A 57,671-nucleotide genomic window follows, 5' to 3' on the forward strand; every position below is an offset into this window, starting at 1 on the left:
CAAAGTGCCTACCAGCTGGCGCTGGCCGAGGGCCGGCAGCGGCTCACCATCGTGCACAAGGCCAATATCCTGCCGCTTACCGACGGCTTGTTCCGCGACGTGGCGCGCCAGGTGGCGGCGGCATATCCGCAGCTGCAGGTGGACGAGCTGCTGGTGGATACCGCAGCGCTGAAGTTGGCGCAGGCACCGCAGGCTTTCGATGTGCTGCTGGCACCCAATCTTTATGGAGACATCCTGTCCGACCTGGCAGCGGCCTTCGGCGGCGGGCTGGGCGTGGCCGCCTCGCTGAACCTGGGCGAACACGCCGCCATTGCCGAGCCGGTGCACGGCTCGGCGCCGGACATCGCCGGGCAGGGCATTGCCAATCCGGTGGCCAGCCTGTTGTCGCTGGCGATGCTGCTGCGCCACTGGTGGCAGCAGCCAGCGTTGGCCGCACGGCTGGAGCAGGCGGTGCGCGCCACGCTGGCGGCCGGTACCCGCACGCCGGATCTGGGCGGCAGCGCCAGCACGGCTGCGTACTGTGATGCGGTGATCGGGCGCTTGTAGGGCGGAAGCCCGGTGATACCGGGCGTTCCGCCATTCACCCTCGCGGCACACATGGTTGGCCGCAAGCTTCGTAGCCTGGATAAGCCGCAGGCGCATCCGGGGTGATGCGGCCAACTTTGCGCAGCGCCCCCGGATGCGCTGCGCTTATCCGGGCTACTGGCTGTCTTCCAGTGTCTTGTCGCAAATGTTGACCGCACTGTGAGTTGTTCCTCGGGGGATGACCAGGCGTGGTGTCATCAGGGCGGGTTTGATTTTTCAATGTCATGGGAATAATTTGTTGCTGCCATTTTGGCGCGTACCAAGGAGAGACCATGACCGAATTTGAGCTGATTGATGCCATATGTCACGGGGTGAACCCTGTCACCGGCGAAGTTCTGGACACGCCGCGTGATCCGGCACTTGACCGTGCGCGCTTGCATTACCTGGATGAACTGATGCGAGTCCAGGGGCGGCGTATGTCGGGAGCCAGGCCGCCGATGCATGGCAAAGCCTGGGGGGCCGAGGATGACTCCCGCTTGCGGGCGCTGTGGGGAGAAGGGCGGGATGCCGACACAATCGCAGCAGAACTTGGTCGCGGTATGGGCGCCATTATTGCTCGCCTGGTGCACATCGGTGCATGTCAGGATCGTGACCTTGCCAGACAAGAACACGACCGACGCCTGGCCGCCAAGGCGTAGGGTGGGCAAAGCGCAGCGTGCCCACCACTGCAGTGCGACCAGCGGTCACGGTCTACGCCACTGCGACAACATGTCGCATTCCGCCTGCGGTCTTGCCCCGCTACAGTGGCGGCTGCGGGAAGGCGTTCCCGCGCTCCAAGCGAACTGTCTGCCGCCCGCCTGTCGGGCGGCTTGCTTTTGCCATGCGACAAGCTGCCGCAGCCGGCGCCAGTGGCGTGGTGTGGTGCTAAAGTGCCGCTCATGATGCCTTCCATGTTTCCGTTTCTATCCGCCCAGCGGCTGGATGCCGTGCTGCAGAGGCTGTGCCAGCTGCGCTGGGGCATGCTGGCCGGCGGGCTGTTGCTGCTGGCGCTATGCCATGCGCTGTCGCTGCAGCTGCCGTGGTGGCTGCTGTTGCAGGCGCTGGCTACGCTGGCGGTGCTCAATCTGGCCTTGCCCTGGCTGGCCGCGCGTAGCGTGGCGGTGCGGCGCCTGCTGGCGCTGGGGTTGGCGGGCGATGTGCTGGTGCTTACCGAGCTGCTGGCATTCAGCGGCGGTGCGGCCAACCCGCTGGCTTCGCTGTACCTGCCGCCGGTGCTGTTCGGCGCCTTGTTGCTGCCGCCTCGCCAGGCCTGGGCTCTGGCGCTGCTCAGCCTGGCCGCCTATGCCCTGCTGTTCGGCTGGCATCTGCCCTGGCCGCTGGCCGGCGACGATGCCGCCTATGCTTTCCGCCTGCATCTGGTGGGTATGTGGCTGACGTTTGCGGTGTCGGTGCTGCTGCTCACGCTGTTCGTGTCCTACCTGATGACCCAGTTGCTGCGGCGCGAGGCGGCGCTGGCGGCGGCGCGCGAGGCGCAGCTGCGCAACGAACAACTGGTGGGGCTGGGGGTGCAGGCTGCTGCTGCCGCGCATGCCTTATCCACGCCACTGGCTACGCTGACGCTGCTATGCGACGAGATGCTGCACGAGGCTGGCGGCCCCTTGCGCGACGATCTGCTGTTGATGCAGCGCCAGTTGCAACTGTGCCGCGAGGCGCTGGAGCAGTTGCGTGCCGGCAGCAGTGGCGAGGGCGAGGTGCAGCCGGTATGCCGGCAGCTGGCACAGCAGCTGCAGGGCTGGCACAGCACGCGGCCGCAGGTCACCCTGATCCGCCATGGCCTGCTGCAGGGCGGCCCGGCCATGCGGCTGGATGCACGCTTCTGGCCGGCATTTTTCAACCTGCTCAACAACGCCGCCGATGCCGCCGGCAGCGGTACGGGTGACAGCTGCGAAGTGGAGTTGACGGTAGCGGTGGAGGGCGGCTGGCTGCGGCTGGACATCCACAACCGCCAGGGCAGCCTCAGCGCGGCGCAGCTGCAGCAGGCGGGGCTGGCGCCGCTGGATTCGGACAAGCCGGCCGGGCTGGGCATTGGCGTGCTGCTGTCGCATGCCACGCTGTCGCAGCTGGGCGGCGAACTGCAACTCGACAACGACCCGGCCGGCGGCGTGCGCGCCTGCGTGCGCCTGCCGCTGCCCGGACAAAGCGGATAGCGCATGAACAGCATTCTGATCATCGACGACGACAGCGCCTTTGCCGCGGTGCTGGCGCGCAGCCTGGCCCGGCGCGGGCTGACGGTGGCGCAGGCCGCCAGCGCAACGGCGGCACTGCAGGCGCTGCAGAGCCCGCCGGACGGCATCATTCTCGACCTCAACCTGGCCGGCGACAGCGGCCTGTTGCTGCTGCCGCAGCTATTGGCCGCCGCCCCGGCGGCGCGGGTGCTGGTGCTAACCGGCTATGCCAGCATTGCCACCGCCGTGGAGGCGGTAAAGCTGGGGGCGGTGAACTACCTGGCCAAGCCGGCCACGGTGGACGACATCCTGGCGGCGCTGGGGCAGCTTGCGGCCAACCCGGCACTGCCGGTGGCCAGCCAGCCGATGTCGCTGAAGCGGATGAGCTGGGAGCACCTGCAGCGGGTATTGGCCGAGCACGACGGCAATGTGTCGGCCACCGCGCGAGCGCTGGGAATGCACCGGCGCAGCCTGCAGCGGATGCTGGCCAAGCGGCCGGTGCGAGAGTGAGGCTGCGCCTACCGCTACGACGTTGGCGTAGCTAAGTGGCTGATAAAGCAATGGACACCCTAGAGTAATTACGCTAAATTGTGCAGCGCACTCAAACCGAAAGGTTTTTGTGGTGTTAGCCCCTCGAAGCATCTGCCGGCCCCTCGCCGGTGTGATGTTTCTTCCTCGTGTTGGCCCCTGTGGAAACCCTCAGGGGATTTTTTTTGCCTGCTCGCCAGGCGCATCCCCGCCCTGATTCTGCTGCTGCCAGTTTGCCAGGTAGCCTGCCAGTGCCGCGGCATCCAGCGGCCGCGCAAACAAATAGCCCTGCGCAGTGTCGCAGCCGATCTTGGAAAGGAATGCAGACTGTTCTGCTGTCTCCACCCCCTCGGCGGTAATGCTCAGCATCAGGCTGTGCGCCAGGGTGACGATGGCGCGGCAGATGGCGCAATCGCGCACTGCTTCCGGGGTGTCCTTCACGAAGGAGCGGTCTATCTTCAGCCGGTCGATGGTCAGGTGCTTGAGCAGCGCCATCGATGAATAGCCGGTGCCGAAATCGTCGATGGCAATGCTCACCCCCAGTGCCTTCAGCTCGGCCAGGATGCGCTGGCTGTCCTCCATGATCTGCAGGGTGCTTTCGGTCACTTCCAGCTCCAGCAGGTGCGGGTACAGGCCGGTTTCCAGCAGGATCAGTCCCACCCGCCGCACGAAGTCCGGCGCCGCGAACTGCCGTGCCGATACATTCACCGCTACGCGCAGCGGCAGCTGGTAGCGGTCCTGCCATTCACGGGCGCTGATACAGGCGCTGCGCAGCACCCATTCGCCGATGTCGTGGATCAGCCCGCACTCCTCGGCCACCGGAATGAACCGATCCGGCATGATCAGCTGCTGGCCGTCGCGCCAGCGCACCAGCGCCTCGAAGCCCGTCAGCTCGCCGCTGCCCAGCGCAATCAGTGGCTGGTAGTGCAGCTCGAACGCCTGGCGGGTCATGGCCTGGCGCAGGTGCTGCTCGGTCTGCATGCGCAGCCGCACCTTGTCCGCCATGCCATCGTCGAACAGGCACCAGCGCCGCTTGCCCTGGATCTTGGCCTCGTACATGGCGCTGTCGGCGGCGCGCAGCAGCTTGTCGATTTCCATGCCGTGCAATGGAAACAGCGCAATGCCGATGCTGCAGCTCACCACCACCGGCTCGTCGGCCAGCAGGATAGGCTCCTCCAGCCGCGCGATCAGCCGGTTGGCCAGCTGGATGCACTCGTCCTCGCCGCTGCCGGGGCAGACGATGAAGAACTCGTCGCCACCGAAGCGAGTGGCAATGTCGGCTCGGCGCACGGTTTCCTTGATGCGGCCAGCCACGATCTGCAGCAGGCGGTCGCCGGCGGCGTGCCCCAGGCTGTCGTTCACCAGCTTGAAGCCGTCCAGGTCGATGAACACCAGGCCCAGCGACTGCTGGTGGCAAAGCGCGCGGTCCAGCTCCACTTCCAGCTGGTCCTGCAGCAGGTGGCGGTTGCCCAGGCCAGTGAGCGCATCGTGGAACGCCATGTGGTTCAGCTCGCGCTGTGCGTTGTGGATGCCGGAGATATCCGAGCAGGCGACGATGAAGTGCGACAGCTGGCCGGTTTCATCGTGTACCGCACAGATATGCTCCCACACCGGGAACAGCTCGCCGTTGCTGCGCCGGCACAGTATCTCGCCGTTCCACAGCCCGTTCACCTGCTGGCCCAGCTGCTCGTAGAAGCCGGTGCTGTGGTGGCGCTCGTGCAGCAGCGCATCGATATCCTGGCCCAGCAGCTCGCTGAAGCCATAGCCGCTCATGCGCAGGAAGGCCGGGTTGGCGATCTGGATCTCGCGCTGCGGCGACACGATGGCGATACCTTCGGCGGTGGTGTGGAATACCGCGCTGGCCTGGCGCAGTTTTTCTTCCATCTGCACCCGTTCGGTCACGTCGCGCAGCACCCCCACCAGCTTGGTCTGCCCCTGGTTCTGCCCCTGGAACTGCTTGGCGTTCAGTTCCACCCACGCCGCCTCGCCATCCGGGCGCTGCATGGTGGCCACCATCTCGGCCTGACCGCGTTGCTGCAGCATGGTCAGCAGCTTGTCGCGGTCGGTCTTGGCCAGCAGCCGCATGAACGATGGCGCGCTGTCGCGCAGCGTGCCGGGGTGGATGCCGGTGAGCTGCTGGATATGGCCCTGGCTGAAGAAGGTGGATTGCTGATCGTCCCATTCCCAGATACCCAGCTTGGCGGTGTCGATGGCCATCTGCAGCCGGCGATGCTGGTCACGGGTTTCCGCCTCGGCGGCGCGGCAGGAAAACGCCATGCGCAGCGTGGCGTTCAGCTCGCGCAATTCGAAGGGCTTGAGCAGGTAGCCGTAGGGCGCGCTCTCTTCCGCCGCCTTCAGGGTGTTTTCCTCGGCATAGGCGGTAAGGAACACCACCGGGATGTCCAGCTCGCTGCGCAGGATGGCGGCGGCCTCGGTGCCGGTCATCTGGCCTTCCAGGTGGATGTCCATCAGCGTCAGGTCGGGGCGCAGCTCGCGCGCACGGGCGATGGCGCGCTCGCCGGAGGCGCTGATGTCCACCACCTCGAAGCCCAGGCTGCGGATGCACTCCTTCAGGTCCAGCGCCACGATGCGCTCGTCTTCCACGATCTGTATGCGATGGCTCATGCCGATTCTCCCGTAGCCAGGGCGGGGAAGTGCACCACGAAGCGGGTGCCCTGCTGCGGCTGGCTTTCCAGCTCCAGCCGGCCCTGCAGCTGTTCGGCCAGCATCGGCAGCAGCTGGAAGCCCAGCGTCTGGCTTTCGCCCAGTACCACATCCGGCGGCAGGCCCACGCCGTCGTCCGTGATGCACAGCAGGTTGTCCTCATCCCCCGGCTGCAACTGCAGCCGCAGCGTGCCGTGCCCGCGGCCAGCAAAGGCGTGCTTGAACACATTGGTGACGATCTCGTTCACCAGCAGTCCCAGCGGAATGCTCTGCTGCAGCTCCAGGAACACCTCCTGCGGCGGCGGGGTGAAATGCACGCTTATCTTCTGGCGGCTGTCGGCCAGAGAGTGCTGCAGCAGCATCAGCAGCCGTTCCAGGTAGGTGGTGAGCGGCACGCGCGAGAAGTCGCTGCGCTCGTACAGCAGCTGGTGGATCAGCGCCATGGATTTGACGTGGTTCTGGCTTTCCACCAGTGCCACCCGTACCGGCTCGGCGGCGCTGCGCGCCTGCAGGTTGAGCAGGCTGGAAATCACCTGCAGATTGTTCTTTACCCGGTGGTGCACCTCGCCCAGCAGTACAGTTTTTTCCTCCAGCGCCTTTTCCATGGCCTGCTGCGCCTGGTAGCGCGCGGTGACATTGGTGATGGAAGCCAGCGTCAGCAGCTGGCCGTCGATCTCCAGCGGGTTGAGGCCGATTTCGCAGGGAAAGCTGGAGCCGTCGCGGCGCATGGCGAACAGCGGCTTGCGGTTGGCCATGTCGCGGGTGGAAGGGGTGGCAAAGAAGTGTCGCACCAGCGCCTGGTGCTGGCTGCGCATGGTGGGCGGCAGCAGGTGGTCGAAACCGTGGCCGATCAGCTCGTCGCGGCTGTAGCCGAACAGCTCTTCCATGCGGCTGTTCACCAGCCGGATCACCCCGTGGTCGTCCACCATCATCAGCGCATCCGGCGTGGCTTCCACCACCTGGCGGAAGTGCGTCTCGCTCTGGCGCAGTGCCTGTTCGCTGCGGGTGCGGTCGCTGACATCGTTGGCCGAACCCACCAGGTGGGTGACGGTGCCGGTATCGTCGCGCAGCGGCGCCAGCATGAAATCCAGCGTCATGCGGCTGTCGTTCTGCATGCGCACGGTGATATCGCGGCGCACGGTATCGCCGCTGGCGGCCTGGGCCACCACCTCGTGCGCCAGCTGGCGCATCTCCGGGCTGTAGCCCCACCAGAAGGTGTCCCACAGCTTCTGGCCGCGCACGCTGTCCAGGGCGATACCGGCGGCCTCCAGCGGCGCGCGGTTCACCTCCAGCAGCGTGCCGTCCGGCGCGATGACGCCAACGAAGGTGAACAGGCTGTCCAGTACGCGGCGGATGTGCTGCTCGCTGTCGCGCAGCCGGCGCGCAGTGTCGCGGGCATGGGTGACATCCTCCACCATGGCGATGATGCCCACCACCGCGCCATCCTGGCGATAGGGGTGATAGCTGGCATTCCACAGCCGGAACTGGCCGGAACCCGGTGGCACTTCGGCGCGGGCTTCGAAATTGCAGCGCGCCTGGCCGCCGGCCATTACGTCGCGCATGATGGCCTCCAGTTGCTCGCCCACGTCTGGCAGCACATCGCGCGGCGTGCGGCCCAGGTGTTCGGCCACCGTGTGGCCGTTGGAGTCGGCCAGCAGCTGGTTGATGTGGCAGTAGCGCAGCGAGGCATCCAGTACCGCAATGCCGATGGGGGCACTGTCCAGCAGTGCGGCCAGCAAGGGCTCGCTGGCAATGGGGGTGGTCATGACGTGCGGTTTCCCCTGGTGGACTTCTATAAATTCAGGGTAGCCGCTATGCCAGACAAAACAACGTCATTAACAGGGGGGTTTTACTGCTGCTACAGCCACTTGCCCGGGTTCATGATGCCCTGCGGGTCGATGGCGCGCTTCACGCTGCGCATCAGCGCCAGCGCCGCCGGGTCCTTGTAGCGCGCCAGCCAGTGGCCCTTGAGCTGGCCCACGCCGTGCTCTGCGGCCAACGTGCCGCGGTGGCGGTACACGTGCTCGTAGACGATGGCGTTCACCGCGTCTTCGTCGTCGAACAGTGCGGCATTGCCCGGCCGGGTGTAGCTGATGTTGTAGTGCAGGTTGCCGTCGCCGGCGTGGCCGAAGGCGATGATGCGCACGCCGGGGAAGGCTGCCTGCAGCGCCGCGTCACACTCGGCCAGGAAGGCGGGTATCGCCGAACTGGGTACGCCGATATCGTGCTTGATGCTGGCGCCGTCGCGCTTCTGGGTTTCCGACATGTCCTCGCGCAGCTGCCACAGTCGCGTGCGCTCGGCCTCGCTGTGCGCCAGCACGCCGTCAAGCAGGTTGGCCGCATGCGCCAGCCAGTTTTCGAACGCCGCCTGCAGCGTGGCCGGCGCACCGCTGTCAGACAGCTCCACCAGCAGCGCCCATGGTGAAAAGAACGGCACCTTGCCCGGCTGGTACTTGTCCAGCAGCCGCTGGCAGGCTTCCGACATCATCTCGAAAGTGGTGAGGCGGTCGCCAAAGGCATCCTGCAGCGCGGTGAGGGTGGCAATGGCCTGCTCGGCGCTGCCTACCGCCAGCATGGCGGTAGCACGGGCGCTGGGCTGCGGGTAGAGCTTGAGCGTGGCGGCGGTGATCAGCCCCAGCTGGCCTTCGGCGCCGATGAACAGCTGCTTCACGTCCAGGCCGCTGGTGTCCTTGCGCAGGCTGGACAGCGCATCCAGCACCGTGCCATCCGGCAGCACCACCTCCAGCCCCAGCGCCAGCTCGCGCATGGTGCCGTAGCGCAGCACTGCCAGCCCACCGGCATTGGTGGCCAGGTTGCCGCCGATCTGGCAGCTGCCTTCCGACGCCAGCGACAGCGGGAACAGGCAGCCGGCATCGGCCGCTGCCTGCTGCACCGCGGCCAGCGTCATGCCGGCTTCCACGGTGATGGCGCGCCCCGGCACATCTACCGCGCGCAGCCGGTTCAGCCGCCGCAGCGCGATCACCAGCTGGCGGCCGCTGCCATCCGGCGTGGCGGCGCCACAGGTTGAGGTATTGCCGCCCTGCGGCACGATGGCGATGTTTTCCGCCGCGCACAGCCGCACCAGCGCCGCTACCTCGGCGGTACTGGCCGGCAGTGCCACCGCCAGCGGCCGGCCATGGTAGCGGCCGCGGTAGTCGGTGACGAAGGGGGCCACGTCGTGTTCGGCGCTGAGCAGGTTGGCCGCACCGACGATGGCGGCCAGGCGGGAGACGAGATCGGTCATCGCGGGCTTTCCTTCACGGCTGGCTAGGCGTCGGCGTCTTCCGGCTCGGCAAAATCCGGTGCCATCAGCGTGTCCGGGTGTTCCCAGCCCGGTTGCGCGGCGATGCGCGCCAGCCAGGCGGCGACATGCGGCCAACCTTGCACATCGATGCCGGCCTCGGCTGCCCACCACAGGTAGGCGCTGGCCGACAGGTCGGCAATGGTGAGGCCGCTTGGCAACAGGTAATCCTGGCCGGAAAGATGCTGGTTCAGGGTATCCAGGTCGCGCTGGCAGCGCGCCGCCAGCCAGGTCAGCACTTCTGGCGGCTGTGGTTCGAACTTGCGGGCAAAGCGCAGATTGGGCAGCGACAGGCCGATGCGATTGGCCTCCCAGCACAGCCATTCGCGGATCGCCTGTTTGTCGCCAGGGCGCCCGGCCAGTACGCCTTCGCTTTCCGCCAGCCATTGCAGGATGGCATTGGACTGCACCATGGCCACGCCATCCACTACCAGCGCCGGCACCTCGCCCCAGCGGCTGGCGGCGCGGAATTCCTCCGGGCGGGCATCGCGCGGCGTGGCCAGATCGACATGGCGGTATTCATGGGAAACATCGCCCAGCACCAGTGCCAGACGCACTTTGTAGCTGTGGCCGGAGAAGCGGTTGCCGTACAGGATCAGATTGCTCATGGGAAAGGGCCGGTCGGGCGGTAAAACGGGGATGATACGGGGCGGGGCGGCTGACGGCCAATTGTCTTGTGGCCGGCAATATCGACTCGCCACGCAGGTCGCGGTCGAACACGTAGCCCGGATAAGCGTAGCGGATCCGGGGAAGCCTTACCCATCTGCCGCCAAACCCCGGATGCGCCTGCGGCTTATCCGGGCTACCCACTACACGTGGTGGCGGAACGCCCGCTGGCCGCGGGCTTCCGGCCTACCTGGGGCATCTATTTCTGCCAGTAGGTCTTCACGTTAACGAACTCGTACAGGCCGAACTCGGACAGCTCGCGACCGTAGCCGGAGGCTTTCACGCCGCCGAACGGCAGGCGCAGGTCGGAGCTGGTGTAGCGGTTGATGAACACCGCACCGGCCTCGATATCGCGGCCCAGCTGCCAGGCGTGTTCAGTGTTGGCGCTGAAGATGGTGGCGCCGAGGCCGAACGGGGTGTCGTTGGCCAGGCGGATGGCGTCGGCCTCGTCGCGGGCGCGCAGGATGCTGGCCACCGGGCCGAACACTTCCTCGTGGTAGACGCGGCAGGCCGGGGTGACCTCGTCCAGCACCGTGGCCGGGTAGTAGAAGCCCACGCCGTGCGGCATTACGCCGCCAGACAGCAGCCGCGCGCCGTTGTGTACCGCATCCAGCACCTGGGCGTGCAGCGCCTCGCGCAGGTCTGCACGGGTGAGTGGCGCCAGCGTGGTGACGGCATCGGCCGGGTGGCCCGGCACCAGCGCCTGTACCTGCGCCATGAAGGCTTCGATAAAGGCATCGGCCACTTCCGGCACCACGATCATGCGCTTGGCGGCGTTGCAGCTTTGGCCGGCATCGCGAAAGCGCGAGTGCGCGGCCTCGACGGCAGCGGCTTCCACGTCGGCATCGGCCAGCACGATGAAGGGGTTGCTGCCGCCCAGTTCCAGCACCGATTTCTTCAGGTGCCGCCCGGCCATGGCCGCTATCTGGCGGCCGGTGCCGGTGGAGCCGGTAAACGCTACCGCGTCCACGCCGCGTATGGCGTCATCCACCGCGTCGTGGTTGATCCATGCCACGTCCAGCACATCCAGCCCGGCGCCCTGCACGATGTCCAGCAGCAGCGCGGTGCTTTGCGGTACCGATGGCGCCGGTTTCACCAGGCAGGCATTGCCGGCCATCAGCGCCGGCACCGCGAAGCGCAGCACCTGCCACACCGGGTAGTTCCACGGCATGATGGCCAGCACCAGGCCCAGCGGCTCGAACGCTACGCCGCTCTTGCTGGCGCCGGTGGCGATGTCCTGCGGCGCCAGCAGCCGTGGCGCCAGCTCGGCGTAGTAGCGGATCAGCTGCACGGATTTATCGATCTCGGCCAGGCATTCGCGCAGCAGCTTGCCCACTTCCAGCGATACCAGCTCCGCCAGCGCGTGACGCTGCGCCGCCAGGTGGTCAGCCAGCAGCAGCATGCGCTCGGTGCGCGCCACGGTATCCAGCCGCGACCAGCGGTGCTGCGCCTGGCGCAGGCCGGCCAGCAGCGGTGGCAGACAGTCGGCATCGAGAGCGGGGCGGGTGAAGACCACTTCGCCGGAGGCGGGGTTACAGCTGGTGAAGGCGTTCATGGCGGCAGGGCTGGCAGAGGTAGCAGGGCAATTACAGTCGGGAGACTGTAACAAATGCGGCCAACCCTGACCATGCCGCAGGGTTGGCCGTATCGGCGGGCAGACGGCTCAGGTGGTGGTGAGATCCAGCGGTTTTTCGCCGCTGAGGAAGTAGTGAATGGTTTCCTGCACGCTCTTGATGGCATCGCCGAAGGGTAGCGGCTCGCTGCCGCGGAAGAACAGGCCCTTGCTGACCTCGCCACGGAAAGCCGCCGCCAACTTGAGGTCGATGCAGAACTGGCCGACCTTGGCCAGACCGTCGCGCAGGCCGCATACCGACAGGCAGTTCAGCGCCTGGGTGCAGCGCGCCGGGTCGGCCTTGGCATTGGCCTGCAGCTTGTCCTCGCGCTTGAGGTAGCTTTTCAGGAACGGGGTGAGGATGCCGCGCGCCGGCAGGCCGGCCACCGACATGAATTCCACGATGTCTTCCTGCTTGGCCCCGGCCAGGGTGCGCTTGAAGTTGATGTGAGCATCGCCTTCCTCGGTTACCGCGAAGGCAGTGCCGATCTGCACGCCGCTGGCGCCGTACTCGCCGAGGTAGGTCTGTACTTTCTGGTGGCTGTTCACGCCGCCGGCCACGATCAGCGGGATGCGCTCGCGCGCCAGCCCCAGGCTGTGGAACAGCTCGAAGGTTTCCTGCAGCACGCGCTGGAAGTCGAATTTGTGATCCGCCACCCCGGCGATGCTGGCGGCGCCCAGGTGGCCGCCGGCGTGGTTGGGGTGCTCGATCACGATGGCGTCCGGCAGGCGGCCTTTTTTCATCCAGCGCTTGAGCACGATGCCGATGCCGCGCGCTTCGGACAGGATGGGAATCAGCGCCACATCCGGGTGGTCGGCGGTCATCTCCGGCAGGTCCAGCGGCAGTCCGGCGCCCATCACCACCGCATGCGCGCCGGACTCGCAGGCCTGGCGCACCAGTGCGGCGTGGTCGTCCACCGCCTTCATCACGTTCACCGCCACCAGGCCATGGCCGTCGGAGGCGGCCAGCGCGGCGCGCACTTCGCGGTCCAGCGCGATGCGGTTCAGGCGGTTGATGCCCTCCTGGCCCTGCAGGTTGGCCGCATCGGCCAGCAGATCGTCATGCAGGTGGCGCAGGTCGACGCTGGCAATGGTACCCACGCCGCCCTGGCGCGCCACCGCGCCGGCCAGGCGCTTGGCGGAAATGCCGACGCCCATGCCGCCCTGCACGATGGGCAACAGCTGGCGACCACGGATGATCAGCGGGGAAAACGAGTGCGAGATGGCCATGCCGGTTCCTGCGTCAAAAAAACAAAGGCAGGATTGTCGGCAGTGGCGGCAGGGCGAGCGTTGACCGTGGTCAAGCCGGGGGAAGATGCGGCTGGCGCCGCCAGCGAAACGGGGCGCCCGGCATGTGCACCTGGCGCCCCTTGCCCGCCTTCAGGCGGCGATCAGGCTGCCAGGCCTTTCTGCAGGCCCAGCACGATGGCGTGGATACGGTTGTTGGCGTCCAGCTTGCGGATGATGTTGGCCGCATGAAACTTCACCGTACGCTCGCTGATATCCAGAATGGTGGCGATTTCCCAGTTGGTCTTGCCGTGCATCATCCAGTAGAAAATGTCGCGCTCGCGGTGTGACAGCGGGTTGTCGCCACTGCTGGCGGGGCTGATGCGTTGCATGGTGCGATGCAGGTGCGGCAGCAGGCTGCCCAGCATGCGCAGCTCGGCCCCGGGCAGGGTGCTGTCCACATGCAGTTGTGTCAGGTGGCCATTGCTGTGCAGCGACAGGCAGGCGGTGGATTCGCCGTTTTCCGCAGCGTAGAACTGCACCTCGCTTCCCATGCCCAGTCCCAGGGGATGCTGGCTGTGGTGTTGCAGTAGCGGCACGGTGCCGGCGCACAGGCGGCGCGGGGTTCCCAGCCAGCCCTGGCTGGCCGCCTGGCCATGCAGAATCTGCAGGGTGCTGGCCTTGCTCTCTTCGGCCAGGGTGTCCAGGTAGCGCAGCAGCTGCGCCTCGTCATCGAGTTGTGGCAGCGAGTGTATCCACTGCAACAACGTTGTCAGCTGAGCGTGTGTCAAGCCATTGCAGACATTGCCACAGGCAAACGGAATGCCTTTTGTCACGCAGCTCTCCTCTGTATCTGAATTATTGTGAGCCGACATGTTATCGAAGCCATGGGGCACGCCCAACCGAATTTCTACCACCCATGTTTTTTACTCATGGTTGGCATCTGGCTTTCTTGGGGCTCAACACAAACAGGGGCTGACAGCGGGGAACTGTTGTTGCAAATCGGCATCACTTTGCAAACTGGCCGGAAGGCCGGGAAGGGCTGTTACTGCCAAAATCTGCGATTCACGCCATTTGCATTTATCAGGCGATACTTAAATATCTTTAAGCAATGCCTTTTTTCACATATATTTGACAGATAAGTTGTAAATTGCACTGCTGTTTGTGTATGACACGTTTTCAAATGATGTGTGCATGGCATAACGCCCGCCATCTGCTGCGAGATCGAAACTGATGGATACATTGAAAGCCCTGATGGTCTTCATGACCACTGCCGAAAACGGCAGCTTTTCCGACGCTGCCCGCAAGCTGGGGGTTTCACCGGCTGCCGTCAGCCAGAGCATTGCCCGCCTGGAGCAGGAGTTGGAAGTGCGCTTGTTCAATCGCACCACGCGCCAGCTCACCCTTACCGAGGACGGGCGCCGTTTCTACGCACAGTGCCGGGGCCCGGTGAACAACCTGGACTCCGCCATCCAGCAGCTGAAAGCCAGCCGTGACGAGCCAGCCGGCCACCTGCGCATCAGCCTGCCCAATGCCTTTGGCCGCCGCTTCATTTTGCCGCTGATGGAAGAGTTCTGCGCCCGCTACCCGAAGATCCGCGTGTTCTTCGGCATGGACGACCACTTCAGCGACTTGATAGAAGATGGTTACGACGTGGGCGTGCGCGTGGGCATGATGCCGGACAGCCGCATGGTGGCGCGCCATCTGGCGCATATTCCGCAGTACGTGGTGGCATCGCCCGGCTACTGGGACGAGCACGGCAAGCCGCGCAACCCGGAAGAGCTGTCGGCACACGATTGCATCAACTTCCAGTTCCCCACCTCCGGCCGCCTGTACAAGTGGGAGTTCGAGCGCAGCGGCGAGCGCATTCCGCTGGAGGTATCCGGTACCTACACCGTGAACGACGTGGATGCGGTGCTGGAACTGGCGCGCCTGGGCCTGGGTGTGGCCCAGCTGCCGGGGCATGAGGTGCTTTCCGATGTGCGTGCCGGCCGGCTGGAGGCAGTGCTTACCGACTTCGTTTCCATGGAGCGCTCCATCTATATCTGCTTCCCGCACCGCGACCATATCGCGCCGCGTACTCGCGTGTTCGTGGATTTCGTGCTGGAAAAACTGGTGGATCACCCGGATATCGTCGGCGACCTGCCTGGGGTGGACCTGTCCGCCAAGCGCGCGGCGCTGGGCGACCCGCACGAAATGTAAGCGCCAGCACCTGAACAAGGGTGATGAGCAAACGCATACAAGGCCCGGCACCGCCGGGCCTTGTGCATTTGTGGCGCGAGGCGGCAGGCAAGGGCGCTGCGTGCGCTGCCATTTTCCTTGTCTGGCAAGGCTGGCAGGGCTAATGGTGGGCAAATTGGCAACAACTGTCAGCTGCGTGGCTGGAATATTTCACGCCGGTTATGTTTAACATATTAGACGTGTGCTATCGTTTGACGCATAATGCTTCAACACATAGCGTGATGTTGCGCTGCAATGTTTAAGAAATAATACGAGGAGCTGTCATGAGCCAGACTATCGAACACACCGGGTCCTACTATGCGTACTCGGCCAACCCGACACCGGAACGCTCGGCGCTGCGTGGCAGCCTGCGTGCCGATGTCTGCGTGATCGGCGCTGGCTACACCGGCATCTCCACCGCGCTGCACCTGGCCGAAGCCGGCTACAAGGTAGTGGTGCTGGAAGCCGCCCGCGTGGGCTGGGGCGCCTCCGGCCGCAACGGCGGCCAGATCGTCAACAGCTACAGCCGCGATATCGACGTGATCGAAGCGCGCCACGGCGCCGATGCCGCCCGCAAGCTGGGGGCCATGGCCTTCGAAGGTGGCAAGATCATCCGCGAACGCATCGCCAAATACGATATCCAGTGTGACCTGAAAGATGGCAACGTATTTGCCGCCTTCACCCAGAAGCAGCTGGACGAGCTGGCCGCCAAGAAAGCCCTGTGGGAGCGCTACGGCCACACCGGCCTGCAGCTGATCGACAAGGCCGGCATGAAGAACATCGTGTCCAGCGACCAGTATCACGGTGCGCTGCTGGATACCTGGGGTGGCCATATCCACCCGCTGAACCTGGTGCTGGGCGAAGCCGCCGCCTTCGAATCGCTGGGCGGCCAGATTTTCGAACAGTCCGCCGTGGTGGATGTGGTGAAGGGTAAGCCCGCCAAGGTGAAGACCGCGCAGGGCGAAGTGGTGGCCGATACCGTGGTCGTGGCCGGCAATGCCTATCTGGGCAACCTGATTCCGCAGCTGGCGGAAAAAACCCTGCCCTGCGGCACCCAGGTGGTAACCACCGAACGGCTGGATCCGGCACTTGCCAAGAGCCTGCTGCCGGGTGACAACTGCGTGGAAGACTGCAACTTCCTGCTGGATTACTACCGCCTGACCGCCGACAACCGCCTACTGTACGGTGGCGGCACCGTGTACGGCGCGCGCGACCCGGGCGAGATCGAAAGCCTGGTGCGCCCGAAGATGCTGAAAACCTTCCCGCAGCTGGAAAACGTCAAGATCGAGTTCGGCTGGACCGGCAACTTCTCGCTGACCCTGTCGCGTCTGCCGCAGGTTGGCCGCGTGGATGACAACATCTACTACTCGCAGGGTTGCAGCGGCCACGGTGTGACCTACACCCACCTGGCCGGCCGCATCATCTCCGAGGCGATTCGTGGCCAGAGCGAGCGTTTCGATGCCTTTGCCAACCTGCCGCATTACCCGTTCCCGGGTGGCCGCGTCTTCCGCGTACCCATGCTGACCATGGGTGCCTGGTGGTACGGTATGCGCGATCGTCTGGGCGTCTAAAAATCTGTTTACGATCTGCTGCGCGTCGGCGATACGGCGTTAAATCTGATTCAGGGATGCGCATTGACTGTATGTCAATTCCGCTTCCTCAGCCGTTTTTGCCTTGTCTCGCCCTAGCTCGCAAGATCGTGAGCAATATATTGCTGCGCCAGCCAACGCTGGCGCGCTACCGAAAGCAAGATGGCAGCACCGGGGGGCGCTGCCGACTTGTGAGTTTGACCTGCTATTGTCCACTTGGGGCCGGTTCACTGCGAACCGGCCGCTTTTTTTGCTGTGCATCATGTCGCTTGCCGGATGGGACTTATCCTATCCACCAAGCACCCAGGCGCATGCTCTCATCGGCTTTTTCCGAAGCGGAGAGTCAGCATGGAAAAGCTCATCGAGGGCATTCACCAGTTTCAGAGCGGCGTGTTCGGCCAACAGCGCGCCTTGTTCCAGCGTCTGAGCGAGGGCCAGGCACCGGAAGCCATGTTCATTACCTGTTCCGATAGCCGCGTGGTGCCATCGTTGATGACACAAAGCGGCCCCGGCGACCTGTTCATGCTGCGCAATGCCGGCAACCTGGTGCCGCCGTATGGCCCGCTGCATGGCGCCGAGTCAGCGGCCATCGAATACGCGGTGATGGTGCTGGGCGTGAAGGACATCATCGTCTGCGGCCACACCCATTGCGGGGCGATGAAGGCGGTGCTGGCGCCGGACAGCCTGGCGCGGCTGCCAGCCACGCGGCATTGGCTGACCTACGCCGAAGCCACCCGCCAGCTGATGGAAAGTCACTACCAGGCACTGCCGGATGCAAAGCGGCTGGAAACCTGCGTCGAGGAAAACGTGCTGGTGCAGATCGAGAACCTGCGCACCCACCCGGCAGTGCTGGCCGGACTGTCGCGCGGTACGCTCAAGCTGCATGCCTGGGTGTACGACATCGCCAGCGGCGATGTACTGGTGTTCGATGCCGCCGCCGGGCAGTTCGTGCCGATAGCCGAACTATCGTGACCAAGACGTTGGCCGCACGTTTAACAGAACAAGCGCACGGCGAATGCTGTTCACTTAGAGGCCTTTCCCTGTCCAGAAGAGAGCTAGAACGGTAACGATTTGCCCCAAGCCCGTTGGCGCGAGCCGGGCAAAATGGTGTGCCCCAGGTGTTAAGGCGCCGATTTGTTTGAGTCCCGAGCCGTTAGCGAGGGACGAGTTCGGCGACGCCTGGGGCGTGCCGTTTTGCACGGGGTTTCGAGCAGCCCCAATGGAATAAAAAGCCGGAGCCGGGGATTGGAAAGGGGCCGGCGGTCGGCCCCTTCCTCGTTCGCCGGGCGAAACCGGCGCCAAAAACATCATCCGCGCAGCGGATACAAAACCAGACACGGTAAACGTTGGGCTTTGTTACGCCGAGCCCAACCTACTCTCCTGATTTGGTTGCAAGGTTGGCCGCAGGCTTGCAAGCCTGCGGCCAACCTTGTTCCCAACTCACCTCAAAACGGCCACACCATCTTGGTCTTCGCCACCGCAATGATGTAGATCGGCATGGCCAGCGCCAGCAGCAGCACCGGGCCGCGCCGCGGCGAGCCCTGCAGCCGTTTCAGCCCCAGCGTACCCAGCACAATGTAGGCGATCAGCGCCAGGATCTTGGCGGCAAGCCACGGCTGGTTGTGCGGCGAGAAGCCGGCCCACACCGCCAGGGTGATGGCGGCGGCCAGCAGGCCGGTGTCCACCACGTGCGGCGCGATGCGCAGCAGCTTGCTCTGTAGCAGCGCTGGTTTCAAATAGGACAGCGCGGCACGCAGCGCGAACAGTGTCACCGACAGGTAGGCCAGCCCGGCATGGGCGTGTTTCAGCGTCTGGTAATCCATGAGGTTCCTCGTGTGGTCATCGCGGCTGTTGCCGGCGGCCGATGATAGCGGCTCGGCGTGCTACGGTGGAATGCTAAACTGCCATGTCTGATGACTACGCCATCATCGCGCCATGCCGCTCAACCTGTATCAATCCAACCGCCTGGAAGCCCTGGGCATTCTCTACCGCCACCTCACAGACAGCCCGCTGGCCGATCCGTTCGCGCCGGAAGTGGTAATGGTGCAAAGCCGCGGCATGGGGCGCTGGCTTACGCTGCAGCTGGCGCGCGCGCGCGGGCTGGCGGCGAATATGGAGTTCGTGCTGCCGGCCGGTTTTGGCTGGCGGCTGATGAAAACCGTGTTGCCGGAGCTGCCGGCGAAGTCCGTCTTTGCGCCGGAGGTGCTCACCTGGCGGCTGATGGCGCTGCTACCCACGCTGCAGGGTGAGCCGTTCACCCCGCTGACGCGCTACCTGCAGGGCGGTGCGCTGGCCTGCCACGAGCTGGCCGGCAAGATCGCCGACATCTACGACCAGTACCTGGTGTTCCGCCCGGAATGGATCCGCGCCTGGCAGGCCGGGCAGCGGCTGGATCTGGGCGAGGACGAAGCCTGGCAGGCAGCGCTATGGCAGCTGCTGGCCGACAGTGTCCCCGATAACACCAGTCGTCGCCACCGCGTGGCGATGCTGGACGACTTCTTTGCCGCGTTGCGTAGCGAGCACCTGCCGCAGCGGGTGTCGGTGTTCGGCATCGCCACCCTGGCGCCGATGTACCTGGCGCTGCTCAAGCGCATGGCCGAGCTCACCGAGGTCAACGTGTTCCTGCTCAACCCCAGCGAAGCCTACTGGGGCGACATCGTCGATGCCCGTGGCCAGCTCAAGTTGTTCGCACATGGCGAGCAGGCCGACAGCGGCCACCCGCTGCTGGCTTCACTCGGGCAACAGGGGCGCGACTTTTTCGATGAGATTGCCGGCGGCATCCACGAGCCGGTATCCGCCTTCGTGGCGCCGGAAGGCGATGCGCTGCTGCCACGGCTGCAGCGCGACATCCTGCAGCTGGCGCCGCCTGCGGCCAAGGTGCAGTCGCCAGCGGACGACCGTTCCATCGTCTGCCACATCGCGCACAGCCCGATGCGCGAGCTGGAAGTGCTCAAGGACCAGCTGCTGGCGATGCTGGCCGCCGACCCCACGCTCACCCCGGCCGACATCGCGGTGCTGACGCCGGACATCAACAGCTACGCACCCTACATCGACGCGGTGTTCGGCTACCGCGCCGACGCGCCGTCGATTCCCTACAGCATCGCCGACCGCCGCATCGCGCGCGAAGTACCGCTGCTGGCCAGCTTCGGCGCGGTGCTGGAGCTGGCCGACTCGCGCTTTGTCGCCGCCGACGTGCTGGCACTGCTGGATTGCCAGCCGCTGCTGGCCCGCTTCGGCCTGCTAGACGAAGACGTGACCCTGCTTACCGACTGGGTGCGCGGCGCCGGCATCCGCTGGGGGCGCGATGCTGGCCACAAGGCCGAGCTGGGCCTGCCAGCCGAGGCCACCCACACCTGGCGCTGGGGGCTGGACCGCCTGCTGTTGGGCAGCGTGCTGCCGGCCAGCCTGGCGGGCGATGGTATGCCGCTGTTTGGCGGCCTGCTGCCGGACAGTTCCGCCCAGGGCCAGGTGGCCGCCAAACTCGCCAGCCTGGCGGCACTGTTCGAACAGCTGGATGCGCTGGCGCGGCTGTGGGCGCAGCCGGCCAGCCTGGCGGAGTGGGCCGAGCGCCTGCGTACAGCCGCTGCGCAATTGTTCCTGGTGGACGAAGACGGCGAGGCGGCCATGCAGCTGCTGCACCAGATTGCCGACGAGCTGGCCGCCGATGCCGCGCTGGCCGGTTTCGACGGCAGCGTGCCGCTGCCGGTGGTGCGCGACGCGGTGCTGCGGCAGCTGGAAATGTCGTCCAGCGGCGGCTTCCTCACCGGCGGGCTCACCTTCTGCGCCATGGTGCCGATGCGCTCCATCCCGTTCCGCGTGCTGTGCCTGGTGGGCATGAACGACGGCGCCTACCCGCGCGACGAGCGCCCGGTGAGCTTTGACCTGGTGGCGCGCCACCCGAAAAAGGGCGACCGCTCGCGCCGCTTCGACGACCGCTACCTGTTCCTGGAAGCCATCCTCTCCGCCCGCGACACCCTGTACCTGAGCTGGGTTGGCCGCAGCGTGCGCAGCGACGAACCGCTGCCGCCGTCGCCCTTGGTGGCCGAGCTGCTGGACACGCTGGCGGCGATGCACGGCGGCGACATCAGCGCCGCCATCACCACCCGCCACCCGCTGCAGCCGTTCTCGCGCCGCTACTACGACGCCACGTTGCCCAGCTACGAGCCGCTGTGGGCCGGCGCGCTGGCGCAGCCGCCTGCCACACCTCAGCCGTTTGCCGCCGAGCTGGCAGCTGTGCCGCCGGCGGTGGTGCACATCGCCGATTTCCTGCGCTTCTGGCAGAACCCGGTACGCGCCTGGCTGGCGGACCGGCTGGGGCTGAAGCTGGAGCGGCTGGCAGATGAGCTGCCGGGGCGCGAGCCGTTCAGTATCGAGCGCGACAGCAGCAGCGAAGTGCGCGACACCCTGGTGCAGGCCATGCTGGCCGGCAAGCCGCTGCGCGTGGCCGAGGCGCGGCTGCAGGGCCAGGGCCTGCTGCCGGATGCCGCGCTGGGCGCTGCCTGCCTGACACAGGAGCGCGCCGCCAGCGCCCGCTTTGCCAGCCGCCTGCCGCAGAGCCTGCTGGCGGCGCCGTTGCCACCACAGCCGGTACGGCTGGACATCGACGGCGTGACACTGGTGGGCGAGCTGGCCGGGCTACGCCCGGAAGGCCTGCTGCGCGTGGTACCGCGCAAGGCCTACGCCACCGAATTCATCCGCCTGTGGCTGGAACACCTGATCCGCCTGGCCGCCGCAGTGCCCGGTGTGGCGGCGGACAGCCGGCTGTTCGCCGACGACGGCGTGCATGGCTTTGGCGCCAGCGATGCTGACGGCGAGCCGCTGGACGTTCACGCGCTGCTGGCGGCGTGGCTGGTGCGCTACCAGCAGGGCCAACGCGAAGTGCTGCCATTCTTCGCCCGCACTTCGCTAGCCTATGCCAGCGCCAAGCCGGGCGAGGAGCTGAAAAAGGCGCAGGCGGCGTGGGATCCGGACTTCGTCGGCGAGCACAGCGCGCCGCAAAAGCTGGATGCGGCCAACCTGCTGGCCTTCCGCCACCTCGAACCGCTGTCCGACCCGCTGTTCGTGCAGCTGGCCGATACCTTGCTGCGGCCAATGGTGGCGGCGTGGCAGCAGGAGGGCTGAGATGCTGCCACGAAACCCCAAAGACTTTTGGGCCACGGAAACACACGGAAGGGCACGGAATGTTTTGGCAACAGAATCCACGGAAGGATCTTTGCCACGAAACCCTCGAAAAACACGAAACAAAACCCTGTCACAAAGCCATGCCGTCACTTGCTCACACCTCAAGCAGAAACATGTCTTCCATGCTTTGTTCGTGCCTTTCGTGGTTTTCGTGGCCAAAAAAATTCCGTGCTTTTCCGTGGCGAAAGAAGCCTTTTCCTTACCCGGCAAGCCGCCATCAATAACCGGTAGCAGCAAATGCAGCCCCTAGACGCCCTCAACTGCCCGCTCGCGGGTGTGAACCTGATCGAAGCCTCGGCCGGTACCGGCAAGACCTGGACCATTGCCGCGCTGTACACCCGCCTGCTGCTGGAGGACGCGCCGGATGGCTCGCCGCCGCCGTCGCTGGACAAGCTGCTGGTGGTCACCTACACCAAGGCCGCCACCGCCGAGCTGCGCGAGCGCCTGCGGCGACGGCTGGTGGAGCTGGCGCAGGTGCTGGATGGCGGGCACAGCGACGATGGCTTCCTGCGCGCGCTGGCCGACAGGTTGGCCGCAGGCGATGCGACGCTTACACGCGAGCGGCTGCGTGCTGCCATCAACGGCTTCGATGCCGCCGCCATCTACACCATTCACGGCTTCTGCCAGCGCGTGCTCACCGATGCCGCGTTCGACAGCGGCCAGACCTTCGCCGCCACGCTGGAGGTGGACAAGCAGTCCGACCTGCAACAGCTGGCGGATGATTTCTGGCGCCAGCACATCGTCAGCCAGCCGCAGCTGGCGGCGGTGCTGGCGGAGAATGGCGACACGCCGGATGCCTGGCTGGCCGAGGTGCGGCCCTATCTGTCCAAGCCCTATCTGCAGCTGCCGACGCTGGACAGCAGCGAGTTGCTGGCGCTGCGTGCCGCCGCTGCCGACGCCTGGGCACCGCTGCAGGCGGACAGCGCCGCGCTGGCCGAAGGCGGCGAGCTGTTGCTGGCTGCCAGCGGGCTGAATGCCCGCAGCTACAAAGTGGAACAGCGAGAGCGCTACCTGCGCCTGCTGCAACTACTGGTGGCCGATGCCAGCCTGCCGCAGCTGTCGGCCAACCAGCTCAAGGACTTGGGCCGGCTCGCCCAGAGCCAGCTGGATGCCGGTGCCAACAAGGGCGTAACCGCGCCGCAGCATCGGCTGTTCCGGCTGGTGGAAGACTGGCTGGCGGCGTGGCAGCGCTACGCCGATGCGCTGGAGCGCCAGCTCGCCGGCCTCAAGCTGCAGCTGATCCAGTGGATAGACCGGCACGCGGTGGAACAGCGCCGCGCCAGCCGCAGCCGCGGCTTCGACGACCTGCTCACCGATCTGGCCGCCGCGCTGGACGATGCCGAGCATGGCCCAAGGTTGGCCGCACGCATTGCCGGCGATTTCGCCATCGCGCTGATTGACGAATTCCAGGATACCGACCCGCTGCAGTACCAGATATTCCGCCGCGCCTTTGTGCAGCAGGGGCGGCCGGTGTTCATGGTGGGCGACCCCAAGCAGGCGATCTACAGCTTTCGCGGCGCCGACATCTTTGCCTACCTGAGCGCGCGCGACGATGCGCCGGCCGGGCAGCAGTACACGCTGGACACCAACCGCCGCTCGCAACAGCCGCTGGTGGACGCGGTGAACCGGCTGTTTGCGCGGCCGCAGCCTTTTCTGCTGGACGGCATCGGCTACCACCCGGTGGCGGCGGCGCCGGCTGGCGGCAGCCGGCTGCTGCTGGACGACGGCGATGCCGCATTCACCCTGCTTACCTTCCCGGCCAGCGACAACCCCAAGGGCATCAACAAGGGCGATGCCTCCGCCTATGCCGCCGAGGCGACCGCGCACGAGATCGCGCGCTTGCTGGCGCTGGCGCGTGCCGGCAAGGCGCAGCTGGAAAAAGCGGGCAAGGCACGGCCGCTGGCTGGCGGCGACATGGCGGTGCTGGTGGCCACCCACCGCCAGGGCGACGCGGTGCGCGCGGCCTTGGCCGCCCGTGGCGTGCAGGCGGTGGCGCTGACGCAGGAAAGCGTATTCGCCAGTGCCGAGGCCGGCGAGCTGCTGGTGCTGCTGCGTGCCTGGGCCGAGCCGGCGGCGGAAGGCCGGCTCAAGGTGCTGTGTGCCAGCGAGCTGATGGGGCTGAACGCCGCGCAGCTGCTGGCGCTCACCGAGGACGAGGCGGCGTGGGAAGTGCGGCTGGCAGCCAACCAGCAGGACCACAAACAGTGGCAGCAGCGCGGCTTCATGTCCGCCTGGCGTGGCTTCATGGCGCGCGAGCAAGTGGCGGCGCGGCTGCTGCCGCTGCCGGACGGCGAGCGCCGGCTCACCAACCTCGGCCACCTGGCCGAGCTGTTGCAGCAGGAAAGCGAACGCGTGGCCGGTATTGCGCCGCTGCTGGCGTGGTTCGAAAGCCAGGTGGCCAGCCCGCCGGCCGGCGAAGAGGCGCTGCTGCGGCTGGAAAGCGATGCCGAGCTGGTGAAGATCGTCACCATCCACACCTCCAAAGGCCTGCAGTACCCGCTGGTGTTCTGCCCCTTCCTGTGGGACGGCGCGCTGGAGCGGCGCGACACCACCTTCTGGCGCTACCGTCATGAGGGGGAATCCTGGCTCACGCCGCAGGCGCTGGTGAGCGACGAGGCGCGGCAGGCGGCGCGCAGCGAGCTGCTGGCGGAGAAACTGCGGCTGCTGTACGTGGCGCTGACCCGCGCCGAGCACCGCCAGTACCTGCTGTGGGGCCATGTGCAGAACATGCAGACCGCGGCGCTGTCCTGGCTGCTGCACGGCAGCGGCGCGACCGACCTCGCCACGCTGGAGCAGGGCGCGCTGTCTGATGCCGGCATCCACAGCGACCTGGCGGCCTTTGTCGCCGGCCTTGCCGGCGCCGCCGGCCGGCGCGAAGTGGACGTGGCGCTCAACCCCTTGCCGGCCTTGCAGGAGGCGGGCTTCCAGCCGCAGCTGGCGCGTGTCGAGCGCCCGCTGTACACGCCGTGGCGCATCAGCAGCTTCACCCATCTCACCAGCCACCTGCACGGCAGTACGCCTTTGCTGGCGGCAGCGGAGGCACCGGACCACGACCACGGCCCGCTGCAGCAGCCGGATGCCGAGCTGGCGCGCGATCGCTTCAGTTTCCCGCGCGGCGCCCGCGCCGGTACCTGTCTGCACGATATGTTCGAGCGCGTGGATTTCACCCAGCCACAAGGTTGGCCGCAAGCGGTGGCAGAGGCGCTGCAACGCCACGGCTTCGACCCGCTGTGGCAGGACGCGGCGCTGGCCATGCTGGCCAGCAGCATCAACAGCGAGATCGCCCCCGGCGTGCGCCTGGCCGATGTGCCGCCGGCGCGGCGGCGGGTGGAGATGGAATTCACCCTGCCGGCGGACGGGCTGAACCTGCCTGCCCTCAAGCGCATTCTTACCGACCCGGCGCACGGCCTGGCCGAGCCGCTGCGCGCCGCCGCTGCCACGCTCAGCTTCGAGCGGGTGCAGGGCTATCTGAAAGGCTTCATCGACCTGGCCTTCATTGCCGGCGATGCGCTGTGGCTGGTGGATTACAAGTCCAACCACCTGGGCGATGGCTACGCGGCGTACGGGCAGGATGCGCTTGCCGCCTCCATCGCCCGCGAGCACTACTACCTGCAGTACCTGATCTACAGCGTGGCGCTACGCCGCTACCTGGCGCAGCGCGCGCCGCAGCTGCGTCTGGGCGGTGTGCGCTACCTCTACCTGCGCGGGGTGGACGGCACGGGTAACGGCGTGTGGTGCGATGCGCCGTCGGAAGCGCTGCTGGATGCGCTGGACGGGTTGTTCCGCGCCGGGTAACCCTTGGGTAGCCCGGATAAGCGCAGCGCATCCGGGGGCGTGGTGATGCCGCTGTTCCCGGATGCGCTGCCCTTATCCGGGCTACGGTACTGCTCAATGACGATGCCGAGCATTTGGCAGGCGAGATGGTGCTGGCAACCCTATGATTTTTCTCATGGCATGAGGAAACAATATGCTTTTCGGACTATTCAGAGGCCAGTTGAAGAAGGAAATGGACTCTCTCCCTCAAACTAAAGCGTACCGGCTGAAGCTGGCAGTTGGTGGGGCACTCATTTTCGCTTTGATGGCACTCGGCTCATATTTGTCGCCTACAAATCCATGTACAGAACAGCACAAAATCATGTGCTTTACTGCGAGCCTCATATCCACTGTCACTGGCATGAGTCTGGAAACCGGAAACTGGCTGATCTATGCACTTTTCTGCGTTTTTCTGCTTGGGCGCTGGGGCTGGATACGTTTCATGACAGAAAATAGGTAGCTCAGGCTGCGCTGCACTCGATCCACATGGCGTGTTACTTCCCATGTTGGTCGCAGCATTTTCCCGGATGCGCTGCGCTTATCCGGGCTACGGCAGGTCACATTGCCGCAAGTCAACACCGAGACCACCGGCTGCCGCCACACTGCGTCCCGTTCTACAATCACGTCATCATTGCCGCCCGCATCATGCGGCCAACCAATACCGGGAAGATCACCATGTTCGAATCCGCCGAGCTCGGTCACGTTATCGACAAGAACACCTACAAGGCCGAGGAGGCTGCGCTGCGCGAGGCGCTGCTGGATGCGCAGTACGAGCTGAGGCAGCGTGCCGATTGCCCGGTGCTGATCCTGATCCACGGCATGGACGGCGCCGGCCGCGGCGAGACACTGAACCAGATCAACGAATGGCTGGACCCGCGGCTGATCCACACCGCTGCCTTCGACAAGCCGAATGACGATGCCCGCGAGCGGCCGTGGATGTGGCGCTACTGGCGTGAGCTGCCGCAGAAGGGGCGCATCGGCATGTTCTTCGGCAGCTACTACTCCGACGCCATGTTCGAGCGCGTGGATGGCGGCAGCCGCGATGCGCTGGACCGCAAGCTGTTCGACATCCTGCGTCTGGAACGCATGCTTACCAACGACGGCGTGCTGGTACTCAAGTTCTGGTTGCACCTGACGCGCGATGCGCAGAAAAAGCGCTTCAAGGCGCTGGAGAAGGACCCTGCCACCGCCTGGCGCGTGCGCGAGGCGGACTGGAAGCACCTGGAGCAGTACGACCGCATCAAGAAAACCGCCGAGCACATCATGCGTCTCACCAACACCTCCAACTCGCCGTGGCTGGTGGTGAACGGGGAGGATGCCAACTACCGCAGCCTCACCGTTGGCCGCGCGCTGCTGTCGGCGCTGAAGCAGCGGCTGGAGATGGATCACAGCTGGCAGCCGCGCTCGGATGCGGCGCCAATCACCCCATCGCTGGACAACAAGCTGTTGCTGGAGTCGCTGCCGCTGGATCAGCAGCTGTCCAAGAGCGACTATCTGCAGCAGCTGGAAGCGCTGCAGGGGCGGCTGAACAAGCTCACCCGCCACCCCAAGTTCGGCGAGCACTCGCTGGTGCTGGTGTTCGAAGGCAACGACGCAGCCGGCAAGGGCGGCGCGATTCGCCGCATCACCCAGGCGCTGGATGCGCGGCGCTACCGCGTGGTGCCGATTGCCGCCCCCACCGACGAAGAGCGCGCGCAGCCGTGGCTGTGGCGCTTCTGGCGCCACGTGCCGGGCAAGGGCAAGGTCACCATCTTCGACCGCTCCTGGTATGGCCGCGTGCTGGTGGAGCGGGTGGAGGGCTTTGCCGCCACGCCGGACTGGATGCGCGGCTATTACGAGATCAACGACTTCGAGCACCAGCTGCACGAGAACGGCGCCGTGGTGCTCAAGTTCTGGCTGGCGATCAGCGCCGAGGAGCAGCTGACGCGCTTCAAGGCGCGTGAGGAAACCGGTTTCAAGCGCTTCAAGATCACCGAGGAAGACTGGCGCAACCGCGACAAGTGGGACGCCTACAAGCTGGCGGTGTGCGATATGGTGGACCGCACCAGCACCACCGCCGTGCCGTGGACGCTGGTGCCGGCCAACAACAAGTACTACGCGCGCATCAAGGTGCTGACCACGGTGTGCGAGGCGCTGGAAGCGCGGCTGGGCAACTGAGCTGCCAATGGACCACACCCCCATCGACAACCTGCTGCCAGCACAGCTGGCCGGCCTGTTCGCCCGCCTCGACCCCACCCACGGCCCGGCGCTGCAGCCCTTGCTGCAACGGCTGGTGAACGCGCAGGGCGCCGGCCACGTGTGCCTTACCGGCCTTGGCAGCGACGACTACGCGCTGCTGCGGCAGACACCGCTGGCCGGCCGCCCCGGCGACTACACACCGCTGATTCTGGATGCCGCCGGGCGGCTGTACTTCGCCCGCCAGTGGCGCGACGAGGAACAGCTGGCCGCCGCGCTGGCGGCGCTGAGCCGCGACCCGCAGCCGCTGCCGGCCAGCGAAGCGCAGGTCGAGGCGCTGCTGAGCGCGCTGTTCGGCCCGCCCGCCGCGCCGGACTGGCAAAGGTTGGCCGCACGCCTGGCGCTGCAGCGACGCTTTCTTACCATCTCCGGCGGCCCCGGCACCGGCAAGACCACCACCGTGGTGCGGCTGCTGGCCGCGCTGGCCTCGCTGTCCCCCCGGCCGCTTGTCATGGCGATGTCCGCCCCCACCGGCAAGGCGGCGGCGCGGCTTACCGAATCGGTACGCGCCGCGCGCGACGCGCTGCCGGTGGCGGACACCGTGCGCGCCCAGCTGCCGGACAAGGCGCAGACCCTGCACCGGCTGATCGGCCTGGTGCCGGGCAGCGCCCGCCCGCGCCACCATGCGGCCAACCCCTTGCCGCTGGACGTGCTGGTGGTGGACGAAGCCTCGATGGTGGACCTCACGCTGATGGCGCAGACGCTGGCGGCACTGCCGGCGCACGCGAGATTGATTCTGCTGGGCGACAAGGACCAGCTGGCCTCGGTGGATGCCGGCGCGGTGCTGGGCGACATCTGCAGCCGCCAGGCATGGCACGGCGATACCGCTGCCGCACTGCAGGCAGCCGGCTTTAGCCTGCCGGGGCAAGTGGACGATAGCGCGCTGCTGGCCGACAGCGTGGTGGTGCTGGCGAAAAGCCACCGCTTTGGCGAGCACTCCGGCATTGGCCGCCTGGCGCGGGCGGTGAATGCGGCCAACCTTGCCGAGGTATCGGCACTGCTGGCCGACGGCACGGCGGAGGATGTGGCGCAGCTGGCGGCATTGCCGGATGGCGCCGGCCTGCTGGCACAACGCACCAGCTACTGGCAGGCGCTGGATGCCGGCGCGGAACCGGCGGCGCTGTTCGCGGCGTTCGGCGAATGCATGCTGCTGGCAGCGGAGCGCCACACCGTGGCCGCCATCAACAGCGCTATCGAACAGCAGCTGGAGCGTCTGGGCCGCAAGCAGCCGGGCAGCGACTGGTACCCGGGCCGGCCGGTAATGGTGACGCGCAACGACTACAGCATCGGCCTGTTCAACGGCGATATCGGCATCACCGTGCAGCAGGGCGAGCGGCTGCGGGTGCTGTTTCCCACTCCGGACGGCGACTGGCGCGAAGTGGCGCCGGCGCGGCTGCCGGAGCACGACACCGTATACGCGATGACGGTGCACAAATCGCAGGGCTCGGAGTTCGGCACCGTGTGGCTGGTGCTGCCGGCCAACCCCGGCGCGGTGCTGACGCGGGCATTGATATATACCGCCATCACCCGCGCGCGGCAGCACTTCGTGCTGGTGGGCAACCCGGCGGTACTGGCCGCTGGCGTGGAAAACGCCCCGCCGCGGCAGAGCGGCCTCGCGGAACGGCTGTGGGGTTAGCCATGTAGGGCGGATGCCCAACGGGCGATCCGCAGCCGTACCAGGGGATGCGGCCAACCTTTGCAGGGTTGGCCGCATTTTTCATGGGGGAGGGGAATCTCGCTGCGCGGATAAAAAAACCCGACGCGGTGAACGTTGGGCCTCGCTGCGCTCGACCGCAACCTACCAAGTAGCCCGTAGCCCGGATAAGCGCAGCGCATCCGGGAAAGCAGCGCCAACGTTGGCCGCACCACCCCGGATGCGCCTGCGGCTTATCCGGGCTACAGCGCGAGCTGATCCGGTATCCGCAGCAGCAGGTCGGTCACGCCCACGTCGGCGCCGGCCTGGCTCAGCAGCGTGGTGGCCTGACCGCGATGATGGGTCTGGTGGTTGAAGACATGCAGCAGCAGGCTGCCGAACTGCCGCTGCGCCGGCACGCCCTTCATGCTGCGGTAGCCCAGCGCCACGTCCAGCTCTTGCTCGCGGATTTCTGCCAGCAGCGCGCTGATGATGCTATCCAGCTCGCTGCGGCGCTGGCGCATGCTGGCGAAGTCGGCGTACAGCGGCTGGTCGAGCTGCTGCGGCATGGCGATGTCGGCCAATGGTGCCAGCGCGGTGTAGCCGGCTGGGTGGGCGGCAAAGCGCTTCAGCCACACGGTATCGGCCACCAGCAGGTGGTTGAGCGTGCCTTGCAGCGAGCCGAAGAACGCACCGCGTGGAGCGGTGAGCTCGCTGGCCGGCAGCGCGGCGGCGGCGCTGTACAGCTTGTCGTTCATCCACTGGTTGTAATCGGCCAAGAGCCGCAGGTGGTAGAGCAGGGACATCAGACACCTCCCGGGCACCTCGCAAAGCCCTCGATTTCGTTGCAATACTGCGTTGCTTACGAAAAACCCCTCCTTACATATCACCTATATGCTGCGTCGGGATTATTCGCTCGCGCCTTGTCTTGCGTAGAACTCGGGGTTTTTCAAGGCACCCTACAGTTGGCCGCAAGGCGGCGCGGGGTTAATCAGACAGCTAATCCAGCAACTGCTCCAGCTGTGTCTCGTTGTACACGGTGATGCCATGTGCGCTCAGCAGCGCGGCGGTAACACCCTGACCATCCTGCAGCTGGCCGTCGAAGCGGCCACTGTACACCTGCAGATTGCCGCAGGACGGGCTGTTGGCTTTCAGCAGCGCGATGCGGCATTGCTGCTGTTGTGCCAGTTGCAGTGCCAGCTGCGCGCCGGTGATGAACTCCTGGCTGACATCGCCGCCGGCTGCGGTGCGTACCGTGGCGGCCTGGCGTAGCACGGCATGGCCGTCGCCGCCTGCAAGCTCCGCCGGCGGGCGCGGGGTGGGCAGGCCGCCGGCCACTTCCGGGCAGATGATGATCAGGCGATAGCGTGCGGCCAACGCTGCGTGCAGCGTGGCCGGCAGGCCCTTGCTGTGGCCGTCGTAGCGCACCGGCTGGCCCAGCAGGCAGGCGCTGACCAGCAGGGTGGGGTGTTCGTTCATGTTTGCTCCTTCAATACTTGCGCCATCACCGCCACGCCACGGCGGATCGCCGCTTCGTCCACGCCGGCGTAGCCGAGCACGAAACCGCGCTGCTGCGGTGCGGCCAGGTAGTGGCGGCTCAGTGGCCGCAGCCACACCTGCTGCCGCGCGGCGGCGGCGGACAGCGCCTCTTCATTGCAGCCCGGCGGCAGCGTGGCCACCAGGTGCAGGCCGGCTTCGCCCGGCGATAGCGCCAGGTGCTCGGCGCCGCTGGCCGCTAGTGCGCTGCGCAGGCAATGCTGGCGTTCGCGGTACAGCTCGCGCATGCGCCGCACGTGGCGGGCGAACAGGCCGCTGCTGAAGAATTCGGCCAGCGCTGCCTGCACCGGCAGTGCGCCTTCGCGGTACAGCCGGGCATTGCAGCCACGGAACGGGTCGATCAGCGCATCCGGCACCACCAGATAGCCTACGCGCAGGCCGGGGTACATCACCTTGGCCAGGGTGCCAACGTAGATCACCCGCTCGTCCTGCGCCAGGCCTTGCAGCGCCGGCTGCGGCTGGCTCACGTAGCGGAATTCGCTGTCGTAGTCGTCCTCGATGATCCAGGCGCCGTGGCGTTGCGCGCTCTCCAGTAGTGCGAGCCGGCGTGACAGGCTCATCACCACGCCGCTTGGGTACTGGTGCGAGGGCGTGGTGTAGATCAGCTTGGGCGGGCGCGGGTCGGCCACCAGCGCCGGGTTCAGGCCGTCGTGGTCCACCGGCGCCGGCACCAGCTGCAGCGCGGCGCCGCGCATGGCGGCATGGGCGCCCACGTAGCCGGGTTCTTCCACCCAGGCCACGTCGCCGGGGTCGGCCAGCAGCCGTGCGGCCAACTCCAGCGCCTGCTGCGCTCCCTGGGTGACGATGATCTGCTCCGGCCGGCAGCGTACGCCGCGCGACAGCTGCAGGTAGTCGGCCAGCGCCTCGCGCAGCGCCGGCAGGCCGCCATCGGCGCGGTAGCCAAGTTCTTCCGCCGTGGCGCGGCGTTGCTGTCGCGACAGCAGTTGCTGCCAGGCATGGTGCGGAAACTGGCGAATCTCCGGCACGCCGGGGGCGAAGGCGCCGAACAGCCCCACCGGCAGGCCGCTGGTGGCGAACAGCTCATGGCCGCGCTGCGACAGCCCCAGAGGTTGGCCGCGCGTGCTGGCGGGCGCTTCGGCGGCGGCGGGGGCGAACAGCCGGGTGACGTAGCTGCCGCTGCCGGCACGGGTGGCGACGTAGCCTTCCGCCTGCAGCTGCTCGTAGGCATCCAGCACCGTGTTGCGACCCAGGCCCAGGCTGCGCGCCAGGTCGCGGCTGGCCGGCAGCCGGCTGTCGCCAGCCAGACGGCCGCTGCCTATCCACTGCCGCAGCAGGCGCGCCAGCTGCCGCGACAGCCCTTCCTTGCCGTCGCGCTGCAGCGCTGCCTGCAGCGCATCGATGATCCACAGCGATGGTTGGCGGCTGTCTGGCAAAGTGGTTCCCTTTCGTGCAAGTGATCTGGCTCTGTTATGGAGCCGCCTGTGTTTTTACCATCAATGTCATCGTGATGTCTCGACTAGGAGAACGTGGCATGGATCAACTCGCCTTTTACCGCGCCAAACTGGCGTACGAGATCGACAGCTGGGATGTGGCTGAGCAGCAGAAGCAGGGCAAGCCGCTGCTGCTGGTGGATGGCCGCTCGCCGGCCGCTTACGCCGCCGAAACCCTGCCCGGCGCCATCAATCTGCCGCATCGTGGCATTACCGCCGAAAGCACCGCGCAGCTGCCGCGCGACGTGCTGCTGGTCACCTTCTGCGACGGCATTGGCTGCAACGCCTCCACCAAGACCGCGCTGAAGCTGGCCGAGCTGGGCTTTACCGTGAAGGAGCTGCAGGGCGGGGTGGACTGGTGGAAGCGCGACGGTTACCCCACGGTGGCTGGCGGCGCCAGTTGCGACATCAACACGGCGGCCGATTGCGGCTGCGGAGGCTGAACATGAGCATGCAATACGATCAATACGGCCAGGCGCTGGGGGTAACGGTGGACAACTGGCAGGGCGCCACCCCGCCGCAGCGCATCACCCTGCAGGGACGCTTTTGCCGGCTGGAGCCGTTCAGCCAGGCGCAACACGGCGCCGGGTTGCGCGCGGCGCTGGAGCTGGATGTGGACGGCCGCGACTGGGCCTACCTGATGCCGCGTCCGCAGAGCGATGCCGACTGGAGCAACTGGTTCGGCATGATGGAAGACAGCCGCGACCCGCTGTTCTTCGCCATTGTCGACCAGACCAGCGGCCAGGCCATCGGCAGCTGCAGCTATCTGCGCATCGATCCGGCGATGGGGGTAATCGAGGTGGGCTGGCTGCGCTTCTCGCCGCTGCTGCAGCGCACCGCCGCCGCCACCGAGGCGATGTATTTGCTGATGCGCCAGGCCTTCGACTGGGGTTATCGCCGCTACGAGTGGAAGTGCAATGCGCTGAACGCGCCGTCGATGCGTGCCGCGCCACGGCTGGGCTTCACCTTTGAGGGCATCTTCCGCCAGGCGCGGGTGAACTGGGGCCTGAACCGCGACACCGCCTGGTTCAGCCTGCTGGACAGCGAATGGCCGGCCAACCGTGCCGCCATGGAAGCCTGGCTGGATGCGGCCAACTTCGATGCCGCGGGCAAGCAGCGCCGTAGCCTGGAAGAGTGCCGCCGAGCGCTGGCCGTCACCACCCGGCAGGACGGTGTGCGCCTGGCCACGCTGGCCGACCTGCCGCAGCTGGCTGGCTTGTTCGACGGCTACCGCCAGTTCTACGGCCGCCATGACGATGCCGCCACCTCGCATGATTTCATCCGCCAGCGGCTGGTGCAGGGCGATTCCATCATCCTGGTGTACGAGCAGGATGGCGCGCTGCAGGGCTTCACCCAGCTGTACCCGCTGTACACCTCGGTAGCCGCGGCGCCGGCCTGCCTGCTGAACGATCTGTTCGTGGCGCCGACCGCGCGCCGTGGCGGGGTTGGCCGCAAGCTGCTGGCCGCCGCCGGCGAGCTGGCAGTGGCGCGCGGGCTGGCGCGGCTGGAGCTGGCCACTGCGCATGACAACCTCACGGCGCAGGCGCTGTACGAGAGCATGGGCTGGCAGCGCGAAACCCAGTTCTACCGCTACCGGCTGCCGCTGGCGCAGCGATAACAGCGTGGGCGCCTGGAAAAACCCTGATTTCCAATCGAGAAAAATTGCGGCGAGACAAGGCGCGAGCGCAAAATTTCGACGCAGCATACGCTTGATATGTAAGGAGAAATTTTTCGTGAGCAACGCGGTATCGCGACGAAAGCGGGAGTTTTTCGAGGTGCCCGCACACCATACGGCGGCGTCGGGGTAAAATGGCCAGTTGTTTTTCAAGGCAGCATCGACGTCAGCCGTATGAAATCGCACCCGCGCAATGCCCATATCAAGGGCGACCCTTTTGTTCCCAGCCGCTTCATCTTCGGCGATGCCGTGGAGGAGCAGGGCCTGGAGCCGTACGAGTACGTGATCCATACCGAAGCCCCGGCCTTTGTCTGCCGGCTGGTAGGCATGGACCAGACCCTGTTCGACGGCCGCGACAAGGAAGGTTTCGTCAGCGCGGTGCTGTACGACGAGCGCGACAACCTTACCCACTACGTCACCAATACCGGCTTCCGGCTGTTCGATTTCAACTTCTGGGGCGATATTCCTACCGCCGCCCAGCTGCAGAAAATCTGCGACGAGGCGATGCAGGTGTATCTGCGCCTGCAGAAAGCCTATGCCGAGCGCGAAGTGGCACCGAAAGAGCGCGATTTCCGCATGGTGCCTACCGAGCCGCTGCCGCCGGCCGAACGCCAGCGCCGCATCAGCGAGCTCAGCGGCGTGGCGGCAGAGGCACTGGCCAACCCGATCAAGAAAATGCAGCTGCCGGCGCTGATCCAGCAGGCGCTGCTGGGCGGCGACCAGGCGGTGTTCACCGAGGCGCAACTGGCGCTGGCGCCACAGCCGGAAGCGCGCGAGCTGCTGCTGGGCATGGCGCGCGACAGCATCGCCTTCCCCGAGGTGATGCGGCCGGACGGTACTGTGGTGTCCTACGAGCTGTGGGCGCTGCCCCTGATCTTCTCGCGCACGCAGGGCGGTTTCTGGTGGCACTTCCCGTTGCTGGAGCGGGTGGAGCCGGCACTGGCCGACGCGCTGCAGCTGCCGGAAAACACCATTTTGTGGCTGTCGCCCACCATTTTCAGTTCCGACATGCTGGCCGAACGCTCCTGCCAGTCGCTGGTGCACCTGGCGGCGGTAATGGACGCCGGCTGCGACCTGGCGCCGCAGGATGTGGAGGCGGCGCGCGCCACCTATCAGGCCGCCAGCAAGACCACCGAGCCACAGCTGATCCTGTGCTGGCTGCCCTTCATCGTGGAGCGCGGCAAGCTGGACATGGACAAGGTGCGCGGTAACGCGCGCAAGGCGCTGGATGCCGCCATGCCGCTGGTGCAGCAGGCACTGGCCGGCGAGATGCTGTTCGGCGAGGCCGAATTGTTCTCGCCGCTGCCGTGGTGGGAGGCGTTGGCCGCAGGTGCCCATGCCTACAACCGCAAGCGCCTCGGCCTGGCCGTGGCAGTGGCGGCCGGCGTGAACGGCAAGGCGGAGGATATCGAAGCGGTGGCGGAGTACCTGCCGGAACACCAGGCCTACGATGTGCAGCTGCTGTCGCGCAGTAATGGCGCGCTGCTGGGGCGCTCGCCGTGGCTGCTGGTACCGGATCTGGCACCCAGCCGCATCCAGGCCTGGCACGAGCTGTCGGAATGCCTGCGCGCCGCCGATATCAGCCTGCGCGAGCAGGCGCCGCGCTTTCATTGAAGAGGCGTCCGTTTTTTATAGCTAGACTTTGTAAATCCATGCCATTTTTTACAATGGATTTATATTGTCATTGTCCTGCCATCTGCCGGCCTGCATAATCAACGCCTTATATTCACGCAGTCGAGGGCAGGCATGGCATTACTGGGGCTACGCGGCAAATCCCTGCTGGCATTGATGCTGGCGTGCTTGATCGCCCTGGTGCCGGCGGCGCTGATTGGCTGGCAGGTAGTAGACAGTATCCGCAGCCATTTCGGCGAAGCCTTCGTGCGCAATGTCACCCTGCTGCAGCGCGAGCGCATTTTTGCCCCGCTGTCGCGCGAGCTGGCGCTGTCGCTGCGGCTGGCCGATTCGGTGCTGACCCGGCAATACCTGGCCGACGAGAACAATGCCGCCCGGCGCGCCCAGTTCTTTGCCGAGGCCGAAGGCTACCGCCGCGATTTTCGCGACCACTCCTACTTCCTGATCAGCAATCAGACCTTCGCCTACTACTTCAACGATGCCAACGGCGGGCATGCCGAAGTGCCGCGCTACTATCTGCAGCAGGGCAAGGCGGATGACGGCTGGTACTTTGCCACCATGCGCAATACCAGCCATTACAACATCAATGTCAATTACGACCGCGCGCTGAAGGCCACCAAGGCGTGGATCAACGTGGTGGTGCGCGATGGCAGCCACAAGATCGGCCTGGCCGGTACCGGCCTGGATCTCACTTCCTTTCTCGATGATTTCATCCGCCAGCGCGAAGCCGGCGTCACGCCGATGATTCTGGATCGGGCCGGAGCCATTCAGGCGCACCCGGATTCGCGCATGATCACCCTCAACTCGGTTGGGCAGCAGCAAAAGGCCGGTAATGGCCTGCAGCGGTTGCTGGATGCCGCCGGGGCCGCGGCCCTGCAGCAGGCGATGCTGGCGGCGGAGAAACAACCGGAGCAGGTACGCACCTTCTGGGCGCAGATGGACGGCAAGCAGCAGCTGTTTGCCTTGAGCTTCATTCCGGAGCTGGGCTGGCATGTGCTTACCGCGGTGGATCTGAATGCCGCCCAGGTACTGCATGGCCCGTGGCTGACCCCGGCGCTGATTGCGCTGGCGGTACTGTTGGCCGCATTGTTGCTGGGTTTTGCCTGGACGGTGGAACGGCTGGTGCTGCGCCCGATCAGCCAGCTGCGCCGCTCGGCACAGGCCATGGCCGCCGGCCAGTACGAAGTGGCGCTGCCGGCCGAGCGTGACGACGAGATCGGTGAACTCAGCGCCGCCTTCGGCGTGATGGCGCACAAGGTGCGCAGCCACACCGCCGAGCTGGAGCAGCGGGTGCGCGAGCGTACCCGCGAACTGGAAGAAGCCAACCGCGAAATGGCGGCGGCACACAAGAAAATCGACGACTCCATCGACTACGCCAGCCTGATCCAGCGCGCCATGCTGCCGGATCGGCAGCTGGTACAGGCGCTGGGCGCGCGTCACACGGTGCTGTGGCACCCGCGCGACGTGGTGGGCGGCGATTTCTATGTCTACCGCGCCGGCGAGCAGAGCTGCCTGTTCGGGGTGGTGGATTGTGCCGGCCACGGTGTGCCGGGCGCGCTGATGACCATGCTGGCGCATGCCGCCATCGACCAGGCCATCAGCGATATCGGCATGCAGGATCCGGCGGCGATTCTGGCGCGCTGCGACCGCATCCTGCGCAGCATGCGCCGCGACGAGGCCGGCGAGCAGGTGCTGGCCACCAATATGGACGTGGGGCTGGCATTTGTTGATCTGGCTAGCAGGCAGGTTACCTTTGCCGGTGCCAAGATCGCGCTGTACTACAGCGACGGTGACGAGGTGGCCGAGCTGCGCGGTGCGCGGCGCGCCATCGGCGACAAGCGGGTGGGCGAGTACCACAATGCCACGCTGCCACTGCAGGCTGGCCGCAGCTTCTACATGACCACCGACGGTTTCCTGGACCAGGCCGGTGGCGAGCTGGGCTTCGGTTTTGGCAGCAGCCGCTTCGTGGACATGATCCAGCGTCACGCCCGCCTGGGGCTGGCGGAGCAGGGCGAGGCCTTCCGCGCCACCCTGGCCGCCTATCAGGGCGAGCATGCCCAGCGCGACGACATTACCCTGCTGTGTTTCCGTTTTGACTGAAGCCCAACCTGGAGAGCCTGTATGCAATCGTTGGATCTGTTTGGCATGCGCGAAAGCTTCAACCAGCAGCAGATCATGCTGTGCTTCAACGGGCCGATTTCGCGCAGCCTGATCGAAGAAATCGGCAATGCCTTGCGTAACTACCTACTGGCCGACCATGCCCACCCGTCATCGGCGATGGACGTGTTCGGCGTGTACATCGAACTGACGCAGAACATCCGCCACTACAGCCAGCTGCACGGCTGGAGCGAACAGGATTCCACCGCCACCGTGGTGGTGGCGCGCGATAGCGAGGGCCATTACGTGGTGAGCGCCGGCAACCTGGTGCTGCAGGCCGATGGCGAGGCGCTGCTGGCGCGCATCCAGTCGCTGGCCGGCCTGGACAAGGCCGAGCTGAAGGCGCGTTACAAGGAGCAGCTGCGGCTGCCGCGCGATGCCGGCGCCAGTACCGGTGCCGGCCTGGGGCTGATCGATATCGCCCGCAAGTCCAGCGCCCCGCTGCGGGCCAGCCTGCGGCAGCTGGCGGATGGCCGCGCCTTTGTCAGCGTTCGTGCTGTGATCTGAGTTTTTAGCGAGTACCTGTCATGAAGCAACTTTCCATTCCCGGCACGCAGTCTACCCCCGCCATCGAGGCCAACTGGAGCAGCGGCGTACTGTCGATGCAGGGCGATTCCTATCCGGAAAACTCCTTCGAATTGTTCCAGCAAGTCATCGACTGGGTAGACAGCTACCTGGCGCAGGCCATGCGCCCGCTGACTCTGGAGCTGCGCCTGCTATACCTCAATACCAGCAGCATCAAGGCGATGATGGACATCTTCGATCTGCTGGAAGACGCGCACCGCGATGGCAAGCCGGTAGCGGTGAACTGGCGTTACGACCCGCGCAACGAGCGCGTGGCGGAGTTGGCCGAGGAATTCAAGGAAGACTGCACCTTCCCGTTTGCCATCCTCAGCCAGTGAGGAGATGACCATGCGTGGCAGTCGCGAACTCGAAGCCCATATCCAGCAACTGCTGGCGGACCCGCAGCAGCGGCAGCAGCCGCTGGGCGAGGCGCTGTCCGAATTGTGGCAGCACTACCAGGACCTGCTGGAGCGCCTGGAGCGCATCACCCGCGTCTCCGATGCCTACCAGAGCATGGCACGTCAGCGCGAGCTTAGCCTGGCCGAGCGCTTCGACAAGCAACTGCGCCAGCTGGAAAAGGTGGCGCGCATTTCTGATCGTTACCAGACCATGATGCGCGAACTGAACCAGGCGCTGAAGGAAGCGGCCATGCACGACCCGCTGACCGCGCTGGTGAACCGCCGGCCGCTGCTGGAGCGGCTGCGCGCCGAGGTGGAACGCAGTCAGAGTCGTGGTCATTCCTTCTGTGTGGCAATGTTGGATATCGACAACTTCAAGCCGATCAACGATCGCTACGGCCATGATGTCGGCGATACCGTGCTGATTGAGACTTCTCGCATGATGGAAGGTGAAGTGCGCGAGTATGATCTGTGCGGACGCTGGGGTGGCGAGGAGTTCCTGATCATCCTGCCGGAAACCAGCGTGGACGAAGCCGTGACCATTGTGCAGCGGGTGCGCGATGCGATTGCCGCCATGCGTATCCGTGCCGGCGCCGAAGCGCTGGCCATTACCATCAGCGCGGGCATTGCCGAATACCGTGATGGCGAACGCGATGCCGACCTGCTGAACCGTGCCGATGGCGCGCTGCTGCAGGCCAAGCGTGCTGGACGCGACTGCCAGCAGATCGCCCCGTAATCTGGCGGGTGCCCCAGGTGGCCAGGCGCATCGGCAAGCGGCTATTCCGGTCACCATGCCGTTGCGCGCAGCGGCGTTGCCAGTAGCCGCGGCAGCAAGCCGCGGCGCATGAAAAGGATGTTCCGTGTTGCAAGTATTGTGGCCAGGCTCGCTGCAGGCGCGCCTGGCTTTGTTCTGTTCGCTGGCGATACTGCTGGTGTCGGTATTGCTGTGCGGTGTCGCCTATCTGCAGGATGGCACCCACCTGCGTGCGCTGCAGTTGCAGCACACCGAGGCGGCAGTGGCGCTGCTGGCCGACGATATCGATGAGCGCGTGCGCAGCCGCCAGGTCATGCTGGAGCAGGCTGCGGCCAACCTGCAGCCGACTGCCGACGATATCCGCCGGCATGGCACGCAACTGATCCGGCAGTTCCGCTTCCTGAAAGGCAGTTTTAGCAGCGTGGTGCTGTACAGCGCCGAAGGCCGTATCGTGGCTGACTACCCGGAACTACCCGGGCGGCAGGGGCTGGATGTCAGCGACCGCGACTATTTCGTGCGTACCCGGCAGCAGCTGCGCGCCACCGTGAGCGGCCCGCTGCAGACGCGCGGCCCGCTGAAACGGCAGGTCATGGTGTTCACCGCTCCCATCCTGGATGCGCATGGCCAGTTTGCCGGCATGCTGGGAGGCAGCCTGGAATTGAGCGCCGTGGAGCTGTTTGGTGAACTGCGCGGCATGCGGCTGGGCAACAGCGGCCATATCACCCTGCTTACCCGCCCGGAAGGGCAGATCCTGCTGCACCCGCAACCGGAGCAACTGCTGCGCCGGGTGTCGCCGCCGCCCGGCAGCGCGCTCGCCAATGCGCTGGCCGGGCGCAATGGCAGCGAGACCGCCGCCTCGGGAGAGCTGCGGATCTATCGCACGCTGCACAATGTGGACTGGGTGCTGGGCGGCGTACTGCCGGCGCAGGAGGCCGGCCTGCCGCTTGCCGGGCTGGCCGGCGAGTACCTGCTGCTGCTGTTGCTGGCGGTATTGCTGGCAGTGCCGCTGGCCTGGCTTGGCACCCAGTGGCTGCTACGGCCGCTTACCGCCCTGCAGCGCAAGATCCACGCCATGCAGGCTGGCACGGATGGCGACATCGCGGTGGAGGGCTGCGCCGAACTGCAGACGCTGGCTGCCACCGTGGCCGATGTCTATCAGGACCGGCGTCGTATCGCCGACAAGCTGTCGCTGCGCGAAGCCATGTTCCAGGTGCTGAACCATACCTCGCCGCTGGGGGTGTTTGTCTGCGATGCCGACGGCGTGCTCAGCTATGGCAACCGCGCAATGCTGGAGATGGCCGGCATGGAGCGTGGCTCTGCCTACTGGTTTGGCCGCCGCTGGCAGGAGGCGGTGCACAGCAGCGATTACCAGCAGCTGCTGCAGGAATGGAAGCAGTGGAGCCGGGAAGGCAGTGGCGATTTCCAGCGTCGCTTCCGCCTCAACCATGTGCGGCATGCGCCGCTGCTGGTGGCCTTGCACTGCAGTCGCATGGATGGCGATGGCGAGCCGCGCTTTCTGGCGGTAATGGAAGACATCAGCGAGCGCGAGAGCAATCGCAGTGCGCTGGCCGCCGAGCGCGAGCGCTTGCAGGGGCTGCTGCAGGCGGTGGGCGACGCGGTGATCTTCACCAATCAGCACGATGAAGTGCTGCAGCTGAACGCGCCGGCGCGGCAATTGCTGGGTCTGAAGCAGGAGGAAGCGCAGGGGCGCAGCCTGGCGCTGTTCGTGGCGCTGAACCGGCCGGATGGCGGTGGGCCGGTATCGACTGGCATGCTCACCGAACTGTACGTCGAGCAGACGCTGGCGCTGGACATGCTGGGCCGTGATCTGCGCCGCCTGCCGGTGCTGCTCACCCTGTCGCTGGTAACGGATGCAGGCAGCATGCACGGCTACAAGGTATGGGTGCTGCGCGAAGACACCCAGCGCCGGCGCAAGGCCGGCGATGGTGGCGAGATGGAGCGTGATGTACTGACCGGCCTGGCCAACCGCCGTGGCCTGCAGTCCGCACTGGCGGCGGCGCTGGCGGACGGCGGCAGCCGCCTGCAGCCGCATGGCGTGCTGTGGCTGGAGCTGCGGCAGGATGGCATGCCATTGCAGCAGGATCTGTCGTTGCGGGGAGGCAGCCTGATGCAGGCGGTGGCCGCCCAGTTGCAGCACCGGCTGCGCAGCAGTGACTGCCTGGCGCGGTTGGAAGGCGGCGTATTCGTGGCGCTGCTGTATCGCTGCAATGCCGCCAGCGCCGAGCGCATCTGCGATGACATCGTCAGCGAGCTGATACCTCTGCTGGCCGGCGGCGAAGACAGCGCGGTGCTGGGCCTGCATGCGGCAGTGAGCGAGCTGCAGGAGGGCGATACCCTGCCGCAGGAGGTACTGCAGCGCATCGAGCGCCGCAGCCGGCAGCGCTGGCCCTGAGCCGTTGCCCACAAATAACAGGTTCTTCACGAAATCGTGGGGACGCGACAAGCGTAGGGTGGGCAAAGGCCATGGGCCATGCCCACCGGCAAGGTAGCGATGGTGGCTGGTGGTGGGCACGCTACGCTTTGCCCACCCTACAAAAAAAACCGCCACTATCGCGAGATAGCGGCGGTTTTGCCGTTATGGGGTAGCCGGATTACCCCTGTTGTACTCCGGCCACCAACCTGTCTGTCACGGCTTTGCGTTTGCACACGATCGGACTGATCGCGGACAAGCCCTTATTTATCGATGCCACCCAGCAGCACGTACTTGATTTCCAGGTAGTCTTCGATGCCGTACTTGGAGCCTTCGCGGCCCAGGCCGGATTGCTTCACGCCACCGAACGGTGCGGCTTCGTTGGACAGGATGCCGCTGTTCACCGCCACCATGCCGTATTCCAGGCCTTCGGACACGCGGAAGATACGGCCGATGTCGCGGGCGTAGAAGTAGGAAGCCAGGCCGAACTCGGTGTCGTTGGCCATCTGGATCGCTTCTTCTTCGGTCTTGAAGCGGAACAGCGGGGCCAGCGGGCCGAAGGTTTCTTCCTTCGCCACTTTCATTTCCGGGGTCACGCCGGTGATCACGGTCGGTTCGAAGAAGCTGTAGCCAAGGTCGTGGCGCTTGCCGCCGGTGACCAGGTTGCCGCCCTTGGCCAGTGCGTCGGCGATGTGCTCTTCCACCTTGGCTACCGCGTTTTCGTCGATCATCGGGCCCTGGGTCACACCGGCTTCCAGGCCGTTACCCACTTTCAGCTTGGCTACCGCGTCGGCGAACTTGGCGGCGAAGGCATCGTACACACCGTCCTGCACCAGCAGGCGGTTGGCGCACACGCAGGTCTGGCCGGCGTTGCGGTACTTGGAGATCATCGCGCCTTCCACGGCGGCGTCCAGGTCGGCGTCGTCAAACACGATGAACGGAGCATTGCCGCCCAGTTCCATCGATACCTTCTTCACGGTTTCGGCACACTGGCTGATCAGCTTGCGGCCAACCTCGGTGGAGCCGGTGAAGGAGAATTTCTTCACGGTGTCGCTACCGGTGAGCACGCCGCCGATTTCGGTGGAGCCGCCGGTAAGTACCGAGAACACGCCTGCCGGAATGCCGGCACGTTCGGCCAGTACGGCAATGGCCAGCGCCGACAGCGGGGTCTGGCTGGCCGGGCGTACCACCATCGGGCAGCCGGCGGCCAGAGCCGGGGCAGCCTTGCGGGTGATCATGGCGTTCGGGAAGTTCCACGGCGTGATCGCGGCGGTAACGCCGATCGGCTCCTTGCTCACCAGGATGCGCTTGTCGGCGCCGGTGGACGGAATGGTGTCGCCGTAGATGCGCTTGGCTTCTTCGGCATACCACTCGATGTAGCTGGCACCGTAGGCGATTTCGCCTTTGGCTTCCGCCAGCGGCTTGCCCTGTTCGCTGGTCAGGATCACCGCCAGGTCATCCTGGTTTGCCATCATCAGGTCGAACCACTTGCGCAGGATGCCGGCGCGCTCTTTGGCGGACTTTTTCTTCCAGCTCTTGAAGGCTTCGGCAGCACCATCCACGGCGCGCTGGGCTTCGGCGCTACCCATTTTCGGCACGTGGGCGATGGTTTCGCCGGTGGCCGGGTTGGTTACCGCAATGGTCTGGCCGCTATCGGCATCCAGCCACTGGCCGTTGATGTAGCACTGCTGACGCAGCAGGGAAGGATCTTTCAGGTTCAGCATGGTGTTGTGTCCTTGTTATGCAATGCGGCCAACGTTGCGTGGTGCAAGGTTGGCCGCAGGTCAGTTCAGCTCAGGCGATCAGGCCTTGATGGCGGCAACCAGCTTCTGCAGCGCTTCTTCGAAGATGGCGTCTTCGATGGTCAGCGGGAACAGGAAGCGGACGACGTTACCGTATACACCGCAAGTCAGCAGGATCAGACCGGCTTCCAGCGCCTTGGTCTGCACTTTCTTGGTGAAGTCGGCATCGGCTTCGTGGCTGCCAGCCTTGTTGAATTCCACGGCGATCATGGCGCCCAGGCCGCGCACTTCGGCGATCTGCGGCACTTCGGCTTTCAGACCGTTGATGGTTTCCTTCAGCTGGTTGCCCAGCTTGTTGGCGCGCTCCAGCAGTTTTTCTTCCTGGATGGCCTGGATCACGGCCTTGGAAGCTGCCAGTGCCAGCGGGCTGCCGGCGTAGGTGCCGCCCAGGCCGCCCGGTGCCGGTGCGTCCATGATTTCAGCCTTGCCTACCACGGCGGAGATCGGGAAACCGCCAGCCATGGACTTGGCCATGGTCATCAGGTCCGGGGCTACATCGTAGTGTTCCATGGCGAAGAACTTGCCGGTACGGGCAAAGCCGGCCTGCACTTCGTCGGCGATCATCAGGATGCCGTGCTTGTCGCACAGGGCGCGTACAGCGCGTACCCATTCGGCCGGCGCGGCGTAGAAACCACCTTCGCCCTGTACCGGTTCGAAGATGATGGCGGCCACGCGGGTGGCTTCGATGTCGTACTTGAACAGGTGCTCGATGCTGGCGATGGAGTCTTCAACCGATACGCCGTGCAGCGGGTTCGGGAACAGGCCGTGGTACACGTCGGACGGGAACGGGCCGAAACCGATCTTGTACGGAGCAACCTTGCCGGTCAGTGCCATGCCCATCAGGGTACGGCCGTGGAAGCCGCCGCCAAAGGCGATGATGCCCGGACGGCCGGTAGCGGCGCGGGCGATTTTCACGGCGTTCTCCACGGCTTCGGCGCCGGTGGTGTAGAACGCGGTTTTCTTGGCGTGGTTGCCCGGGGTCAGCTGGTTCAGCTTCTCGGCAACTTCGATATACAGTTCGTACGGCACCACCTGGTAGCAGGTGTGGCTGAACTTGTTCAGCTGCTCGGCAACGGCGGCCTGTACCTTGTCGTGCAGGTGGCCGGTGTTCAGTACGCCGATACCACCGGCAAAGTCGATGTAACGCTTGCCTTCGGTGTCCCAGATCTCGGCATTCTTCGCGCGCTCGGCGAAGAAGGAACACATTACGCCTACACCGCGCGGGGTAGCGTTGGCTTTACGTTGCATCAGTTCTTGCGGGCTCATTGAATCTCTCCTTGTAGACGACGTTCCGGCAATCGCCGGACGGGGGGCGCCGGCGGGGCTAGAGCTTGGCATTGATTCTAGTCCCGTGTTTAGCAAAAAGCCACATGTGATTGATAAATTAAACACACATGTGGACTGGCTAGTTGTTTTGTTTCGCTGTGCGGTTTTTTGTGCCGCATTGCGCGCCATGCGTAAGTAGAAACGCTCCCGGCGACCTTGGCAAGGCCGGCGGGAGCGTTGGCCGCAAATTAAGCGGCAGGCATGTATTCCGTTGTGTTTTGTGCTGCTGTGGCGCGGTTTGGCTGCGCGTGGCTGCTGTATTAGAAGAAGCGGTTGACGCTGGCCAGCGCTTGTTCGTCCAGCTCGCCGGCGGCCAGCGCCAGCGCGAGGCGTGCATACAACAGGTTGTAGCGCGCCGCTGCCAGCGCGCGTACTGCATCCTGATAGCTGCTTTCGGCGTTCAGCAGGTCGAGGTTGGTGCGCACACCGACTTCACGGCCCAGCCGGGTGGCGTCGAGCTTGCTCTTGGCGGAAACCAGCAGCTGCTCCTGCGCCTTCACCTGCGCGGCACCGTTGCTCACCCCCAGCCAGGCGCTGCGTACCGCCAGCGCCACGTCACGGCGTGCGGCTTCCTGATCGTCGCGGGCCTTTTCCAGGTTGGCCGCAGCCTCCCGCACCTGCGAATTGATGCCGCCACCGGCATACAGCGGCACGGTCAGGCTCAGGCCCAGGGTGTTGCCGGCGGTATTGCCACGGCCGGCCAGACGGCTGCTGGCCTCGGTGGTGTGGGTATTGCTGTAGCCGGCAGTGAGATCCACGGTGGGCAGGTGCTTGCCACGGGCGGCGGTCAGGTTTTCTTCTGCCAGCTGTACCTGCTGCGCAGCGCTCTTGATGGCCAGGCTGCCGGCCTGGGCTCGCTGCAGCCAGCTGTCCAGGCTGCCGGCATCATCCAGCTGCACGCTGCCTTTCAGACGGTTGATGGCTTCCGGCTGCAGGCCGGTGAGCTTGGCCAGCGTGTCGCGCTTGATTTCCAGATCGCTCATGGCGGCGATCTCGCTGGCCTGCGCGCTGTCGTAGCCGGCCTGTGCCTCATGGGTGTCGGTAATGGTGGCGGTGCCGACCTCGAATGCCTTTTTCGCCTGTGCCAGCTGGCGTTCATACGCCTTCTTGGTGGCGCGGGTGACATTGAGTACGTCCTCGGCCAACAGTACGTTGAAATAGGCGCGGGCCACATCGGCCACCAGCTGCTGGCTGCTGGCCTGGTACTGCACGCCGGCCAGCTCGCTGCTGATCACGCCTTTCTTGTAACCGGTGTAGCTGGCGATATCGAACAGCGGCTGACTCAGCTGCACGCCCACGCTGCTGCTGCGGTAGGCATCGGCGTCCGGCTTCATGGCATCGGTACGGGTGATGCCGGCGGACAGGCCGATGGTCGGCAGCAGCAGGGCGCGGCCCTGTACGGCTTTTTCCTGGCCGGCCAGCAGGGTCTGGCGGGCACCGGCAAAGCCGGCATCGTAGTCACGGGCGGCCTGCACCGCGGCGGCCAGATCGAAGGCGGCGGCCGGCAGGCTGCACAGCGCCACTACGCCGGCGAGAATCAACTGGGTTTGCGCGTTCATGAAAATACCTGCATCGGGTTATCTATCAGTGCTGAAACGGGCCAAAAGCCAGACCATAACGCATCGTGGTCCGGCTTTCAGCCCCAAGTTTATTAAGAGCTGCTAACCGGGGTGCCAGCCTGCGGGCGCTTGACCTTGAACCAGGCGGCGTACAGCGCCGGCAGGAACAGCAGGGTGAGCACGGTGGCAATCAGCAAGCCGCCCATGATGGCCACCGCCATCGGCCCCCAGAAGGTGCTGCGCGTCAGCGGAATCATCGCCAGGATGGCCGCCAGCGCGGTGAGCATGATGGGGCGGAAGCGGCGCACGGTGGAGCCGATCACCGCTTCGAAGCGGTCGATGCCTTCGGCAATGTCGCTTTCGATCTGGTCCACCAGAATCACCGAGTTGCGCATGATCATGCCGGCCAGCGCGATCACCCCCAGCATGGCCACGAAGCCGAACGGCGCACCGAACAGGATCAGCGTCAGGGTGACGCCAATCATGCCCAGCGGCGCGGTAAGCACCACTAGCAGCGTGCGCTGGAAGCTCTTCAGCTGCAGCATCAGCAGGGTGAACACGATGATCAGCATCAGTGGCTGCACCTTGGCGATGGCGCTTTGCGAATTCTGGCTGGCTTCCAGCGAACCACCCAGTTCGATGTGGTAGCCCAGCGGCAGGGTTTTTTCCAGTGCCTGCATCTTCGGCCACAGCGCCAGCGAGATGTCGGAAGCCTGCACCCCGTCGGCCGCATCTGCACGTACCGAGATGGTAGGCAGGCGGTTGCGGCGCCAGATGATGCTCTCTTCCGGCGCGTAGCGGATGTGGCCGATCTGCGCCACCGGCACGTATTTGCCGCTGGCGGTCTGGATCATCAGGCTGCCCAGCGCCGCCACATTGCTGCGCTCGTCATTGGCCAGCCGCGCCACCACGGCAATCGCCTTGTCGCCCTCGCGCCACTCGGTCACCGTGCTGCCACTGAGCAGCAGTTGCAGCTGGCGGGCCAGGCTCTGGCTGGAAATGCCCAGTGCCCGCGCCTTGTCCTGGTCGATGTCGATGCGCAGCGCCTTCACCTGCTCGCCCCAGTCATTGTTGACGTGGCGGGCGGCGGGGTGGGCGCGCAGCAGGGTTTCCACCTTGCCGGCAATGGCGCGTACCTGGTCGTGATCTGGCCCCATCACGCGGAACTGCACCGCGTAGCCTACCGGCGGGCCGTTCTCCAGCCGGGTAACGCGGCCGCGCACCAGCGGAAAATCATGCTCGAACAGCAGCTCCAGCTTCTGCTTCACGTTTTCACGCACATGTTCGTCGCGGGTCATCACCATCAGCTGTGCGTAGTTCAGGTGCTGCTGCTGCTGATCCAGCGGCAGGTAGAAGCGCGGACTGCCGCCACCGACATAGCTGGTGACACTCACTACGTGCGCATCGCCGGCCAGTTTTTGCTCCAGCCTGGCCACCTCGCGCTGGGTGGCGGCGTAGTTGGCGCCCTGCGGCAGCCACATGTCCACCAGCAGTTCCGGGCGGTTGGAGGAGGGGAAGAACTGCTGCTGCACGAACAGCTTGAACGCCACCATCGACAGCAGGAATGCGGCCAACGTCAGCGTGATGACGGTCTTGCGATGGTCCAGGCACCATTCCAGCAGGCGGCGGAAGCGGCGGTAGAACGGCTTGTGGTACACGTCTTCATGACCGTGCGCCGCCATATTGTCGGGCAGCAGGTGGTAGCCCAGGTAAGGGGTGAATACCACGGCAACGACCCACGACAGCACCAGCGCCAGCGATACCACCGCAAACAGGCTGAACACGTATTCGCCGGCATTGGACTTGGCCAGCCCCACCGGCAGGAAGGTGGCGGCGGTGATCAGCGTGCCGGTCAGCATCGGGAAGGCGGTGCTGCTGTAGGCGTAGGTGGCGGCCTGGAACTTGTTCCAGCCCTGCTCCAGCTTCAGCGCCATCATTTCCACCGCGATGATGGCATCGTCCACCAGCAGGCCAAGCGCGATGATCAGCGAGCCCAGCGAGATGCGCTGCAGGTCGATATTGAAGACGTACATGGCAAGAAAGGTCATTGCCAGTACCAGCGGAATCGACAGCGCCACCACCACGCCGGTGCGCATGCCGAGGCTGAAAAAGCTCACTGCCAGCACGATCACCACTGCTTCCACCAGCGAGCGCATGAATTCGCTCACCGCGGTCTTCACCACCTTGGGCTGGTCGGATACCGAGCTGACCATCACGCCCACCGGCAGCTTGGCCTGCAGCTGGCCCATTACCTGTTCCAGGTTCTGGCCAAGCTTCAGTACATCGCCGCCGGCCTTCATGCTGATGGCCAGGCCAATGGCCGGTTTGCCGTCAAAGCGCATGCCAAAGCTGGGCGGGCTGGCAAACTGGCGCTCCACGCGGGCCACGTCGCCCAGGCGGAAGCTCTTGCCAGCGGCGGACAGCGGGGTGTCGGCAATCGCCTGCACCGAGCTGTAGCTGCCGCTGACGCGGACACGGATGCGCTCGCTGGCGGTATCGTAGCTGCCGGCCGGCGTCATGGCGTTCTGTGCGGCCAACGTTGCCCACAGGGTGCTGGCATCCAGCTGCATGGCGGCCAGCTTGGCGGTATCCAGCGTCACGTAGATGCGCTCTTCCTGCTCGCCGATGATGTCTACCTTGCCCACATCCGGCACGCGCAGCACTTCCAGCTTGGCCTGCTCTACGTACTTGCGCAGGTCCTCATAGCTGAAGCCGTCGCCGGTAAAGGCATACAGATTGCCGAAGGTATCGCCGAATTCATCATTGAAATACGGCCCCTGCACGCCGGCGGGCAGGGTGTACTGCATGTCGCCGATCTTCTTGCGTACCGTGTACCACAGCTGCTGCACGTTCTTGGGCGGGACTTGCTCGCGTATCGACAGGATCAGCGTGGCTTCGCCCGGCTTGGTGTAGCTCTTCACGTATTCGAGCTCGCCCATCTCCTGCAGCTTCTTTTCGATCTTGTCGGTGACCTGCTGCTCGGTTTCCTGCGCGGTGGCACCCGGCCACAGCACGCGCACCATCATCGCCTTGAAGGTGAATTCCGGGTCTTCCTTCTGCCCCAGCTGGGTGTAGGAGAACAGTCCGGCCACCATCAGCACGATCATCAGATAGCGCACCAGCGAGCTGTTGCGCAGCGCCCATTCCGACAGGTTGAGTTTCTTCATTGCTGGCCTCTTGCTGCTGCAGTCTGCTCCAGCAAGGTCACACGCTGGCCGTCGCGCAGCAGGTGTACCCCGGCAGTCACCACTTTTTCACCGCCACGCAGGCCGCTGGTAATGGCAATGCTGTCGCCGTCGATGGCACCGACGGTAACCGCCTTGCGGCCAACCTGCTGCTGGGCGTTGATCACCCAGACATAGTGTTTGCCCTGTTCGTCCAGGATGGCGCTCAGCGGCAGGCGCATGGCGGCGCCTGGCTGCCCCGGCAGCAGCGCGCGCACGCTGGCGGTCATGCCCAGGCGGACTTCGGCATCGCTGCCGTTCAGTGCCAGGCGGGCGGCATAGGTACGGGTGGCGCCGTCGGCATCGGCGGCCAGTTCGCGCAGGCGCGCGTCCAGTTCGCGGCCGTCGGCCCACAGTTTCACCTTGAAGCCGCTGGCACCGCGTAGCGCATCCACGGCGTTTTCCGGCACCTGGAAGGCCACTTCACGCTCGCCGTTGGCCGCAAGCCTGGCCACCGGCTGGCCGGCGGCCACCACCATGCCCGGCTCGGCGCCGATGCTGCTGATCACGCCATCGCTGTCGGCCAGCAGGGCAGTGTAGTTGCCCTGGTTGCGGCTGGCGCTCAGCGCGGCCTGGGCCTGCTGCAGTCGGGCACGGGCAGCCTGCACCGCGGTCTGCTGTCGCTCCACTTGAGCCGCACTGATGAAGTTCTGCGTCAGCAGTTCGCGGTAGCGCTTCAGGTCGGCTTCCTGCTGCGCCAGGTCGGCCTGGGCCGCCGCCAGCTGTGCTTGCTTGGCGCTGGTGTCCAGCTGGTAGTCGCTGCCATCCAGCACGGCCAGTAGCTGGCCTTTTTTCACACTGTCACCGGCGTTGACGCGGCGTTCCAGCACCTTGCCGCCCACGCGGAAGGCCAGCTGGCTTTCGTGGCGGGCGCGGATCTCGCCGCTGAACTGCTGGCTGTCCTGGCTATTGCTGCTGCCGGCCAGTACGTAGCGTACCGGGCGGATTTCCTCCACTGGTTTGACGTCTTCCTTGCAGCCAGCCAGTGCCAGCATCAGCAGGCTGGCCAGCGCCAGGGTGCGGTAATGCCTTGTCATTTTGTTTTCCTCGTGAGTCTTGATGGTATGTGTGGTGTGCCGCCGGCTATCGTGCTTTCAGGCCGCCCAGCATCAGGTCGAGAGCGATTTCCAGGTAGTCGAGTGGCGGCAGGCTGCGATGCTGGCTGTCTTCCAGTACCCGGCCCAGCGAGCATTGCCAGGTCATGCTCAGCAGCATCGGCGCCACTAGCGTGTCCACTACCGCGTGCGGGTGCAGGCTGCGGAACTCGCCGCTGGCCACGCCGCGCTCCAGAATGCGCAGCAGCATGTTGTGGCTGGGCTCGATCACTTCGCGGTGGTAGAAGCGCGCCAGCTCGGGAAAGTTGGTGGCCTCGGCAAACATCAGCTTGCAGATGCCGGCCAGCGGCGATTCGCCAACCTCCTGCCACCAGCGGCGCATCATCAGCCTCAGCAGGTCGGCGCTGCTGCCTTCGTACTGCTTGGCCAGCTCGGCAAAGCCGGCCAGGCGGGTTACCAGGTTGTCGCGCACCACTGCCTTGAAGATGTCTTCCTTATTCTCGAAGTACAGGTAGGGCGTGCCCTTGGTGACGCCGGCCGCCTTGGCGATGTCTTCCATCTTGGTGGCCTTGAAGCCCTTGTCGACAAACAGCTGCAGCGCGGCATCGAGAATCTCGGCCGGACGCACTTCCTTGCGGCGGCGCCAGCGGGCGATCGGACAGCTGGGTTCCTGGCTCATGGCATGTCTCTGAATATTGGTTCAGTAATCGCGGCACTTTAGGGTAATGACTCGAATGCTGGCAATTAATAAATCAATATTCACTAAACTGCTTGGGTAGAATGCAACACTTGTGGATGCTGGCCACACCCCCGGTGGCCGGCGAATGCGTACTGGAGAATGTGACGTGAGCGTAGCCCCCCTCGACAAGGCCGCCATCCTGGCTGAAGCCCTGCCCTATATCCGTTCCTTCAACGGCAAGACCATCGTGGTGAAGTACGGCGGCAATGCCATGACCGACGACAAGCTGAAGGAAGACTTCGCCAAGGACGTGGTGCTGCTCAAGCTGGTGGGCCTGAACCCGGTGGTGGTGCACGGCGGCGGCCCGCAGATCAACGACCTGCTGGAGCGTGTGGGCAAGGAAGGCCAGTTCATCCAGGGCATGCGCGTAACCGACAGCGAAACCATGGACGTGGTGGAAATGGTGCTGGGCGGCCTGGTGAACAAGGAAATCGTGTCGCTGATCAACAAGCACGGCGGCAAGGCGGTGGGTATCACCGGCAAGGACGGTCATTTCATCCGCGCCAGCAAGCTGTTCCTGAAGTCGGAGTCCGACGAGCAGATCGACATCGGCCAGGTGGGCGACATCGAGCACATCGACCCCAGCCTGGTGGCGTTGCTGGATGGCCACGACTTTATTCCGGTGGTGGCGCCGATCGGCGTGGGCAGCAATGGCGAGGCCTACAACATCAATGCCGACGTGGTGGCCGGCAAGCTGGCGGAAACGCTGCAGGCCGAAAAACTGGTGCTGATGACCAATACCCCGGGCGTGCTGGACAAGCAGGGTAATCTGCTCACCGGCCTGACCGCGTCCAAGGTGGACGAGCTGTTCGCCGATGGCACTATCTCCGGCGGCATGCTGCCCAAGATCAGCTCGGCGCTGGATGCCGCCAAGAGCGGCGTGAACTCGGTGCACATCATTGATGGCCGCGTGCCCCATGCGCTGCTGCTGGAGATCCTCACCGACGCCGGCGTGGGCACCATGATCAAGGCCAGCTAAGGCTAGCTGCGGCATCCTGACTGCTGTTTTGCCAAAGCCCTTTCGCACGCGGAAGGGCTTTGTCTTTGCGGCGGGGCTGACAGTTGCTGCAGTTGTGCCGGGATTTCCTGTGGTGCGGCTTGTTATGCTGTCTATAGTGTTAAAGCCGCTAGCCGGCGTTGACTTGTCTTTTCCTGCAAGAGGAGGGGTGGCATGCAGACGGTGCGACAGTTGCTGGTGCATAAGAGTAGTGGCCTGATCACGGTAGGGCCGGACGCTACGGTATTCCAGGCCTTGCAGATCATGGCCGAACACGATATCGGCGCGGTGCTGGTGATGGACATGGGCGATGTGCTGGGCATCTTCTCCGAGCGCGACTACGCGCGGCGCATCGTGCTGCAGGGGCGTACCTCGGCTGGTACCAAGGTGCGCGACATCATGACCAGCAAGGTGGTGTATGTGACGCCGGAACAGACCGTGGCCGACTGCATGGCACTGATGACCGAAAAGCGTTTCCGCCACCTGCCGGTGCTGGAGGACGACAAGGTGCTGGGCCTGCTGTCCATTGGCGACCTGGTGCGGGCCACCATTGACGAGCAGCAGTTCGTTATCGAGCAACTGGTGAATTACATCCGCGCCTGAGTCAGCAGGCGCAGACAAGCAAAAAGGTTGGCCGCGGCCAACCTTTTCTGCATTCCGGAACGGGTATTAGTGGCCAGGCACCAGCTGGCGCCCAAGCTGCATCAGCGCCTGGGCGATCTGGCCGCGCATCAGCTCCGGGCTGAAGGCGAAGGCCGGGCCACTGGCATTCAGGCACAGCGCCGGCATGCCTGGGGCGGGCGAGGGTAGTGCCACACCCACTGCCATCACATCGCGTTCGAATTCACCGAACGATTCGCTGTAACCGCGCTGCAGGTATTGCTGCCGCGCCTGTTCCAGCCGCTCCTGCAGTGCCGGCCAGTCCTTGCCGTAGCGTGCGGCCAGCTCGCCATCCAGCTGGCTGCGCTCGCTATTGTTCAGCGCCGCGTAGCAAGCCCGACCGATGGCAGTGCTGGCCAGCGGTACGCGCGATCCCACGGTGAGCTGCACCGATACCCGCGCCTGACTGCGGCAGGTTTCCAGATAAACAATATCGGTACCGTCGCGCATGCCCAGGCTGATGGAAATGGTGTTCTTCAACGCGAACTCGCGCATCAGCGGCGCGGCAATGCGGCGAATGTCGTAACTGCCCAGCACCGCCGAGCCCAGCGCCAGCACCGCCAGTCCCAGCCGGTAGTAACCGGTTTCGGCATCCTGTGACAGATAGCCCAGCTTGGTCAGGGTGTAGGTCAGGCGCGACACCGTGGACTTGGGCAAGCCGGTACGCTGCGCCAGCACCTGGTTGGAGAGGGCGCTTTCCCCTGGCTGAAAGGCCGCCAGCACGCGTAGGCCACGCGCCAGCGCCACCACGAACAGGCGGTCCTTTTCTTCATCTTCCTGCGGTAGCAACGACATTGTTAACGGTTCCTTTTCAACAGAGTGGCAAGAATAGAGCAGCCCTTGCCGTGGTTAAAGAAAAAAACTTTACACGCGGCATCGAGCTTGTTAGTCTATTTTGCATTGTAGAACTGAATTCCGCAAAGCGGAACAGTACAAAGGAGAAAACGCAATGGCCGCCACTTCCGCTCGTGCACCCTTCGCTTGGGACGACGCACTTCTGCTTAACGATCAGCTCACCGACGAAGAACGTATGGTGCGCGAAACCGCCTATGCCTACTGTCAGGAACGCCTGCTGCCGCGCGTACTGACCGCCAACCGCGAAGAACGCTTCGACCGCGAAATCATGAGCGAGATGGGCGAACTGGGTCTCTTGGGCTGCACCATCGACACCCACGGCTGCGCCGGCCTGTCGCACGTGGCCTATGGCCTGATCGCCCGCGAAGTGGAACGTGTTGATTCCGGCTACCGTTCCGCCATGTCGGTACAGTCCAGCCTGGTAATGCACCCGATCTGGGCTTACGGCACCGACGCACAGAAAGACAAATACCTGCCCAAGCTGGCTACCGGTGAATGGGTTGGCTGTTTCGGCCTCACCGAGCCGGACGCTGGCTCCGACCCGGCCGGCATGAAAACCCGCGCCCGCAAGACCGACGGTGGCTACATCCTCAAGGGCAGCAAGATGTGGATCACCAACAGCCCGATCGCCGACGTGTTCGTGGTGTGGGCCAAGGATGACGAAGGCGAGATCCGCGGCTTCGTGCTGGAAAAAGGCATGAAGGGCCTGTCGGCGCCGAAGATCGAAGGCAAGTTCTCGCTGCGTGCCTCCATTACCGGCGAAATCGTGATGGACGATGTGTTCGTGCCGGAAGAAAACGCCTTCCCGGAAGTTCGCGGTCTGAAAGGCCCGTTCGGCTGCCTGAACAAGGCCCGCTACGGTATCGCCTGGGGTGCGATGGGGGCAGCCGAATACTGCTGGCAAGGTGCCCGCCAGTACAGCCTGGATCGCAAGCAGTTCAACCGCCCGCTGGCCGCTACCCAGCTGGTGCAGCTGAAGCTGGCCAATATGCAGACTGAAATCAGCCTGGGCCTGCAAGCTGCGCTGCGTGTTGGTCGCCTGATGGACGAAGGTCGCGCCGCCCCGGAAATGATCAGCCTGATCAAGCGCAACAACTGCGGCAAGGCGCTGGACATCGCCCGCATCGCCCGTGACATGCATGGCGGTAACGGTATCAGCGACGAGTTCCACATCATCCGCCACGTGATGAACCTGGAAGCCGTCAACACCTACGAAGGCACGCACGATGTGCATGCCCTGATTCTGGGCCGAGCCCAGACCGGTATTCAGGCATTCGCCTGATGTAATGTTCCGCCGGGGCCTCCACCCCGGCGGGATGTTGGTTCCTGTCTGTCCTTGAGGCCCGGTGCGACCGGGCCACTTTTTTGTATCCATGCCGGTGGGCACACCCAGCGGCATGGATATCTGGCCCTTGCGGTCAACGTTGAACACTTAAGGAGTGGCGTTATGTCTGGAGCACTGTCCGGTATCAAGGTTCTGGATCTCACCCGCGTACTGGCTGGCCCGTGGACCGGTCAGCTGCTGGCCGATCTTGGCGCCGAAGTCATCAAGGTGGAGCGCCCGGGCAGCGGCGACGACACCCGCCAGTGGGCGCCGCCCAGCCTGGCGGACGGTACCGCCGCCTACTACCTGGCGGCCAACCGTGGCAAACAGTCGCTGACGGTGGACATCACTACCGCTGCCGGCCAGGAAATCGTGCGCAAGTTGGCCGCACAGGCTGACGTGTTGCTGGAAAATTACAAGGTGGGCGGGCTGAAGAAATACGGCCTCGACTACGACAGCCTGCGCCAGGTGAATTCGCGGCTGGTGTACTGCTCCATCACCGGTTTCGGCCAGGATGGCCCGTATGCCGAGCTGCCGGGCTATGACTACATCGTGCAGGGCATGTCCGGCCTGATGAGCATCACCGGCCCGGCCGACGGCGAGCCGCACAAGGTTGGCGTGGCGGTTACCGACCTGTTCACCGGCCTGTATGCGGCCAACGCGGTACAGGCGGCGTTGATTGCCCGCAGCCGTACCGGCGAAGGCCAGTATATCGATATGGCGTTGTTCGATTGCTCGCTGGCCATGCTGGCTAACGTCAACATGAACTGGCTGATCGGCAACGAAGTGCCGCCACGATTGGGTAACGCCCACCCGAACATCGTGCCCTACCAGGTATTCAAGACCGCCGGCGACAGCCACTTCATTCTCGCCTGCGGCAACGACAAGCAGTTCCGCGCGGTATGCGAAGTGGTAGGCCTGCCGGTGCTGGGCGCCGACGAGCGCTACGCCACCAACCCGCAGCGGGTACGTAATCGCAACGAACTGGTGCCGCAGCTGGCCGCAGCGTTCCTGGCCAGAACCCGCGACGAATGGCTGAAGCTGCTGGATGCTGCCGGCGTGCCGTGCGGCCCGATCAACACCGTAGACGAAGCGTTTGCCGATCCACAGATCAAACATCGGAAGATGGAGATTCATCTTACCGATAGCGCCGGACAGGATGTACCGCTGGTAGCATGCCCGATCAAAATGTCCGGCACCCCGCCGCGTTACGAGGTGGCGCCGCCGAAACTGGGCGAGCACACCGATACCGTACTGGCATCGCTGGGCTACGACAGTGCGGCGATTGCACAACTGAAAGCGGATGGTACCGTTTAAACGCTCGTTTGATTTTGACGCAATGCGGCAACCATTGCATTATTGGGCGATCTGGCCCGATACGGCGCATAAGGAGTAGCGGTGGAACGCGAATACATGGAATACGACGTGGTGATCGTAGGTGGTGGCCCCTCCGGCCTGTCCACTGCGATTCGCCTCAAGCAGCTGGCTGCGGAAAAAGGCCAGGAAATCAGTGTCTGCCTGCTGGAAAAAGGCTCCGAAATCGGTGCCCACATCCTGTCCGGCGCCGTGCTGGAGCCGCGCACACTGAACGAACTGATCCCGGACTGGAAGGAAAAGGGCGCGCCGCTCAATACCCCGGCCAAGAAAGACCGCTTCCTGCTGCTGACCGAGACCGAGTCCATCCAGCTGCCCACCCCGCCGCAGATGCACAACGAGGGCAACTACATCATCAGCCTGGGCAACTTCTGTCGCTGGCTCGGCCAGCAGGCCGAAGAGTACGGCGTGGAAATCTACCCGGGCTTTGCCGCCGCCGAAGTGCTGTACCACGCCGATGGTTCGGTGAAGGGCGTGGCTACCGGCAACGTCGGCACCGGCAAGGATGGTGAAGAAGAGGGCGAACCGGGCATCGAACTGTGGGCCAAACAGACCATCTTTGCCGAAGGCTGTCGCGGCTCGCTCACCAAGACGCTGTTCGAGCGCTTCAAGCTGCGCGACGGTGCCGACCCGCAAACCTACGGCATCGGCATCAAGGAACTGTGGGAAGTGAAACCGGAGCTGCACGAGCCGGGCAAGATCACCCACACCGCTGGCT

The 57,671-nt window shown here is 65.2% G+C and carries 42 protein-coding genes (2 of these 42 running past the window's edge); 24 read left to right on the top strand and 18 right to left on the bottom strand.

Annotation, left to right across the window (positions count from 1 at the left end; translation table 11 throughout):
- The 4 genes from ACFOKJ_RS01470 to ACFOKJ_RS01485 form a co-directional block, all read left to right on the top strand.
- Window positions 1–546 carry the 3' portion of an isocitrate/isopropylmalate dehydrogenase family protein gene (locus ACFOKJ_RS01470; RefSeq protein ID WP_390276206.1) on the top strand. Its footprint begins 474 nt before the window's first position, so the window shows 546 of its 1,020 coding nt (coding positions 475–1,020); its start codon lies beyond the left edge, outside the window; it ends in the stop codon at window positions 544–546.
- 311 nt (window positions 547–857) lie between these two features.
- Window positions 858–1,223: a hypothetical protein gene (locus tag ACFOKJ_RS01475; protein WP_390276207.1), complete on the top strand. Its 366-nt coding sequence runs from the start codon at window positions 858–860 to the stop codon at window positions 1,221–1,223.
- A gap of 252 nt (window positions 1,224–1,475) precedes the next feature.
- Entirely contained in the window at window positions 1,476–2,732 is a 1,257-nt protein-coding gene (locus ACFOKJ_RS01480) for an ATP-binding protein (protein ID WP_390276208.1), read from the top strand.
- A 3-nt stretch (window positions 2,733–2,735) separates the two neighbouring features.
- Entirely contained in the window at window positions 2,736–3,260 is a 525-nt protein-coding gene (locus ACFOKJ_RS01485; protein ID WP_390276209.1) for a response regulator transcription factor, read from the top strand.
- Window positions 3,261–3,449: 189 nt separating this feature from the next.
- On the opposite strand, the gene ACFOKJ_RS01490 is transcribed toward ACFOKJ_RS01485, so the two are convergent.
- The 7 genes from ACFOKJ_RS01490 to ACFOKJ_RS01520 all read right to left on the bottom strand — a co-directional run bounded on the left by ACFOKJ_RS01490 (window position 3,450) and on the right by ACFOKJ_RS01520 (window position 13,584).
- The gene (locus ACFOKJ_RS01490; RefSeq protein WP_390276210.1) at window positions 3,450–5,903 is read right to left on the bottom strand and encodes an EAL domain-containing protein; all 2,454 of its coding nucleotides are present in this window, start codon (window positions 5,901–5,903) and stop codon (window positions 3,450–3,452) included.
- Window positions 5,900–7,708, bottom strand: coding sequence for a PAS domain S-box protein (locus ACFOKJ_RS01495; RefSeq protein WP_390276212.1), 1,809 nt, complete (start codon window positions 7,706–7,708; stop codon window positions 5,900–5,902). The genes ACFOKJ_RS01490 and ACFOKJ_RS01495 overlap by 4 nt, the downstream gene beginning before the upstream one ends.
- Before the next feature lie 92 nt (window positions 7,709–7,800).
- A complete protein-coding gene (locus tag ACFOKJ_RS01500) occupies window positions 7,801–9,186 on the bottom strand; it encodes an FAD-binding oxidoreductase (RefSeq protein ID WP_390276214.1) in 1,386 nt (461 codons plus the stop codon).
- A gap of 23 nt (window positions 9,187–9,209) precedes the next feature.
- On the bottom strand, window positions 9,210–9,851 hold the full coding sequence (locus tag ACFOKJ_RS01505; protein WP_390276215.1) for a glutathione S-transferase family protein: 642 nt from the start codon (window positions 9,849–9,851) through the stop codon (window positions 9,210–9,212).
- Between the two features lie 257 nt (window positions 9,852–10,108).
- Window positions 10,109–11,464 carry an aldehyde dehydrogenase family protein gene (locus tag ACFOKJ_RS01510; protein WP_390276217.1) on the bottom strand — a complete coding sequence of 452 codons (1,356 nt, stop codon included), beginning with the start codon at window positions 11,462–11,464 and terminating at the stop codon, window positions 10,109–10,111.
- Between the two features lie 108 nt (window positions 11,465–11,572).
- Window positions 11,573–12,745 (bottom strand): NAD(P)H-dependent flavin oxidoreductase, encoded by a 1,173-nt coding sequence (locus ACFOKJ_RS01515; protein ID WP_390276260.1) that lies wholly within the window; start codon window positions 12,743–12,745, stop codon window positions 11,573–11,575.
- A gap of 167 nt (window positions 12,746–12,912) precedes the next feature.
- Window positions 12,913–13,584, bottom strand: a complete 672-nt coding sequence (locus ACFOKJ_RS01520; RefSeq protein ID WP_390276219.1) for a helix-turn-helix transcriptional regulator — start codon at window positions 13,582–13,584, stop codon at window positions 12,913–12,915.
- Between the two features lie 397 nt (window positions 13,585–13,981).
- On the opposite strand from ACFOKJ_RS01520, the gene ACFOKJ_RS01525 reads away from it, so the two are divergent.
- From ACFOKJ_RS01525 to ACFOKJ_RS01535, 3 genes are all read left to right on the top strand, one after another.
- Window positions 13,982–14,950, top strand: coding sequence for a LysR family transcriptional regulator (locus ACFOKJ_RS01525; protein ID WP_390276220.1), 969 nt, complete (start codon window positions 13,982–13,984; stop codon window positions 14,948–14,950).
- A gap of 302 nt (window positions 14,951–15,252) precedes the next feature.
- Complete coding sequence (locus ACFOKJ_RS01530; protein ID WP_390276221.1) at window positions 15,253–16,539, top strand: NAD(P)/FAD-dependent oxidoreductase; 1,287 nt, start codon at window positions 15,253–15,255, stop codon at window positions 16,537–16,539.
- 366 nt (window positions 16,540–16,905) lie between these two features.
- Window positions 16,906–17,529: a carbonic anhydrase gene (locus ACFOKJ_RS01535; protein ID WP_390276222.1), complete on the top strand. Its 624-nt coding sequence runs from the start codon at window positions 16,906–16,908 to the stop codon at window positions 17,527–17,529.
- A 473-nt stretch (window positions 17,530–18,002) separates the two neighbouring features.
- On the opposite strand, the gene ACFOKJ_RS01540 is transcribed toward ACFOKJ_RS01535, so the two are convergent.
- Window positions 18,003–18,380, bottom strand: a complete 378-nt coding sequence (locus ACFOKJ_RS01540) for a SirB2 family protein (protein WP_390276223.1) — start codon at window positions 18,378–18,380, stop codon at window positions 18,003–18,005.
- Window positions 18,381–18,492: 112 nt separating this feature from the next.
- Between ACFOKJ_RS01540 and recC the strand changes: the two genes are divergently transcribed.
- The 4 genes from recC (at window position 18,493) to recD (ending at window position 29,422) form a co-directional block, all read left to right on the top strand.
- Window positions 18,493–21,678: an exodeoxyribonuclease V subunit gamma gene (recC, locus tag ACFOKJ_RS01545; protein ID WP_390276224.1), complete on the top strand. Its 3,186-nt coding sequence runs from the start codon at window positions 18,493–18,495 to the stop codon at window positions 21,676–21,678.
- Between the two features lie 297 nt (window positions 21,679–21,975).
- The gene (gene recB / locus ACFOKJ_RS01550; RefSeq protein WP_390276225.1) at window positions 21,976–25,533 is read left to right on the top strand and encodes an exodeoxyribonuclease V subunit beta; all 3,558 of its coding nucleotides are present in this window, start codon (window positions 21,976–21,978) and stop codon (window positions 25,531–25,533) included.
- A 693-nt stretch (window positions 25,534–26,226) separates the two neighbouring features.
- Complete coding sequence (gene pap, locus ACFOKJ_RS01555) at window positions 26,227–27,708, top strand: polyphosphate:AMP phosphotransferase (protein ID WP_390276226.1); 1,482 nt, start codon at window positions 26,227–26,229, stop codon at window positions 27,706–27,708.
- A 7-nt stretch (window positions 27,709–27,715) separates the two neighbouring features.
- Entirely contained in the window at window positions 27,716–29,422 is a 1,707-nt protein-coding gene (gene recD, locus ACFOKJ_RS01560; RefSeq protein ID WP_390276227.1) for an exodeoxyribonuclease V subunit alpha, read from the top strand.
- A gap of 260 nt (window positions 29,423–29,682) precedes the next feature.
- Here the strand turns inward: recD and ACFOKJ_RS01565 are convergent, their stop codons facing one another.
- The 3 genes from ACFOKJ_RS01565 to pdxR form a co-directional block, all read right to left on the bottom strand.
- Window positions 29,683–30,225, bottom strand: coding sequence for a DinB family protein (locus tag ACFOKJ_RS01565; protein ID WP_390276228.1), 543 nt, complete (start codon window positions 30,223–30,225; stop codon window positions 29,683–29,685).
- A 193-nt stretch (window positions 30,226–30,418) separates the two neighbouring features.
- Window positions 30,419–30,898: a DUF523 domain-containing protein gene (locus ACFOKJ_RS01570; RefSeq protein ID WP_390276229.1), complete on the bottom strand. Its 480-nt coding sequence runs from the start codon at window positions 30,896–30,898 to the stop codon at window positions 30,419–30,421.
- On the bottom strand, window positions 30,895–32,370 hold the full coding sequence (gene pdxR, locus ACFOKJ_RS01575) for a MocR-like pyridoxine biosynthesis transcription factor PdxR (RefSeq protein ID WP_390276230.1): 1,476 nt from the start codon (window positions 32,368–32,370) through the stop codon (window positions 30,895–30,897). Before pdxR ends, ACFOKJ_RS01570 begins: the two co-directional genes overlap by 4 nt.
- A 98-nt stretch (window positions 32,371–32,468) precedes the next feature.
- Here pdxR and ACFOKJ_RS01580 point away from each other — a divergent pair, with 98 nt between their 5' ends.
- The 8 genes from ACFOKJ_RS01580 (at window position 32,469) to ACFOKJ_RS01615 (ending at window position 42,020) form a co-directional block, all read left to right on the top strand.
- Window positions 32,469–32,870, top strand: coding sequence for a rhodanese-like domain-containing protein (locus ACFOKJ_RS01580; protein ID WP_390276231.1), 402 nt, complete (start codon window positions 32,469–32,471; stop codon window positions 32,868–32,870).
- A 2-nt stretch (window positions 32,871–32,872) separates the two neighbouring features.
- A complete protein-coding gene (locus ACFOKJ_RS01585; protein WP_390276232.1) occupies window positions 32,873–34,045 on the top strand; it encodes a GNAT family N-acetyltransferase in 1,173 nt (390 codons plus the stop codon).
- A 231-nt stretch (window positions 34,046–34,276) separates the two neighbouring features.
- Complete coding sequence (locus ACFOKJ_RS01590; protein WP_390276233.1) at window positions 34,277–35,716, top strand: hypothetical protein; 1,440 nt, start codon at window positions 34,277–34,279, stop codon at window positions 35,714–35,716.
- 132 nt (window positions 35,717–35,848) lie between these two features.
- Window positions 35,849–37,834 carry a biofilm regulation protein phosphatase SiaA gene (gene siaA, locus ACFOKJ_RS01595; protein ID WP_390276234.1) on the top strand — a complete coding sequence of 662 codons (1,986 nt, stop codon included), beginning with the start codon at window positions 35,849–35,851 and terminating at the stop codon, window positions 37,832–37,834.
- Between the two features lie 21 nt (window positions 37,835–37,855).
- Window positions 37,856–38,398: a biofilm regulation protein kinase SiaB gene (siaB, locus tag ACFOKJ_RS01600; RefSeq protein WP_390276235.1), complete on the top strand. Its 543-nt coding sequence runs from the start codon at window positions 37,856–37,858 to the stop codon at window positions 38,396–38,398.
- A 20-nt stretch (window positions 38,399–38,418) separates the two neighbouring features.
- The gene (gene siaC, locus ACFOKJ_RS01605; protein ID WP_390276236.1) at window positions 38,419–38,793 is read left to right on the top strand and encodes a biofilm regulation phosphoprotein SiaC; all 375 of its coding nucleotides are present in this window, start codon (window positions 38,419–38,421) and stop codon (window positions 38,791–38,793) included.
- 10 nt (window positions 38,794–38,803) lie between these two features.
- Window positions 38,804–39,589, top strand: a complete 786-nt coding sequence (gene siaD / locus ACFOKJ_RS01610; protein WP_390276237.1) for a biofilm regulation diguanylate cyclase SiaD — start codon at window positions 38,804–38,806, stop codon at window positions 39,587–39,589.
- A 124-nt stretch (window positions 39,590–39,713) separates the two neighbouring features.
- Window positions 39,714–42,020 carry a cache domain-containing protein gene (locus ACFOKJ_RS01615; RefSeq protein WP_390276238.1) on the top strand — a complete coding sequence of 769 codons (2,307 nt, stop codon included), beginning with the start codon at window positions 39,714–39,716 and terminating at the stop codon, window positions 42,018–42,020.
- 281 nt (window positions 42,021–42,301) lie between these two features.
- Here the strand turns inward: ACFOKJ_RS01615 and gabD are convergent, their stop codons facing one another.
- The 6 genes from gabD to ACFOKJ_RS01645 form a co-directional block, all read right to left on the bottom strand.
- Entirely contained in the window at window positions 42,302–43,762 is a 1,461-nt protein-coding gene (gene gabD / locus ACFOKJ_RS01620; RefSeq protein WP_390276239.1) for an NADP-dependent succinate-semialdehyde dehydrogenase, read from the bottom strand.
- 78 nt (window positions 43,763–43,840) lie between these two features.
- A complete protein-coding gene (gene gabT, locus ACFOKJ_RS01625) occupies window positions 43,841–45,106 on the bottom strand; it encodes a 4-aminobutyrate--2-oxoglutarate transaminase (RefSeq protein ID WP_390276240.1) in 1,266 nt (421 codons plus the stop codon).
- 320 nt (window positions 45,107–45,426) lie between these two features.
- On the bottom strand, window positions 45,427–46,725 hold the full coding sequence (locus ACFOKJ_RS01630; protein WP_390276241.1) for a TolC family outer membrane protein: 1,299 nt from the start codon (window positions 46,723–46,725) through the stop codon (window positions 45,427–45,429).
- A gap of 92 nt (window positions 46,726–46,817) precedes the next feature.
- Window positions 46,818–49,892: an efflux RND transporter permease subunit gene (locus tag ACFOKJ_RS01635; protein ID WP_390276242.1), complete on the bottom strand. Its 3,075-nt coding sequence runs from the start codon at window positions 49,890–49,892 to the stop codon at window positions 46,818–46,820.
- Window positions 49,889–50,986: an efflux RND transporter periplasmic adaptor subunit gene (locus ACFOKJ_RS01640; protein ID WP_390276243.1), complete on the bottom strand. Its 1,098-nt coding sequence runs from the start codon at window positions 50,984–50,986 to the stop codon at window positions 49,889–49,891. The genes ACFOKJ_RS01635 and ACFOKJ_RS01640 overlap by 4 nt, the downstream gene beginning before the upstream one ends.
- A 46-nt stretch (window positions 50,987–51,032) precedes the next feature.
- A complete protein-coding gene (locus tag ACFOKJ_RS01645; protein ID WP_390276244.1) occupies window positions 51,033–51,683 on the bottom strand; it encodes a TetR/AcrR family transcriptional regulator in 651 nt (216 codons plus the stop codon).
- A gap of 166 nt (window positions 51,684–51,849) precedes the next feature.
- Here ACFOKJ_RS01645 and argB point away from each other — a divergent pair, with 166 nt between their 5' ends.
- On the top strand, window positions 51,850–52,722 hold the full coding sequence (gene argB / locus ACFOKJ_RS01650; protein ID WP_390276245.1) for an acetylglutamate kinase: 873 nt from the start codon (window positions 51,850–51,852) through the stop codon (window positions 52,720–52,722).
- Between the two features lie 192 nt (window positions 52,723–52,914).
- Window positions 52,915–53,343, top strand: a complete 429-nt coding sequence (locus ACFOKJ_RS01655) for a CBS domain-containing protein (protein WP_390276246.1) — start codon at window positions 52,915–52,917, stop codon at window positions 53,341–53,343.
- Window positions 53,344–53,409: 66 nt separating this feature from the next.
- Here ACFOKJ_RS01655 and ACFOKJ_RS01660 read toward each other — a convergent pair whose 3' ends face one another.
- Window positions 53,410–54,195 (bottom strand): IclR family transcriptional regulator, encoded by a 786-nt coding sequence (locus tag ACFOKJ_RS01660; RefSeq protein ID WP_390276248.1) that lies wholly within the window; start codon window positions 54,193–54,195, stop codon window positions 53,410–53,412.
- A 154-nt stretch (window positions 54,196–54,349) separates the two neighbouring features.
- Between ACFOKJ_RS01660 and ACFOKJ_RS01665 the strand changes: the two genes are divergently transcribed.
- The 3 genes from ACFOKJ_RS01665 to ACFOKJ_RS01675 form a co-directional block, all read left to right on the top strand.
- Window positions 54,350–55,537, top strand: a complete 1,188-nt coding sequence (locus ACFOKJ_RS01665; protein WP_390276250.1) for an acyl-CoA dehydrogenase — start codon at window positions 54,350–54,352, stop codon at window positions 55,535–55,537.
- A 165-nt stretch (window positions 55,538–55,702) separates the two neighbouring features.
- Window positions 55,703–56,896, top strand: coding sequence for a CaiB/BaiF CoA transferase family protein (locus ACFOKJ_RS01670; protein ID WP_390276251.1), 1,194 nt, complete (start codon window positions 55,703–55,705; stop codon window positions 56,894–56,896).
- A 96-nt stretch (window positions 56,897–56,992) separates the two neighbouring features.
- On the top strand, window positions 56,993–57,671 hold the beginning of the coding sequence (locus ACFOKJ_RS01675; RefSeq protein ID WP_390276262.1) for an electron transfer flavoprotein-ubiquinone oxidoreductase. It continues 941 nt past the right edge of the window; only the first 679 of its 1,620 coding nucleotides appear in the window; it begins with the start codon at window positions 56,993–56,995; its stop codon lies off the right edge, out of view.

Source organism: Vogesella amnigena (assembly GCF_042648905.1).
In the GTDB taxonomy this organism is placed as follows: Bacteria; Pseudomonadota; Gammaproteobacteria; order Burkholderiales; family Chromobacteriaceae; genus Vogesella; species Vogesella amnigena.

Bases quoted from the DNA above. Each gene is read 5' to 3' on its own strand.
- ACFOKJ_RS01475 (WP_390276207.1), top strand. From the start codon at position 858: ATGACCGAATTTGAGCTGATTGATGCCATATGTCACGGGGTGAACCCT.
- ACFOKJ_RS01480 (WP_390276208.1), top strand. From the start codon at position 1,476: ATGTTTCCGTTTCTATCCGCCCAGCGGCTGGATGCCGTGCTGCAGAGG.
- ACFOKJ_RS01485 (WP_390276209.1), top strand. From the start codon at position 2,736: ATGAACAGCATTCTGATCATCGACGACGACAGCGCCTTTGCCGCGGTG.
- ACFOKJ_RS01490 (WP_390276210.1), bottom strand. From the start codon at position 5,903: ATGAGCCATCGCATACAGATCGTGGAAGACGAGCGCATCGTGGCGCTG.
- ACFOKJ_RS01495 (WP_390276212.1), bottom strand. From the start codon at position 7,708: ATGACCACCCCCATTGCCAGCGAGCCCTTGCTGGCCGCACTGCTGGAC.
- ACFOKJ_RS01500 (WP_390276214.1), bottom strand. From the start codon at position 9,186: ATGACCGATCTCGTCTCCCGCCTGGCCGCCATCGTCGGTGCGGCCAAC.
- ACFOKJ_RS01505 (WP_390276215.1), bottom strand. From the start codon at position 9,851: ATGAGCAATCTGATCCTGTACGGCAACCGCTTCTCCGGCCACAGCTAC.
- ACFOKJ_RS01510 (WP_390276217.1), bottom strand. From the start codon at position 11,464: ATGAACGCCTTCACCAGCTGTAACCCCGCCTCCGGCGAAGTGGTCTTC.
- ACFOKJ_RS01525 (WP_390276220.1), top strand. From the start codon at position 13,982: ATGGATACATTGAAAGCCCTGATGGTCTTCATGACCACTGCCGAAAAC.
- ACFOKJ_RS01530 (WP_390276221.1), top strand. From the start codon at position 15,253: ATGAGCCAGACTATCGAACACACCGGGTCCTACTATGCGTACTCGGCC.
- ACFOKJ_RS01535 (WP_390276222.1), top strand. From the start codon at position 16,906: ATGGAAAAGCTCATCGAGGGCATTCACCAGTTTCAGAGCGGCGTGTTC.
- ACFOKJ_RS01540 (WP_390276223.1), bottom strand. From the start codon at position 18,380: ATGGATTACCAGACGCTGAAACACGCCCATGCCGGGCTGGCCTACCTG.
- recC (WP_390276224.1), top strand. From the start codon at position 18,493: ATGCCGCTCAACCTGTATCAATCCAACCGCCTGGAAGCCCTGGGCATT.
- recB (WP_390276225.1), top strand. From the start codon at position 21,976: ATGCAGCCCCTAGACGCCCTCAACTGCCCGCTCGCGGGTGTGAACCTG.
- pap (WP_390276226.1), top strand. From the start codon at position 26,227: ATGTTCGAATCCGCCGAGCTCGGTCACGTTATCGACAAGAACACCTAC.
- recD (WP_390276227.1), top strand. From the start codon at position 27,716: ATGGACCACACCCCCATCGACAACCTGCTGCCAGCACAGCTGGCCGGC.
- ACFOKJ_RS01565 (WP_390276228.1), bottom strand. From the start codon at position 30,225: ATGTCCCTGCTCTACCACCTGCGGCTCTTGGCCGATTACAACCAGTGG.
- ACFOKJ_RS01570 (WP_390276229.1), bottom strand. From the start codon at position 30,898: ATGAACGAACACCCCACCCTGCTGGTCAGCGCCTGCCTGCTGGGCCAG.
- ACFOKJ_RS01580 (WP_390276231.1), top strand. From the start codon at position 32,469: ATGGATCAACTCGCCTTTTACCGCGCCAAACTGGCGTACGAGATCGAC.
- ACFOKJ_RS01585 (WP_390276232.1), top strand. From the start codon at position 32,873: ATGAGCATGCAATACGATCAATACGGCCAGGCGCTGGGGGTAACGGTG.
- ACFOKJ_RS01590 (WP_390276233.1), top strand. From the start codon at position 34,277: ATGAAATCGCACCCGCGCAATGCCCATATCAAGGGCGACCCTTTTGTT.
- siaA (WP_390276234.1), top strand. From the start codon at position 35,849: ATGGCATTACTGGGGCTACGCGGCAAATCCCTGCTGGCATTGATGCTG.
- siaB (WP_390276235.1), top strand. From the start codon at position 37,856: ATGCAATCGTTGGATCTGTTTGGCATGCGCGAAAGCTTCAACCAGCAG.
- siaC (WP_390276236.1), top strand. From the start codon at position 38,419: ATGAAGCAACTTTCCATTCCCGGCACGCAGTCTACCCCCGCCATCGAG.
- siaD (WP_390276237.1), top strand. From the start codon at position 38,804: ATGCGTGGCAGTCGCGAACTCGAAGCCCATATCCAGCAACTGCTGGCG.
- gabD (WP_390276239.1), bottom strand. From the start codon at position 43,762: ATGCTGAACCTGAAAGATCCTTCCCTGCTGCGTCAGCAGTGCTACATC.
- gabT (WP_390276240.1), bottom strand. From the start codon at position 45,106: ATGAGCCCGCAAGAACTGATGCAACGTAAAGCCAACGCTACCCCGCGC.
- ACFOKJ_RS01630 (WP_390276241.1), bottom strand. From the start codon at position 46,725: ATGAACGCGCAAACCCAGTTGATTCTCGCCGGCGTAGTGGCGCTGTGC.
- ACFOKJ_RS01635 (WP_390276242.1), bottom strand. From the start codon at position 49,892: ATGAAGAAACTCAACCTGTCGGAATGGGCGCTGCGCAACAGCTCGCTG.
- ACFOKJ_RS01640 (WP_390276243.1), bottom strand. From the start codon at position 50,986: ATGACAAGGCATTACCGCACCCTGGCGCTGGCCAGCCTGCTGATGCTG.
- ACFOKJ_RS01645 (WP_390276244.1), bottom strand. From the start codon at position 51,683: ATGAGCCAGGAACCCAGCTGTCCGATCGCCCGCTGGCGCCGCCGCAAG.
- ACFOKJ_RS01655 (WP_390276246.1), top strand. From the start codon at position 52,915: ATGCAGACGGTGCGACAGTTGCTGGTGCATAAGAGTAGTGGCCTGATC.
- ACFOKJ_RS01660 (WP_390276248.1), bottom strand. From the start codon at position 54,195: ATGTCGTTGCTACCGCAGGAAGATGAAGAAAAGGACCGCCTGTTCGTG.
- ACFOKJ_RS01665 (WP_390276250.1), top strand. From the start codon at position 54,350: ATGGCCGCCACTTCCGCTCGTGCACCCTTCGCTTGGGACGACGCACTT.
- ACFOKJ_RS01670 (WP_390276251.1), top strand. From the start codon at position 55,703: ATGTCTGGAGCACTGTCCGGTATCAAGGTTCTGGATCTCACCCGCGTA.